Here is a 56,678-nt window from a genome sequence, read left to right as displayed (position 1 = left end):
CGGCGTAGTAGAAGGCGCGCTTGACCTGCTGGATCTCGTCGGGAGGAAGGTAGCCGCCGAGTCTGTCGGCCAGGTCGTCGATGGTGAACATTAGCGCGCCTTGGGTGACAGCCTTACTCCTCGAAGGACATGCCCGGCTCGCCTTCGCGGCGAATCCTGACAGGTGCCTCGATCGGCTCGTCCAGTACGCTGTGGTCGACCAGACCGGCGGCAATCTCGCGCAGCGCCATCACGGTAGGCTTGTCGTTCTCCCACGGTAGCTGGGCGTCGCGCGAACCGCGCGACAGCTGACGCGCGCGCTGGGTGGAGATCATCACCAGCTTGAAGCGGTTTTCGACGTTTTCCAGGCAATCTTCGACGGTGACACGCGCCATATTGGGTACTTCCCGAAACTGTGAGGGCTCCGCCTATGGCCGGAGCACCGAAATGGAACTTGACAGACTAGAATACTCGACGCCCGGCGGCTGTGACAAGCGCTTGCCGCCGGGAGTCAGGGCAAGCGCCGGCAGCAGGGGTCAGGACAACAGCGCCGCCAATAGCGGACCATGCGACTCCTGCACCCGGGTCAGGCTCAGGCGCCGGCTGATCACCAGCGACTGCAGTTCGCGCAAGGCGGTGGTGAAGTCGTCGTTGATCACCAGGTAGTCGTATTCGTCGTAGTGCGACATCTCGCTCACCGCATCGCGCATGCGCCGGGCGATGGTGGCGTGCTCGTCGGTGCCGCGGCTGGCCAGGCGCCGCTCCAGCTCGTCGCGCGAAGGCGGCAGGATGAAGATCGATACCGCATCGGGCATCCGCTCGCGGACTTGGCGCGCCCCCTGCCAGTCGATCTCGAGGATCACGTCCTGGCCGGCCTCGAGCAGGGCCTCCACCGCCGGCCGCGAGGTGCCGTAAAAGTTGTCGAACACCCGGGCGTGCTCGAAGAACTCGCCGCGCGCGATCATCGCCTCGAACTCGGCGACCTCCACGAAGTGGTAGTTGACGCCGTCCACTTCGCCACGGCGCCGGGCCCGGGTGGTATGCGACACCGAGACCTGAATGCCGTCGAGGCTCTCGATCAGCTCGCGCACCAGGGTGGTCTTGCCGGCGCCGGAGGGCGCGGAAATGATGAAAAGCGTACCTTGGGACATATCGGGCTCCGGATCGCAAATGCCCCCGATCGCACGAGGCGAAAGGGGGCGAGCGCCATGGCTGCGCATTCGAGCGGGATAGTATACCCGTCCGGTCGTGGGTGCGTCATGGGCTGTGGCCGACGAAGCGAGCCAGGCGCCTCACGTCTCCTGCAGGTACGGGTCGAACTCCTCGGCAAACAGCTCCAGGGCATGCTGGGCGGCAACCGAATTGCCGTTCTCGTCGAGCGCCGGCGACCAGGCGCAGACGGTCATCCTGCCCGGCACGACCGCGACGATGCCCCCGCCGACACCGCTCTTGGCCGGCAGGCCGACGCGATAGGCGAAGTCGCCGGCGGCGTCGTACATGCCGCAGGTCGCCATGATCGCGTTGATCCGCCGCGTCATCCCCGGCGAGACGAAGCGCTCGCCCATGGCCTGGGCGTGCCCGCCGGCCGCGAGGAAGTTCAGGGCGACGGCCAGGTCCTTGCAGCTCATGGCCAGCGCACAGCAGGAGAAATAGGCATGGAGCACCTCGTCGACCTCGTTGTCGAGGTTGCCGAACGCCTTCATCAGGTAGGCCGCGGCGGCATTGCGCGAGCGATGCTGCCACTCCGAGGCCAGCACCTTATCGTCGATCAGGATCGAGGCGTTGCCCGACAGCCGCCTGGCGACGTCCTGGAGATGCTTGTCCGGCGTGGCGAAGGCACTGACCAGGCGATCCGTCACCACGATGGCACCGGCATTGATGAAGGGGTTGCGCGGCTTGCCCTGCTCGTCTTCGAGCTGGGCCAGGGAGTTGAACGGCATGCCCGAGGGGTTGAGGCCCACCCGCTCCCATAGTCCCTCGCCGTGGGTACGCAGGGCGAGGGTGAGCAGCAGCACCTTGGCAATGCTCTGGATCGAGAAGGGGAGCCCGGCGTCGCCGGCGGTGTACAGCTCGCCGGCGTTGGTGCACACGGCGATGCCGAGCCGCTCGGGATCCTGCAGGGCCAGGGCCGGAATGTAACTGGCGACGCGTCCGCTGCCGAGCCGCGTTCGGGCGCGTGCGTGGATGTCTTCCATCCAGCTCTGCATGTCCGCCCTCTCCGGCCGGGCTCGCGCGGCCGGAGCCCGATCGGCCGGCCCCAAAGCATCGGGGCCGGCCGCAGGCTGTGACACGGGGTGTTGCACCGTCACTTCACCGGCTGGCCGGGGGCCGTCGCAGCTTCATACTGCTTGAGCCGCTCGAGGTCCTCGGGTTCGATCTCCCAGGCGGCGGGGTCGATATCCAGGTCGGCGAACTTCTCGGCATTGAACACGGGGTGGCGGATACCGGCGCGGATCTGGTCGTCGAAGTCGCGCAGGATGCGCAGGCCCGGCTTGAACAGCAGCAGCAGGGCGATCAGGTTGGCCAGGGCCAGGAAGCCCATGGTCACGTCGGCGAAGGCGAACACCGTGCCCAGGTCGGTCATCGCCCCCCAGCCGCACAGGACGATGACTGCGACGCGAAAGGCGTTGAACAGCGTGAGGTTGCTCTCGCTGAAGAAGTTGAGGCTGTTCTCGCCCAGGTAGTAGTTGTAGAGAATGGTGCTGAAGCCGAACAGCAGCAGCGCGACGCTGACGAAGCTGCGGCCCCATTCGCCCACGTGGTCGGCCAGCGAGGCCTGGGTCAGCGCCACACCGCCAATGTCGGCGCCGGTGGCCGGGTCATAGGCACCGCTGAGCAGGATGATGAAGGCCGTGCAGGAGCACAGGATCAGGGTGTCGATGAACACCGAGAAGGCCTGCACGATGCCCTGGTTGGCGGGGTGCGGCACGTAGGCCACCGCGGCGACGTTGGGCGCGCTGCCGAGCCCCGCCTCGTTGGAGAACAGCCCGCGCTTGACGCCCATCATGATGGCGGCGCCGATACCGCCGCCCACGGCTTGCTCGAGGCCGAAGGCGCTGTTGACGATCAGCATGATGACTTCGGGAATGCGCGGCAGGTTCATGCCCAGGACGACGATGGCGATCAGCAGGTAGCCGACGGCCATCACCGGCACCAGCACCTCGGTGACGCGAGCGATGCGCTTGATGCCGCCGAAGATGATCAGGCTGACGATCACGGCCATGCCCAGGCCGGTGTAGACGACCGGTATGCCGAAGGCGTCATCGAAGGAGGCGGCCACGGCATAGGATTGCAGGGCGGTGAAACCGAAGCCGAAGGTGATCAGCAGCAGCACCGAGTAGATGGCGGCCAGCCACTTCCAGCGACTGCCCAGGCCATGAGCGATGTAATAGGCCGGGCCGCCGCGATAGGTGCCGTCCGGCTGCGCCGTCTTGTAGGCCTGGGCAAGGGTGCACTCGAGGAAACTGGTGGCCATACCCATCAGGCCGACTACCCACATCCAGAAGATCGCGCCGGGGCCACCCAGGGTGATCGCCACCGCAACCCCGGCGATGTTTCCGCCGCCGACGCGCCCCGCCACCGAGAGCAGCAGGGCCTGGAAGGAACTCAGGTGGCCGTGTCTGTCGCGCTTGAACGCCTGGCTGGCGCCGAGAATGCGGAACATGCGGGCGAAATAGCGGAACTGGACGAAGCGGGAAGTCACGGTGAAGCCGATACCGACCGCGATCAACAGGGCGATGAGCACCTTGCTCCAGAGGAAGTCGTTGATCAAATCCAGCATCACACGTTCCCCCGACCGATGGCGAATGGGGCGATAGGCGATGCCGGCCGTGCGCTGGCCGCGGAAGTCATTGTTCTTGGCATGGGGTGAACCTCTTGCTTGCGTTTGTCGAAATGGCCCGCCTGTAGAGCGAGCCTGGCTATCAACGCAAGGTCCATGCCAGTTTGTACAAACAACCAACTCTTTGTTTTATATGGAAGAAATGCAGGTCATGCGAATTAAGAAAAATTAATCGGTATAACCTGCGGCAAGCCAAAAGGTGGGGCAAGAACAAAAAGTCTTTTTATTTCAATGAATTGTCCAGACTATAACCTCGGTTATCGCTATAACCCAGGTTATGACCCTTCGCTACGCCGCTTCTTGAGCCGCTTGCTCAAGGCGGGCTGCGAGATGCCCAGCCAGCGTGAGGCCATGGACTGATTGCCCTCGGCGCGTTGCAGCGCCTCTTCCACCAACAGGTCGGCGACTTCGTCCAGCGTGGGCAGCGGCTCTTCGGCTGCGAACACGGCTCGCTGCCGATGAGGTGAAGGGGAGGCGCCCTCTGAGGCCTGGTCGATGGCTCGCTTGAAGACATCCATGGAGAGCGTGCGGGTGCGGTGCTGGCTCATGGCATCGAATGCCATGGCGCGCAGTTCGCGCACGTTGCCGGGGAAGGTGTAGTTGCAAAGCAGCACCGCCAGCTCCGGGGGGTAGCTCGGCTTGCTCTTGCCGAGTTCCTCGGCCGCCTCGGCGAGGAAGTAGTCCAGTAGCAACGCGATGTCCTGCTTGCGCTGGCGCAGCGGGGGAATGTGTACCTGGTGCGTGCGCAGGCGGTAGTAGAGATCCTTGCGAAAGGTCCCCGCCCGCTGCTTCTCGCCCAGGTCGTGGTGCGTTGCCACCACCACGCGGGCCTGGAGGCGCTTGGGCCGGTCGCTGCCCAGCGGGTAGTACTCGCCCTCCTGAAGCAGGCGCAGCAGCTTCACCTGGGACGCCAGGCTGAGGTCGCCGATCTCGTCGAGCAGCAGGGTGCCGCCCGCCGCCTGCTCGATCATACCGGCCCGCGGCTGCTCGGCGCCGGTGAAGGCGCCGCGCTGATGGCCGAACAGCGTATCGGCGAAGACGTTATCGTCCAGCCCCGCCACGTTGACGCATACCAGCGGACCCTGGCGTCCGCTCAGGGTATGGGCCGCCCGGGCGATCAGCTCCTTGCCCACGCCGCTCTCGCCGGTAATCAGGATCGGCTGCTGGGTCAGCGCCACCGACTCCAGGTACTGGAACACCGAGCGCATGCCCTTGTCGGCGGTGACGATATGGGCGAAGGCCTCGGGATTCTCCAGGGTGTCGTTGAGGAAGCGCTTGCGCAGCGCCTGGTTCTCCTGGCGTAGCTCCTGCAGGCGGATGGCGCGGCGAATGCCCTCCACCAGCCGGCTCTCCTCGTCGGTCTTGACGAAATAGTCGAAGGCGCCGAGCTTGATGCAGTTGACCGCGGTTTCCACCTGGTTCAACCCGCTCACCACGATGACCCCGATGTCGGGGTACTCCTCGACGATGCGCGCCAGCAGCTGCTCGCCCGATACATGGGGCATGGTCAGGTCGAGGGTTACCAGGCCGATCTGCTCCCGCGCCAGGATCTCCATCACCTCACGGCTGTCCTGGCAGCGGTGGATATGGTTGATTCCACCGTTACGTTCCAGGGCGATGCTCAGGCTGCGCAGGAAGGCGGGCTCGTCGTCGACCAGAAGCAATCCGAAGGCGGGGTAGAGGCTCTGGCTCATGGTGTGTCCTGCTCCTCGTGCCGGTGGGTACCGTTGCTCGGTCTTTCATCCCCAGGTGGCACCGTTGCGGCTTTCACTGCCGTCGGCAAAGCCAGGGTCACGCAGGTTCCCTGGCCAAGATGCGAGTCGAAGGTCAGGCTGCCCTGGTGCTCGTGCACGATGCCGGCGGATACGGAGAGTCCCAGCCCGGTACCGCCGCACTCGCGCCGGGTGGTAAAGAAGGGGTCCGTCAGCCGGCTCATCGCTTCGGGCTCGATGCCTCGGCCCTCGTCGCGGATCTCCAGCACGACCCAGTCCGCGGCGCGATCGTGGCGAGTCGTCAGTTGGATACCCTGCGTCGGGGCTTGCAGCGCCTGGCAGGCGTTCAGCACCAGGTTGATCACCACCTGCTCGATACGCTGGGCGTTGCCCTCGAGGGGCGGCAGGTCGTCGGCGTAGTGTGCCTCGAAGTGGCTCGTCGCCTGGCGGATCGAGTTGTCGACCAGGCGTACGGCGGTGGCCACCACCGCATTGAGATCGAAGGTTTCGCCCGGTTCGTCGCCGCCCTGGCGGGCGAAATCCTTGAGGTCGCCGACTATGCGCTTGATGCGCCGGGTACCCTCCTGCATGTCGTCGATCATGCTGGGGAGTTCCTCGCGCATCCGCGAATAGGGCAGTCCGCCGAACGAGAAGTCGCCATGGGCACGATAGTGCGCCTCGAGGATCGGCTCGGCGTCGGCATAGGCATCGCGCAGTACCGGCAGGTTCAGCAGCAGCAGGCTGCTGGGGTTGTTGATCTCGTGGGCCACGCCCGAGACGAGGACACCGAGAGAGGCCATCTTGTCGGCCTGGATCAACTGCTGCTGATGCTGGCGCAGCTCCGCGGTGCGTGCCGCCACCTCGCGCTTGAGCATGCGATTCCAGATTACGATGGCGCCCAGTACCAGCAACAGCAGTGCGGAGAGCGCCGCGCCGACCTGGCCGACCTTCTGCCACGGAATGCCTTCGGGTCCCTCCAGCGGCCCCAGCCAGCGGTCGTAGATCTCCTGGTGGCGGCCGGTGTTCTTGAGGATGGCCAGCCCCTCGCTGAACTTGGCCAGCAGGTTGGCATCGCCCTGGCGCACCGCATAGCCGTAGCGCAGCGAGAAGGGCCGCGCCACCGGTACCAGGTTGGTCAGGCCCAGCTCGCGGCTGAGATAGAGCGCCGGCAGGTTGGCGACCAGGGCGTAGTCGTGCTGGCCGGCGGCCAGCGCCCGCAGCGCATCGGCGTGGGTATCCACGGGGATCACCACCGCACCGATATCATGCTCGATCAGGTAGTCGTGCATGATGTCGCCGCGCTGGACGATCACTTCCTTGCCGCGCAGCTCCTCTACTTCCACCACCGGGTCGCCGCGGCGGGCGAAGATCGACTGATGAACGATGGCGTGGGGCGGCGCGAAATCGAAGTGTTCGGTACGTGCCTCGGAATACGACATGCCCTGGAGGATGTCGATCTCGCCCTGCTCCAGCCCGCGGCGCACCTCGCTCCACGGCTTCAGCTCGATGCGCACCTCAATGCCCATCACCTCGGCGATGGCCTGGGTCAGCTCCACGTTGTAGCCGGCTGGGCGGCCATCTTCGTCGAGGAACTCGTAGGGCGGGTGGTAATGGTCGCCGCCGACGACGATGACCTCCCTGGCGACATCGGGAGCGTCCCCCTCGTCCTGCCCCCAGCCTGGCAGGGGCACGATGAGGCAGATAGCCAGCGCCATCAGCTGTATCACTTGATGTCCAATCCGCATCCAGATCCTTGAAGTTCTGATCTTGCCCAGTAAGCGTGGTTATCGCTCCAAGCGAACACGGGGGTTCTCGAAGGCCTCGGAGCTGATCTGCCCAATCGCCCTTTGTCGAATATTGCCATGCAAATGTCTAGAAATGTCTAAACCTCAGCACCTAAACATTCGCCACTGCTTACCCATTGCTTATGTAATACTATGATTTTTTAAGGTTTTTTATAAGGTTTTTATCTTGTTGCTCTTTTGGTGTTCGTCTAGGATATCCTGCAGCTTGTCCAAGAGTAAGCCATCGATATCCTTTCGCCGAACTATGCCGTGGAGGAGAAAGTGAATATCGTGGGCTGAGCCCCACGTGGTAGGTCATGTCAGGTGAGGATCAAGCCACCAAGGCCATGGCGGACGATCGCCTTGTCTTTGAGGCTCGCCCCCTGGCAGAATCCATGCGGTAATCGTTGCTTCGCTGTCAATCCGCTGAGGATTGAGCTTCGGTGGGTGGATTCCCGATGTGCCCGTCCATGCCGGCCTACTGCCGCCTGACCTTCACTCGCCTTATGCGATCTTAACGCATACATGAACTACCTACGATGTAGTCCAAGATTCCGTCCGCACCCCCCGTGAGAGTATATTGGACCTCCTGAGCAGGTGTAACGAGCCCGGGGAGGGCTCAGCTCACAGGAGTGAGAATTACAGACAGATGCACGAAGGTCGGTGGGTATTGCTAGTGTTCGGTAGCGCAATAAACGTCTTAAAAATTCGGGTTCTTGCAGAGTAATTAAACAAAATCTTCAACTCCTCCTTGTATAGAGGCTGCTTTTTTCAATTTCTGCGCTTCTTTCAGAAATGTCAGTGTACGTTTGACAGTTTCATCAGATCCAAGAATTTTATTGTGCCCACCTGTTTCCAAGAAAAACTTAGGTAAGCCAGTGGTCAAAGCTAAAAAATATGCATCTTCGATAGGAACGATCGTATCGTTTTCTGAATGAATGATAAGAGCATGGAGTTTGAGTCGTGACAGGGCATGATCGACACGATAATATTCCAGAGGTTTGTCTAGTCTTTCGGCAATGCCATTCTTCATATACACTAAAGCTTTGCTTGCCAAACCCATTTTTCGACCTAGGGATAGAGCGTAATCAATAGCTCCAGTAGGGATACTGATAAGTACGATACCCCTCGGAAGAAGTCCATAATCCTCGCAAGCCAATACTGCAGCTGAGCCACCAACAGAATGTCCAATTAAAAGTTCAGTGGATGTCTCTTCTGCAACTGATGAAATTGCTTTTGCAAGCAGTGTGAGAGATGCCTGAGATCCCGATGCCTCACCATGCGCTGGCAAGTCGAGAGCTACTACAGAATAACCAGCATCAACTAAAGGTTTTACAAAACCCCCCATTGCAAAATGATCCCGTTCCCAGCCGTGCACAAGTAGCACTGAAGGTCCCTCGCCATAAATCCAATAAGGTACGTTTACTTTACCAGTGCTCACCACATTTTTGGTAAAATGTTCAAAGCTCTTACTCCATTTTTCAGTTCTTTGTTTCTTGCTAGGTTGCATGAATTTGGAAACGCCTATCATGCCAAGTTTTTTAGGGAAAAAAGTGGAAAGTGCGAGTACAAAAATACTTTTTAAGTTCAACATGCCAACCTCTTGAGTTGTCAGTAGTAATAATATTTTGCTATTCTCGAAAAGATGACCCTAAAGACTCATTAGCTGCTGTTACATTTCCCTGCACTTTGGAAGGCTTTTAATTTTTTCAATCCATTTCATAATAGTAGGATAAGGCGTAAGGTCGAAACCGCCTTCAGGTGCGACATGGGTATACGCATAAAGGCTAATGTCAGCGGTTGTAATTGAGTCGCCTATCAAAAATGGCGTTGTGGCCAGCTGTTTTTCCATAACTGAAAGGGATTTATGCCCTCCTGCCTGTTTGGCTTCATATTTCTCTTTTAAATTATCGGGCAATCCAAAGTATTTGGCGATAAATCGGGCCATTGCTATATATGTCTCATGGCTGTATTGCTTGAAAAACTGCCACTGCTCCACTTTAGCAAAGTCAAATTGGTCAGTAGGAAGTAAGTGGCTTTTAAATGCTAGGTAGTTTATTATTGCATTTGATTCAGAGAGAGTTCTGCCATCGCTAAGCTCAAGTAAAGGGATTTTTCCGCATGGGTTCTTACGCAAGTAAGAGTCCTTCGAAACATCTCCTGCCAAGATGTCCGTATGTACCCACTCGTATTCTTTCCCCAAAAGTGAGCATTTCAATTTTATTTTATAACAATTGCCAGATTGAGTGTCACCGTAAATTTTCATAAAAAACATTCTTTAAAGATCATCGTTGTGGAGCGTATTGTTAAAATATTTCTGCTTCTAAAACCACATTTGAGCGACCGCTAGAAGAAGTAGGAGCGCGAGAATTCCGTTAACAATAGACCATTGCCGATTTGTCGTTAGATGTTGCGCAAGAAGTTCACCAGCAACACACCAAAGCGTTAAAGATGCCACGCCGAACAAGCCCAAGACAGAAGCTAGTGTAATGGCAAGAGCTATAGTATTATCAGAACTATCGGCAAATAGAGCAGCAGCCCCAAGTACGGTTGCCCAAGCTTTAGGATTGAGCTGAATAAGCGCAGCACCACCCAAGAGCCCGATTGGCACTGCTACCATGTCTGCCTTACCTGGCGCTCCGCCGCGAGAGATACAAAAAGCTAGCCAAACGAGGTAACCCGAGCCTGCAAAGCGCAGCAATTGCTCAGCCAGTGGTGCAGCCAAGATCAAACCTGCCAATCCAAGTCCAGTTGCCGCACCCAGAGCAGCCAGACCAGATGCCATCCCAATTAGTAGTGGCGCGGAGCGACGTAAACCAAAGCGTGCACCTGAAGCCGTTGCGAGGGTCGTTGCACCTCCAGGTGAAAATGTTGCAGAAATTGCAAAAAAAACGAGCGGAACAAGATGACTGCCACTCATGAACGTCTCCCTCTTAGATTCAGCCAAACACATCGCGAGATCGTCGCGTTGCTCTGTTGTTTTGATAAACCATGGAGAATTAGCCATCCCCTGTACTTTCTCCGCTTCGAGACAAATGTGGACTTGCTGCTATAGTTTTCACAAGCGATTATTCGTCATGTTACGAACAATGAAAAATTAACCATCACGGTGCGAATCCATTCTCTGACCTTCTGAGAAAAGGTGGAACGGCTATGTGCAGCTCAGGCTGAAGGATTCTATAGTGTCAATGTCAGCGAGGTTGTCCGCTTTGCCCCGCCTTGTACACTCAGGTATCCTGATGTGACTCAAAGCGCTATACAAATATTTTAATTATCATTCAGAATCTGCTGTCTCAACCGGTCCAAAGCATCTTCAAGCCTATCATTACCCCAGAATTTTTCTCCATTTACTATCATCATAGGGGCTCCAAATATACCTATTTTTTCAGCTTCTCTTGTCTGTTCTCTTAAGTTTGTTTTTCCAGAATTGGAAATGGCTTTCTCTAAAATGTTAGTAGCCGGTAATTTCAGCTCCTTCAAAACATCGTAAACTGTATTTTCATCCTCTACGTTTTTGTCCTCCGCGAAATTTAAAATCATTATTTTTTTGCAAAAATTGAAAAGCCATGGCTCTTCCTGACCATATACTGCAACGCGCATTGGTAGCACAGTGTTTCGTGGGAATACAGAGGGCCAAGAAAAAGGGATGCCGTATTTCTGACACTGTCTTATCATATCGTGCTTAACATATTCCCCTTTCTCTTTCTGCAGTAGAAAGGGAGAAGTGTTCCATCCAAAGGATTGGAAAATTGGCCCGAGAAGAAAAGGCTTCCAAGTTATATTGTTGAAATTATCGCGACACAGTTTCTCAATTCTCATCATGGCCAAGTAACTATAATTACTGCTTAAATCGAACCAAAATTCAATTGTCTCCTTGCTCTTGATTTTGCTTTCTGCTTCCGTGTTCATTACTTCACTCTCCTTTATGTATCGCAATGCATCTTGCCTCAATGCTTTTCCTGGGCATTTGATGTGTAACATTTATCGGGTTCTTAAAAGCAGCATGAGGAGTAAATCTAGATACCCCGTTCAAATTTGTATCGTACTGCTTGAATATTAAAGCTTCTGATTTGGCCATGTTGGAATAATAATACCATAGGTGACTAGGTGAGTGTTTCAAGACATAAATTTCACCTTCGCGATTTGTGTATATCACGCGAGCTCTTACCAAGTCTAATGCTGAAATGCTCCTGCTGTCACAAACTGCAAGGGGGGCATCAATAATGGGAAATCCAATGGAGCGCCAGACATTGATAATGCTGTACCGCTTGACTTTTTGTCGAGATTCAAGCGAATCTATTACAAGCTCTAACCTTTTTGATCCAGATGCGTCAGTATAATCATTGTGAATACGACCGTTTGCAGGCACGACGCTCCCTTTCCCCTCCCGTCGCCCAAAGTTCAAGGGCTTGTCTTCTCCTTGGCGTTGCCTGACCAGGTGATCAAAGACTATTACCTCATCAGCACCAGTTGCTGACTTGATTAGCTGTTCGATTTCTTTGTAGTAAAAGTTTTTTACTTCATCTTCGTCATCAAAATTAATCACCTTCGAAGGAGCTTCCCATAACTCAAAACCTTGTTTGTCTAGGCTGGTTAGAGCTAGTCTAGCATCGAAAATTTCTGTTTCAATTTCTTCGTAATCAACATTCTCCCACGGCAAACCGTCTGGAGGTGTGAAAGTGAAGTGTGTTGGAACTGCTTCTGTAGGTTTTAAATAGCTGAGCTTTGCCAATATGCTGCTGGTATCAGCAATGTGGTCTTTTTTGATATTGCTGTCTTCAGGTGTGTATGTGTATTTTTTCATAATTTAATTCTCGGTTATGTGATAAATTAATGGCAGTGAAGTTGCTGCGTTTCGTTGGTCTAGTGAATCATGCGCGAAACATCGACCTTCTTGTCAGCTCATCCTGGTGATCCCTATATTCTATTACCACGGTAGTAGCATTGCTGTGTCATCAATGTGGACTTGTTGTGCTAGGCTCCACAAGCTACTATTCGTCATGTTACGAATAACGAAAACTTATGTGAGATACCAATGGGTACACTTCCACCATTGAATGCGCTTCGAGTCTTCGAAGCTGCGGCACGGAGGCTCAGCTTTGCCGAGGCAGCTGCGGAACTTAACGTGACGCCTGCAGCCGTCTCGCGTCAGATCCGCTTGCTCGAGACGCATCTTGGCATCCGCCTCTTTCGTCGGTTGACACGTGCTGTAGCCTTGACGCCGGAAGGTGCGGCGGCATTACCGCTACTCACTGAGGGCTTCGCCCGTCTCCGAGATGGGGTGGAGCGGATGCGTGTAGCCGACACGGGAGGGGCTCTTTCTGTTAGTGTCGCCCCTTCGCTAGCGCATCGCTGGCTCGCTCCGCGCCTAGGCCGATTCATGACGCTTCGTCCGGATATCGAACTCAATATTGACGCGAGCGAAAGGGTCTCAGATTTTGGCCACGATGGTGTGCAGATCTGCCTGCGCTTCGGTGGCCGGCCCGATGAACGGCTTCGTGCGATACCCCTTTTCGAGGATCCGGTCTTCCCTGTTTGCGCGCCTGCTCTTGCAGCACGCATCGGCCCATCCCCGGTCGCCAGGGATCTCATTGAACACCCATTGCTGCATGTGGATCGAGACGGAATGACTGCGGTATTACCGAGATGGGAGGATTGGCTAAAAGCTGCGGGTATTGGCCCCGTGCCCATTGGTGGGGCTCGCTTCACCCAGCTCGCGCTCGCCATTGAGGCAGCAATTGCAGGGAATGGGATCGCTCTAGCTAGCTATGCGCTCGTCGGTGACGATATTGAAGCGGGTCGGTTGGTGCGACCGCTAAACTTTGCAGATGTCGAAGCTGGTTCATTACGTTACTGGATCGTTTACCCGCCGGAAAATGCCGCGAACCACCGGCTTTGTGCATTTCGTGACTGGGTATTGGCAGAAGCCCAAAGGACAGGAGAGAGCGATGGCCGCCTCTGAGACGACAAAGGTGCCTTGCTGCGATCAGGCATCGTGTGACTGTGGTACAGCCATCGCTTCGACGCATCAGCTGGTTGATGATCAGGAGATCGCCAAGCTCTGCAAGGCGCTTGCCCATCCTGCACGGGTCGCCATACTTCGACGCCTGCTGGCTGCGGACAACTGCGTATTTGGCACTCTCGCGGATCTTGTACCACTGGCTCCGTCAACCGTGGCACAACATCTGGCACAGCTTCGCGCGGCCGGGCTGATCCGACAATGGGACGATGGCCCGCATAGCTGCTACTGCGTTGAGACTGCGCGGCTATCGGCCCTTCGTTCGATGCTTGATGATCTCTGATAGAAGGGGCTTGACACTAGAGTGTATTGGAGAGTATTCGTATAAATACGAATAAGGTATCTGGGTGCTGCAACGCACCATTTTCTGGGTAATGGATTCGTATTTTTACGAATAGGAGAGCATCATGCACGATATCGCATTCCTTCCGACCATCAGTACCCAAAACCCCTTGGTTATCATTGGCGCTGGTCCGGTGGGACTTGCTGCTGCTGCGTGGGCTGCAGAACGGAACATGCCCTTTCGTATCTTGGAATCGGGGCCGAGTGCAGGTACAAACGTCCGTGCCTGGGGCCATGTTCGTCTCTTTACCCCTTGGCGTCACCTCATCGACGGCGCCGCGCTCCGCAGGCTTGGTAGGGATGGTTGGGCCGCGCCTCAGCTTGACGTCTTTCCCACCGGAACTGCCTTCGCAGATCTTTGGCTCGACCCGCTGGCCGCTAGCTTAGGCCCGACACTCGAAACGAGAACCGAAGTTTTGAAGATCGAACGCCCGGGGGGGACAGAGGCGCCGTTCCGGCTCACGGTCCGCAGAGCGGGTCACGACGAGACAGTAATTGCCGGCGCGATTCTGGATGCCTCGGGCACCTGGCAGACGCCGAACTTTCTTGGAGAGCGTGGAGCTGCAACTGGCGAGGATACCTCCCCCATCCATTACGGAGTGCCGGACGTTCTCGGCCGGGATCGCGCCAGCTACGAAGGGCGTCGTGTCCTGGTCGTCGGGGCTGGCCATTCTGCTGCCAACGTTCTCATCGATCTCGCCCGACTTGCGGAAGAGGCACCAAACACCGAAATTGCCTGGGCTGTCCGCGGTGGCACGCCGACGCGCCTCTTCGGTGGCGGTGAAGCGGACCAGCTTCCGGCACGCGGAGCCCTCGGTGAGGCTGTCCACGATCTGGTGAGTTCAGGGGTAGCCAGGCTTCACATGGGAGTGCGCGTAGCTGCGGTGCTGAATGCGCCGGAAGGCACAGAGGTCGTGGCACGTGATGGACGGCATATCGGACCCTTCGATATGATCGTTGCCGCAACCGGGCAGCGGCCCGATCTCTCGATTACAAGCGGTTTGTTGCTTGATCTCGATCCGAAGATAGGCGCTCCGACTCGGCTTGCTCCATTGATCGACCCTCGAATCCATTCCTGCGGTACGGTGCCGCCGCATGGGCACGTTGTTCTCAGCCACCCCGAGCGGGGTTATTACGCAGTCGGCGCGAAGAGTTACGGAACGGCGCCGACATTCCTGATGGCAACCGGCTATGAGCAGGTGCGCTCCATCGTAGCCGCGCTCGCCGGCGACTGGGCCGCTGCAGACGATGTGCGTCTCGTACTTCCCGAGACCGGAGTTTGTTCCGGTGGTGGAGGCGGTCAGAAGTGTTGCGGCGGCGAGTCCGACACCAAGCGGGCGTGCTGTGAGCTCGACGCAGCGGCCAAGCGCGGCGGTGCCTCTGGGTGCGGTTGCCAGTCGACAGCTTAATTGCGACATCATTCACGTTCGTGTCTAAGACTGCAATTCTGGGCGCTAACATTATGAGCAGAACAATGAGGTGCGGCGATTACTGTCTCTAGCCAACGTTTCAACTTTGAAGGCTGGTCCGTCGCGTGGGATGCCCAAGGCGAGGGGCCGCCGCTCGTTCTCGCTCACGGAGCCCCCATTTCGTCACATGGCACCGCTTACTGCCGTGGCTCGCCAAGCATGACTCCCAACCGGCAGGATGAATCGCTGAGTCCGGTTCTTGGCCAGCTCTTATAATCCCGGTCTCTCCATTGCCTAGAATTCCAGTGTCACGGTGATGGTGTTCGTGTAGTTACCGACGCGAACATTCTGACCCGCCGGAATGCGTCCATAAACGGTGTGCTCTTGCGTGCCGTCGGTGTTGCCGCTGAGACTGAACGATCCCTCGCCCCACACCAATGAGCGGGCAGCATCCTGGTGCAATCGGTAGTCGAGAGCATCGTCGCTGCTGCTCAGCAATGGCTGCTGGGGACTACCATTGGCAGAACTCAGTGCGAGGCTGTATCCAGTGGCTTCGCTGCAGCTTATCGTGATGGTGGCGCTGCTATCATTGTGCGTTGCACTGAAGACGTCATAACCGGAAAAAACTAGCCCACTTGCACTGACACTGCACTGAGCCTGAGCGGTGCCGGCGGCCAGCGCCAGGGCTGCTCCGGCCAGCCAGCGCAGCGGCCGGTGGCTGGTCGGGGTGGCCGCGCGACAGGTGCCCGAGGCACAGGCGCCTGAAATGGAAACAACGTTCATGGTGTGACTCCGTGGCAGATGACATCGCCTAGCTCGAGAAAGACATCTTCGATTTCCGGCACCTCCAGCGTGAACTCGCAAGCCTGCCCCAGCCAGAGGGCACGTAGGCGGTTACTTGACTCCAGGTCGGTCACGAAGGTCTCGCCACGTAGGCCCACTGGAAAGCGCTCGCCGCGAGCATCTTCCACCACCGCCCCGACCGGCAACGGCTCGCCGCTGTCCAGCAGGATCCGGAAGAAGGCATCGCGGCTATTGGTCACCGGGAAGTGCAGTGTCACACCGCTACGGTAGTACGGGGATACCTGCATCTCCAGGCTCCCCACCTGAGCCCCCAGGGGCAAGTCCGCCTGCTCGATGCTGATTCGGTTACGCTCGTAAGCGCGCAGGCGTGGTACTAGCGCATCCCCGTGACGATTGGTACGCGCGACAGGCTGGTTGTCGGCGTAGACCTGGACATCGGAAAACCCCGGCAGTTGGACCACGGCAAAACTGCCATCGATTTGTCGGCTGGCGAAGAGGGCGCCGCCGAGCCAGGCCGCACCACCACGCACATTGGCACGGCTGGCCGTTTGATCATGGCGCTGTGAGGCCTCCAATAGATAGGTCTGGTAGTCGTTCTGCAGGCCGAGACTGGCCTCGCGGTGATCGTCGTCGCCCAGGCCGGTGCTAACCCGGTAGCCGAACCCCCTGCCAATCGGCAGGCTGCGCTGTATCTGCATGCTGCCCTGGCGTTGATCGCTACGCTCGCTGACGCTCAGGCTGGCACGGGTGCGCGGCATCCCCAGCGGAATGCTCAAGCCCGCCCGCAAGGCCGTTTCACCAGTCTCCATGAAGTGCAGCGCCGAGAGCGTCAGGTGGCCGATGGCGCCCAGCCCCTTGCTGTAGCCCAGGTTGACGATCTCGATGTCATCCCGGTCATCGAAGTGCTGGGCGGTATAGCTGAGGCTCAGCGAGCCCAACTGACCGCTCGAAATGCTGGAGAAGACTCTATGCTGCTGGCGCGGCAAGACTTGCTCCTGGTGCATGCCGAGGCGCATGAAGTCCTCGCTGGCGAACTGGCTTTCGACCCCCAGGCCCAGGGGCCGCCCCTGGCGCTGCAATCCCAGGGTCTTCAGATCACCCTGCCGGCCGTCGGCTTCACTGGAGGCATAGGCGGCATACATGACACCGCCGAACGGCAACAGCCAGCTGCCCCCCAGACCAGCCATCTGCTGGTCCTGCAACACCTGGGCATGCAGCTCGGTGGTCAGCCAGTCGGTCAACCCGGTGCGGTAGGTCACCGTGCCCAGTGCCCGACCATAGGCATTGCTCACACGACCATAGTCCTGGCGAATGGCACCCAGCTCCACGGAGTAATCCTTCAGGCCGGCTCGCAACAGCCTTGCGCTGGCATAGAAGGGCTGGGTGATCAGCTGCTCGCGGCCGAGAATGTCGCGTACAACCAGCTTTACCTGACCCTGGCCGGTAATCACCGGGATCTCGTCGATGGCGAAGGGGCCGGGTGGCACGTCGCGTCGCAGGCGCAGGGCATCGTTCACGTAGAGATCGACGGTAGACGGCAGCGCGGCCTCACCGGCCACGCTGACCAGGGGCAGGGTGACCATTTCCGGCCGGGTGGAGAAGTTGCTTCCCCACTGCAGACCAGCGAAGCGCACCCCTCCGCTCCATGCCGTGCCCAGGCTGGTGGTATCCCCGAGCCGCAGGGTGCGCATGCTGTCGGGATTGTCGTGGCGCCACTGGGTGTCCAGGCGAACCACGGCGGGTTGACCGCCGGGGGGAGTGTCGCGTGCGACCAGGCGATTGACCCCGCTGCCCCAACCGTTGAACACACCCTGCTCCAGCAGCCCACTGTGGCGGGTCTCCCCACGGCTGTGGGTGCTCGACAGGTCATAGTTGAAGAAGGCGCCCAAGGACGAAGGCGTCAGCGGTACGCGGTCCCGGCGCAGGCCCGCGAGCCGGGTGTCCGCGAACAGGGCCGCGGGTACCTCGAGGTCCAGCGTGGACCGACGTCGGTCAAGCTCGAAGGAAATCCCGAGCGATTCAAGGTGGTAGAAAAACTCGCCGTGATGATCGAAGGGCACGCTAGCCGGCGGGGCGATTCGCCACTGTTCCAGGTCGCTGGCGGCCACCCAGACGTCGTGATCGCCGCGTATCAGCGCCAGCGCCGTGGTGGGCCGTCGCTGGTCATTGACCGTAGCTTCCAGCCACAACTCCTCGAGCGTCCCGGTGTCGGGAATACCCCGGGGATCCACGCTGGAAGCCCCTCGCCGACCTGCTTCCGGCGGGGGCTGAGTGGCAACGTCTGTATACCAGCCATCGGTTTTGGCGGCGTTAGCAGGTGTCGTGCCAGCATGTGCCGGGCTCGGCATCAGCAGCATCATGACAGCCAAGGCGCCATACCTCCTTCTTCTGCGTCGCGCTGGCCGCTGCACCACTACTCCACCTGAAAGCGTGAGGCGGTTTCCTGACCATTGACGCTTGTTGTGATGACAAGCTCGGTGCCTGCCGCGGGTAGAGGAGTGCCTGAAGCCAGGGCCCATTCTTGCTCGGCGCCCGGCAACACATAGGCGTTGCCGGAGGGCTTCAGCATGCGCCCATCGGGCAGCCGTACGCGAAGCCGGCTCACCTGGCCATGGCCATGGCCGTGGTTGCGGGCGCTCAGGCGCCATTCGCCACGGTTGCCACGCTCGACGCGCCAGGACAGCTCCGGCGCCGCGGCGCCTGAAGCCGGTGCCACGAACACCGGCAGGCTTATGCGTAGCGCCATGCGCAAGCCCTGGTAGTCTTCCGCCGCGGGCGGCGGCAGCTCCTGCAGGAAGAGGCGATAGCTGAGCTCGGTATCCCGCTCCGGCGGGCGGCGCAACCCCACCCGCAACACCTGGGTCTGTCCTGGTGCCAGCGTGAAGATGGGGGGCGTGGCGAGCACCTCGCGACTGGGGGTGTAGATGTCTTGCCCATCCTGCTGGCGCCACTCCTGAAGCTCGACCTGAACCGAGGTTTCCCCAGTCCCGGTGTTGCGTACCCACAGTGCCACCACATTCTCCTGGGCGGACAGGACCACCCGGGTCGGACTGACGCTGAAGCTGCCGGCCAGCGCCTGGCTCGCCAGCAGCAGCGTCAACATGAAAACGGGCAGAACCAGGCCGCGATAAGCGGCCTGGCGTGAGGTCAGTGTGGGCATCAGAAAGTAACGGTAGCCACAACGATATCGGTGTAGGCCCCCGCGGGTGCGGTGCTCTGAGCGCCGTCGATTCTCCCGAAGACGGTGTGATCCTCCGCCGCGCCTGTGCCCGTCGTCGCGACATTACCCGTGGCATCGTTGGTCCATTCAGTCGTGCGCTCAGCATCGCTGAAGAGTGAATACGTCAGGAGGTTGGTGTTGCTGTCGATCAGTTGCCGCTCGGGCGCCGCTTCGGTAGAGGTGCCGCCGGGGTTATTGCCCTGCCCCAGGGTGATGGCAACGGGAGCGTCTTGGGTACAGGTCACGCTCACGGTGCCGGTGCCATCCAGGGCAGCGGGATTAATGGGGTCGTAATCGCCAAACGCCAGGGCCGTGGTGCCGATGGTGCAACTCGCTACGACAGTAGTGCTGACGTCAAGGTTCGCCGTTTCCTGTGCCTGTGCCACTGCAGCCCCTCCTGTGGCCAGGGCCGCGGCGGAAATCAGGGTCAGTTTACGTAGAGAAAAAGTCTTGTTGATCATGGTGAGCGCTCCCTAGAGTGTATTATGCCGTCGCTGACGACCTAATAATCAACTGACCAAGGCACACGCTTACTTTGTGCATCGCCGACTGGTTACAGCGCAACAACTAATACACAAAGAGTTTATTATCCAGAAAGAAGAGTGCAACAGGGAGGGAGTCCCGCAATGGGACTCAGTCGAGTAGCGGCCCCTCGATCCAGGGATGCGGGCATCCCTTGGACAGGTAGCTTTGCGTCACCGCTTTTCAGCGGCTATGCCTTGTCAATATATCGCCTGTTTTTTCAGGCATCAGGCCATCTCGAATACCAGCCTGATCAACGTCACATCACCCGTGCGGTGATGTAACCTGAACTTACATTAGTTGAGCTTCTGGCTTGGCACAAGAGATGTTTTTTTATATTTGTAACATCCGGGTCCAAGAGGTTGTTTATCGACAGGATGTCAGTCATATTGGGTTTTTCAAAACTGGCTGCACTTTTCCATACATAGTTAAAAGTTAGCTAAAAAGTGTTCATTTACGCCCGCAAGCCATTTTTTCGCTGGCTTTACCTTTTGTTACTTCTTTTGTGATTTTCCGTAACCTTAATTGGCTGTAATTTTGATATGCTGGATATTGGGTCAGCCAAAATCGAGCTGGCCGTAGAGATTGCATTACTACATTTACGTCACCTCCTTCCATGTTGGCCTCATGGATGAACTTGGTGAAGCGGTTATTTTTCATAGCCATCGGCAAGTGTTCTGGTCAAGTCAGAGCGGACACATTTTCAAGCCGAAGCCGCCAGTTCGATCTCTCTCGTCGTCCGATAGCCAGGATCGAGAGGAGCCGGCAGCTGTTGTACTCCATCTCGATGTAGTCGATCACATCCCGCCGTGCCGCCTGTCGGCTCGCATATCGCCGGTCAGCCAACCACTCGCTTTTCAGTGAGCCGAAGAAACGCTTCATGACGGCATTGTCCCAGCAGTTCCCTTTGCGGCTCAACGAGGCCTGGAACCCATGCCGGACCAGCGTGGATCGGTAATCATGCGACGCGTATTGGCTGCCGCGGTCGCTGTGATGGTTGGTCTGGCTGGTATAGCGCAGGCACAGCTTTCCGACTAATCCCTAGGATTCCGTGAACGCCAATAACGCGCAATGGTAGGCTTTACGCTGACCCCGTGAACCAGAATCGACAAGGCAATCACCACGAGAATCAAGTGTATCAACTCCAGCGCGATTTCCTCTGGCAGCCCATGCTGGATGGCGTACATAAGGTAGTACAGCGAGCCAATACCGCGAACACCAAACCAGCTCATGAGGTTGCGCATCCGCTTAGGCGCCCTGCTTCCCAGTACGCCGAGATGCACACTGACGGGGCGGGCGACGAAAAACAGAAATGCCGCGAAGCCCACGGCTCGCCAACTCCAGGAATCCCAAAAGATCGAACCGCCGAGCAGTAAAACCAGCACGATCTCTGCCAGCCGTTCGAGGTGCTCATTAAAGACCAGAGAGCTTTCGCTGACGTGCACGTGTGCTACGGCTTGCGGCTCACCTTCAAGGCGTGCCTCGACAGGTGTCGAGTAACCTTGCTGGAGGCCGGCCAATTTCAACTCGGTATGACGCAGGGCCACCGCTGCACAAAAAACGGCCAGGAACCCCCAGGCATCCACTAACAGACTGATGCCGTAGGCGGATGCAATCAGCCCCAGGCCGAGAAAGCTTTCCAGAAAGGCAGTGTTTGCAAAGCCGGTACGTATCTTGTTTACCAGCCAACCGACACCAGTGCCTGCCAAGATACCGATGCCGATACCCGCACCGCTTGCCCAGAGCACATCGACTGCCAGCCACCGCCAACCGGCATCGCCAAGATCGTGTAGACCCAGCAACCCCAGGCCGAGCATCACGAACGGGAAGGCGCTGCCGTCGTTCATTCCGGCCTCGCAAGTCAATGAAAAACGGAGTTCGTCAGGATCATCAGCGTGACGCACCTGAACCTCGGTCGCCAGCACTGGGTCAGTCGGTGCCACCACAGCACCTAGCAACACGGCAGCCCCGAGGGGGAGAGCGAGCCAGTAGTAGCCGAACAGTGTCACTAATCCGACGGTGAGCACCATCGAAAACACCGCCAGTTGCAGAGGCGTTCGCCATCGCTTCAGGGACACCGGTGCAGGCATTTTTACGCCGGCACAATATAATGAAATCAGAACGGCAATTTCGGTCAGGAGTTCTAATAAAGCCGACTCTTGAAATGGGTTGAAATGGAACAACTCAAAACCCATTGGCCCCACGATAAGTCCGACGGCAAGATATACAATGGCAGAGGTGGCGGGCACGCTCTTGATGTAGGAAAAAGTAAAGCCCACAATCAACAGCAACAAGCCAATCAAGATAAACCAGGTGGCGGTTGTCATAGATGACTCGGCAGGTGTGCGCGGACGAACACATAATGCGCTCGTCCGCAATTTAAAAGCCAGTGCCCTCCTATTGTACTCCCCACCTGGCACTGGCTTGAACTAGATTTTTGTCGACAGACTTCTCAGATTTCCACCTTGAAACAAAGGGTTGAAGAACCGGGCGATTGTCACTGGACATCACTCGATGTTCTGGATCTGTTCCCTCATCTGCTCGATCAGCACCTTGAGTTCCACCGCGCAGCGGGTGGTGCTGGCCACCGCGGACTTGGAGGAGAGGGTGTTGGCCTCGCGGTTGAGTTCCTGCATCAGGAAGTCGAGCCGGCGCCCCTTGGGGCCCTTCTGGTCGAGCTGGCGCGCCACCTCGCCGACGTGGGTCTCGAGCCGGTCGAGCTCCTCGTCGACGTCCGCCTTCTGGGCGAGCAAGACCAGTTCGGCCTCCAGCCGTTGGGGGTCGAGTTCGGCCTTGACCGCTTCGAGACGCTCCAGCAGCAGGGTACGCTGGCGCTCGAGAATCTCGGGCATCAGGCGGCGTACCTCGACGACCTGCTCGCGCACGCCGGCCAGGCGGTCGCGGATCAGCGCCGCGAGCTTGTCGCCCTCGCGGGCGCGGGCCTCGATCAGTTCGTCGAGGGCGGCCTCGAACAGCGCCGTGGCTTCCGCCTTCACCACGTCCAGGTCGACGCCCTGGGATTCGAGCACGCCGGGGTGGTCGAGCAGCGAGAGGGCATCGGGCATGGCGACCTGGGGCAACGCCTTGCGGATCTCGCCCAGCGCCTCGGCCAGGGCGACCAGCCGGCTGTGGTTGACGGCCAGGGTTTCGCTGATGTCGGTGGGCTCGAAGCGCAGGTGACACTCGACCTTGCCGCGCGCCAGGCGCGTGCGCAGCGCCTCGCGGAAGGCGGGCTCCAGGTCGCGCAGGGCCTCGGGCAGTCGGAAGAAGGGTTCCAGGTAGCGCTGGTTCACCGAGCGCAGCTCCAGTTGCAGGCTGCCCCAGTCGCCTTCGCGGCTCTGACGGGCAAAGGCGGTCATGCTGTGTACCTTGCTATGGGCGACCATGGCGACTCCTCGTTCGATCGGCTGCGCCGTTGCCGGCACCAGCCCGGCGATATCTCGGACAAGGAGTGTAACCGATTCCCCGGCCTGACCGTGTAGAATGGCCAGCCATTCGATGCCTCGCCGATGCCGCGACATCGTCCCGATCGTTCTTCGTCTTTCGAGAGGTACCATGGCTTCCCAACCCTCACGCCCGAGCGGGCGGCGCCCCGACCAGCCCCGCGAGATTCGCCTGACCCGCGATTACACCCGTCATGCCGAAGGCTCGGTGCTGGTGGAGTTCGGCGATACCAAGGTGCTGTGCAACGCCAGCGTCGAGGCCGGTGTGCCGCGCTGGCTGCGTGGCAAGGGCCAGGGCTGGGTCACCGCCGAGTACGGCATGCTGCCGCGCGCCACCCACACCCGCGGCGGCCGCGAGGCGGCTCGCGGCAAGCAGGGCGGGCGCACGCTTGAGATCCAGCGTCTGATCGGCCGCTCGCTGCGCGCTTCGGTCAACCTCAAGAAGTTGGGCGAATTCACCATCACCGTGGATTGCGACGTGATCCAGGCCGACGGCGGTACCCGCACCGCCTCGATCACCGGTGGCTGCGTGGCCCTGATGGATGCCATCCGCTACCTGCAGCGCAAGAAGATGATCAAGGGCGACCCCTTCGTGCAGCTGGTCAGCTCGGTCTCGGTGGGTCTCTACAAGGGCGTTGCCGTGGTGGATCTCGACTACCCGGAAGACAGCGGCGCCGACACCGACATGAACGTGGTGATGGCCGAGTCGGGCGGGCTGATCGAGGTGCAGGGTACCGCCGAGGCGGGTGTGTTCTCGCGGGAGCAGCTCAACGCCATGCTGGAGCTGGCCGAAAACGCCGGTGCCGAACTCTTCGAGCACCAGCGCGAGGCGCTGGGCATTCGTCGCTGAGACACTCGTAGTGTTCCTAAAGCATTGCGCCGGCCTTGATAGGCCGGCGCAATGCGTTCCGGGCAAAGCCCGGCCGCGACGAAGGGGGCGTGCTTACAGTGTCAGGTCGTACTCGACGAACAGCGGGGCGAACTCGCTGAAGGTGGCGTCGTAGTCGATCCAGGCGTCCACCACATGGCGGCGCAGGTTGGGGCCGACGATCTGGTAGTCGATCCGCCATCCCTCCTGGCGCGAGCGTGGCACTTCCTGGTCGAGCTTGGGCCACCAGGTGTACTCGCCGGCGTCGCGGTTGATCTCGCGGAAGGTATCGATGAAGCCGGTGGGGCCGAACACCTGATCCATCCAGGCGCGCTCTTCCGGCTTGAAGCCCGGCGTGGTCTGGTTGTCGGCCCAGTTCTCCAGGTCGACGGTCTTGTGGGCGATGTGCCAGGTACCGCAGATGATGTACTCGCGACGCTTGCGGGACATCTTGTTCAGGTATTCCTGATACTGGGCCATGAATGCCTGCTTGGCGGCGTAGTCGCTGCCGTCGGGCATCAGGAAGCTGGCGATGCTGAAGCGGTCGTAGTCGGCCTGCAGGAAACGCGCCTCGTGGTCGCACTGCGGAAAGCCGAGGCCGTACATGATCGCCTTGGGGATCTTGCGGCAGTAGATGCCCACGCCGGAAAAGCCGTCTTCCTCGGCGTCCAGGAAGTAGCCCTCGTAGCCTTCCGGGTAGAGAATGCTGTCATCCAGCTCGAAGCTTTTGGCCTTGAGGTTCTGGACGCAGATGACATCGGCGTCCTGTTCGGCCAGCCAGTCGAGAAAACCTCGCCCGACGGCCTCGCGGATTCCGTTGACATTGATGGTGGCAATTTTCATACATGGTCCCTTTGACGTCGCGCGTGTATGATACCCGACGTTTCGACGTTTGGGTAAATGGCCCGCATGGATATTCGTGGTAATACACGCAATTTCCTTTCCATAGGGCCTATGAATAGCAGGGGGAGCGCCGTGTCGGCCAGCATGCAAGCCTATCAGCGGGAATTCATCGAGTTTGCGATCGAACAAGGCGTGCTGAAGTTCGGCGAGTTCACCCTCAAGTCGGGCCGTGTCAGCCCCTACTTCTTCAATGCCGGCCTGTTTCGCAGCGGCGGTGCCCTGGCGCGACTGGGGCGCTTCTACGCCGATGCCATCGAGGCCAGCGGGCTGCCGTTCGACGTGCTGTTCGGCCCGGCCTACAAAGGGATACCCCTGGCGGCCACCACGGCGGTGGCGCTGGCCGACCACCACGGTCGCGACCTGCCTTTCGCCTTCAACCGCAAGGAGGCGAAGGATCACGGCGAAGGTGGCAACATCGTCGGCGCCGAGCTTGCCGGGCGCATCCTGATCATCGATGACGTGATCACCGCGGGTACTGCCATTCGTGAAGTGATGGCACTGATCGAAGCCGCCAGTGCCGAGGCGGCAGGCGTGGTGATCGCACTGGATCGCCAGGAGCGCGGCCAGGCCGACGGTGAAACGAAAAGCCAGAGCGCCATCCAGGAAGTCGAGTCCCGCTACGGCATGCCGGTGATCAGCATCGTCACGCTGGACATGGTGTTGGCCTATCTCGAGGAGCGGGGCGGTGAGGCCTTCGCGCGGCACGCCGAGGCGATCCGTGACTACCGGGCGCGCTATGGCGTGAGTGCCGATCGGGATTCGTAAGCGTGAATGCGTGTATGCATATATGCATGTAAAAGGAGCAAGTCGATGAAGTCACTCGTCAGTCACCTTGTCCAGGCCTCCCTGGCGGGCGGTGCGCTGTTGGTCGCTGCCGGCGCTCATGCGGCAGGCAGCCTGGACCTCAACCTGGGCCCGGACGCCGTGCAGTTCGAAGCGGCCGGCGAGATCACCCAAGGCGTGGCCCTGGGCGGCGGCATCATCCACAGCGACTATCGCGAGGATGCCACCCTCTATCACGCCCAGTTGCTGGGCGTGCAGCGCAATCGCGAGCGCGACGTGGGCATCGGTGCCCGCTGGACCCAGTTCGACACCGACTATGGCAATGGCGGCGGCCTGGGCCTGGGGGGCTACGGCTATGTCTACCTGCCCCAGGCACCTGCGGTTTCACTGGGTGGCTACGGTTTCTATACACCCGGCGTGGTCACCAGCGGTGACCTCGACGATGGCTATGAGCTGGGAGTGCGGGCTCGCTACGCCTTTACCCCCAACGTCGACGGCTACGTCGGCCTGCGCCAGGCGGCGGCCGACTTCGACAACCGCCACGGCAACCGCACCCTTGATCGTGGTGCCCAGGTCGGGGTTCGCCTGAACTTCTGATCGTCCCCCGCTGTTCCGGCGGGCCCCTGCGGGGGCCCGCCTGCGTTGAGGCAGCTGCCATGCTCGATGTCGTGCTCTTCGAACCCGAGATCCCGCCCAACACCGGCAACCTGATACGGCTCTGCGCCAACAGCGGTTTTCGCCTGCACCTGATCGAGCCGCTGGGCTTCGTGCTCGATGACAAGCGCCTGCGCCGCGCTGGGCTCGACTACCACGAGTGGGCGGCGGTGCGGGTGCATCGTGACTGGCCGGCCTTCGTCGAGGCAGTGCAACCCGAGCGAGTCTTCGCCGTCTCGACCCGTGGTCGCACCGGCTACCATGAGCCGAGCTATCGCCCCGGCGATGTTCTGCTGTTCGGCCCCGAGACCCGCGGCCTTCCCCAGGCGATGCTCGACGCCTTGCCGCCCGCGCAGCGCCTGCGTATTCCCATGCTGTCGGATAGTCGCAGCCTCAATCTCTCCAACGCCTGCGCCATCCTGGTCTACGAGGCCTGGCGCCAGTTGGGCTTTGCCGGCGCAGTGGATTTCGATAGGCCAACCGAGGCACGCCCATGAGCATTCAGCAACGCCTCGCCAAGCTCAACCCGCGGCAGCAGGAGGCGGTACGCTATATCGACGGCCCCTGCCTGGTGCTGGCCGGTGCCGGTTCGGGCAAGACCAGCGTGATCACCACCAAGATCGCCTACCTGGTGCAGGTATGCGGCATGAGCGCGCGACGCATCGCGGCGGTGACCTTCACCAACAAGGCCGCCCGCGAGATGAAGGAGCGGGTGGGGCAGATGCTCAAGGGCAAGGAGGGGCACGGGCTGACCGTTTCTACCTTCCACACCCTGGGGCTCAACATCATCCGCGGCGAACTCAAGGCGCTGGGCTACAAGCCGGGCTTCTCGCTGTTCGACCCCGAGGACGCCAAGGCGCTGCTGCGCGACCTGATGAACAAGGATGCCCAGGTCGATGCCGAGCAGATCAATGCCGTGCAGCATCAGATCTCGGAGTGGAAGAACGACCTGGTGCTGCCTGGCCAGGCGCTATCTCATGCCGTGGACGAGGACGAACAGTACGCCGCGCGGGTCTACGAGGCCTACGTGCGCCACCTCAAGGCCTACAACGCGGTGGACTTCGACGACCTGATCCTGCTGCCGGTGGTGCTGCTCAAGGACAATCCCGAAGTGCTGGCACGCTGGCGGCGCAAGATCCACTACATGCTGGTGGACGAGTACCAGGACACCAACGTCTCGCAGTACCTGCTGGTCAAGCTGCTGATGGAGGAGCGCAAGACCTTCACCGTGGTAGGCGACGACGACCAGTCGATCTACGCCTGGCGCGGGGCGCGGCCGGAGAACCTGGTGACCCTGGGCGAGGACTTCCCACGGCTCAACGTGATCAAGCTGGAGCAGAACTACCGCTCCACCGGCACCATCCTGCGCGCGGCCAATACGCTCATCGCCAACAACCCCCACGTCTACGAAAAAACGCTATGGTCGGAGATGGGCCAGGGCGCGCCGATCCGCGTGGTGGTCAACCGCCACGAGGAGGCCGAGGCCGAGCGGGTGGCCAGCGAGATCCTCACCCGGCGCATCAAGGAGCGTGCCGAATGGCGCGACTTCGCGGTGCTCTACCGCGGCAACTTCCAGGCCCGCCTGCTGGAGCTCAAGCTGCAGCACTACCAGATTCCCTACAAGCTTTCCGGCGGCACCTCCTTCTTCTCGCGCAACGAGATCAAGGACGCCATGGCCTACCTGCGGCTGCTGATCAACCCGGCCGACGACAACGCCTTCCTGCGCATCGTCAACGTGCCGCGTCGTGAAATCGGCCCCGGTACCCTGGAGAAACTCGCCAACTATGCCACCGAGCGCGGTGCCTCGCTGTTCGACGCCTGCCACGAGCTGGGCCTGGAGCAGCAGCTGCCGGCGCGGGCGGTGGAGCGACTCTCTCGCTTCACCCACTTCATCGACGGCGTGCGCCGACGCATGGACGAGGGCGATGCCTTGGCGGCAATCCGCGGCATGCTGCACGAGATGGACTACGAGGCGTGGCTCTACCAGAACGCCAGTGCGCCCACCATCGCCGAGCGGCGCATGGCCAATGTCTGGACGCTGATCGACCAGCTCGAGAAGTCGATGAAGCGCGATCCCGAAGAGATCGAGATGGATGAGAATGTAGAGACCGATGACGTGGAGGCGGCCATCTCGCGGCTGGTGCTGCGCGACATCCTCGAGCAGCAGGCCGAGGAGGACGACACCGACAAGGTGCAGCTGCTGACCATGCATGCCTCCAAGGGGCTGGAGTTTCCCCACGTCTACCTGATGGGTCTCGAGGAGGAACTCTTGCCTCACCGCAACGCCATCGAGGCGGGGACGGTGGAGGAGGAGCGCCGCCTGGCCTATGTCGGCATCACCCGGGCGCGCCAGACCCTGACCCTGACCCTGGCGCGCCAGCGCAAGGCCTTCGGCGAGCTGATGGATTGCACGCCGAGCCGCTTCCTCGACGAGCTGCCGCCGGACGATCTGGAGTGGGAAGGCCGCGCCGACAAGGAGGATCCGGAGAAGAAACAGGCGCGGGGGCAGGATGCCATCGCCGGGTTGCGCTCTTTATTGGGCTGAGTTCCTGGCAAGCCTGGGCCTGCCATGTGAGCTGGTAGCTGCGACAGTAGCAGCCATGCAATGACGACGGGGCGCCATTTGGCGCCCCGTCGCGGGTATCACACTTGCGTTAGCGACTTACTGGATGGGCTCGACCAGGAAGTCCACGGCGGCACGCACCTCGTCATCGGACAGGTTGGTGTGCCCGCCCTTGGGCGGCATGGCGCCGATGCCGTTGATGGCATGGTCGTACAGCGTTTCGATGTCCTGGTCGATACGACCTTCCCACTCGCCGGCCTCGCCACGGCGCGGAGCGCCGGCGGCACCGGTCATGTGGCAGGCCATGCAGGCCTGGTTGTAGATCGCTTCGCCGTCGATATCGGAGTCGGCGGCCGCAGCTTCGTCACCTGAGGCTTCGTCGTCTGCAGATGCATCCTCGGCTGCCACGGCGGCGGCTTCCGCCTCGTCGTCCACGGCACCCTCTTCGGTCACGGCTTCATCTGCCGCGGCATCCTCGGCCTGGGCTTCGTCGTCCGTGGCTTCTTCGCCACCCACTTCCGGCACGTCCATCACCGGTTCGAGCAGGTGAGCGGTGGCGGCAGCGACTTCCTCGTCGGAGAGGTTGGGGTTGCCGCCACGGGCCGGCATGGCATTGAAGCCGTTGATGGCGTGATCCAGCAGGGTCTCCCAGCCCTGGTCGATACGCTCGGCCCACTCGCCCTCTTCGCCGCGGCGCGGCGCACCGGCAGCGCCGGTGTCGTGGCAGGCCATGCAGACCTGATTGTAGATGCCGGCTCCATCGACGCCGTTGCCCCCGGCCTCGGCCCCACCGCCCGCAGCGGCAGCCGCCGTGCCGCACTCGTCGCCCTGCAGGCAGAGCTGGCCGACGGGCTTCAGGCGTTCGGCGATGGCATCGCGGTCCACTTCAGCCTGCGCGGACACGGCGCCCACGGTCAGGCCGACGGTGGCCAGACACCCCAAGATCAGTTTGCTGGATTTCACTCTCACCACCTCTCGACGGTCCTGTAATCGTAATCTTCTGGCGATGTCGGCTCGCGACGGCCGGCGCGCCATGACGCACACAATGGGCGATAGTATACCGATATAGCAAACCGCTGGAAAACGCCGTTGCCCATGCCTTTGGCATGAGGTAGCGGAGCTGCCCGAACCGGCTGGCCAGCGCAGCGGCCGGCGAGTATCGTAGAACGAATCCTTCGGTGTGTTCCACTGGCGACGCGAGGCCCGCGTGTACGATTTCATCATCCTCGGTGGCGGCATTCTCGGCCTCTCCACCGCGATGCAGCTCATCGAGCGCTATCCCGACAAGAAGATGCTGTTGCTGGAGAAGGAGAGCGGCCCCGCGCAGCACCAGACCGGCCACAACAGCGGCGTGATTCATGCCGGGGTGTACTACACGCCGGGTAGCCTCAAGGCGCGTTTTTGCCTTGAGGGCAATCGCGCTACGAAAGCGTTCTGCGACCGCCATGCCATTCCCTATGAAGTCTGCGGCAAGCTGCTGGTGGCGACCAACCCGCAGGAGATACAGCGCATGGAGGCGCTGTGGGAGCGCACTGCCGCCAACGGGTTGGAGCGGGAGTGGCTTTCTGCTGAGGAGTTGAAAGAGCGTGAACCCAACATCACGGGGCTCGGCGCCATCTTCGTTCCCTCCAGCGGCATCGTCAGCTATGCCCGGGTGGCCGAGGCCATGGCCGATGAGTTCCAGCGCCGCGGCGGCCAGGTCCGCTACGACCATGCGGTTACCGGGATCGCCGAGCGTACCGGGGAGGTCCTCGTCGATACGTCCCAGGGCGAATTCAACAGTCGCTACCTGGTGACCTGTTCGGGGCTGATGGCCGATCGCATCGTGCGTTTGCTGGGGCGTAACCCGGGGTTCACCATCTGCCCGTTTCGCGGCGAGTACTACCGCCTGCCCGACCGGCTCAGCGATATCGTCAAGCATCTCATCTACCCCATTCCCGACCCTTCCATGCCATTCCTCGGCGTCCATCTCACGCGCATGATCGACGGCTCGGTGACCGTAGGTCCCAACGCGGTGCTGGCGTTCAAGCGCGAAGGGTATCGCAAGGGCGACGTTTCGCTGCTCGACATGGCGCGCATGTTCAGCGACCCGGGCATCCTCAAGGTGCTGGGGCGCAACCTGCGGCCCGGTCTGCACGAGATGAAGAACTCGCTGTGGCGCCAAGGCTATCTGGAAGAGGTGCGCAAGTACTGCCCCAGCCTGACGCTGGACGATCTCGAGCCGTGGCCTGCCGGCGTGCGCGCCCAGGCCGTTTCCCGCGATGGCCGGCTGATCGACGATTTCCTGTTCGTCAATACCCGGCGCACCGTCAACGTCTGCAACGCCCCGTCGCCGGCCGCTACCTCGGCGCTGCCCATCGGTCGGCATATCCTGGAGAAGGTCGGCGAGATGGTGCAGGCGAGCTGATTCGAACCGCTGCATGCGGCGCGCAGGCTGGACAGCTCAGGCCCCGGCGGTTACGATGTTGGCCGCTTTGCAGCAAGCGAAGCGACCGGTGCGATGCAGCGCACCGGGCTGGACCCGAAGGCGAAGCCGGAGGGGAGTGTTGTGCAGCGCAACGCGCTGCCGGCGTGCGGAGTCGACAAGGCTTCCAGTGCCACCTTGCATAAGCGCCCGTAGCTCAGTTGGATAGAGTGTTGGCCTCCGAAGCCAAAGGTCGCAGGTTCGAATCCTGCCGGGCGCGCCACGAATTCGAAGCCCCACGGTTCTGCCGTGGGGCTTTTTCGTGCCTGCCAGTTCAGCCCAGTTGCCGCCGCCAGCGGTTCTCGATGGTGTCCAGCTCGGCGGGGCCGTAGAAGGCCTCGGCGTGGCCGCCGTAGTGGGCCCACAGCTGGTCGCCCAGGTCGTAGTGCCACCACTCGCTCGGCAGGTTGGTGAAGCCCTGCTCGGTCATCACTTGGTACAGCAGGCGGCGGTTGTCCCGCGCGCGGTGCTGCTGCTGGCTGGGCGCCTCCAGGCGCTCGAAGTGATCGCTGTGCGAGGCGGGCAGCGCCTCGTCGAACAGCGTGCCCATGTCCAATGGCAGGCCGTCGGCGTCGCACAGGGTAACGTCCACGGCGCCGCCGGTGAGGTGCGGGCTCGGTGCGGCCGGGTCGCGGCTCGGCAGCGAGACGAACTCGCGGGTGCGCTCGAGCAGTTGCTCCTCGTCGAACTCCGGGTGGTGCAGATGGATCGCCTCGTGCAGCGTGTCGAACAGGTACTGCTGGACCCGCCAGGGGCGCCAGCCGTCGAGTATCACCAGGCCGATACCCTCGGGCAGCGCCCGGGCCGCGGCCAGCAGCGCCCGGTAGACCCCCTCGCGCACGAAGCACTCCGGCACCGCGCCCGGTATGCCCAGCCGGGCATAGGCGGGAAACACCTTGATGGGGGGTGGCGCCAGGCTCATGGGCACCAGGCGTTCGCCGTTGTCGCGTATGGGTAGTTGGCTGACCGACTCCCAGCCGGGGAATGGCTGGCTGGGCACGGCCTCGGGTTCAGGCAGGGGATGACGGAGCATGGATCTATCCAATGGCAGTGGGCAGCCAGAGTGTGAGCTGCGGAAAGAGAATCAACAGGAGCAGCACGCCGATGGCCGTCAGCACGAAGGGCCAGATGGTGCGGAACAGTGAGACGATCTCGATACGGCTGACGGCGGCGGCAACGAACACGCAGGCGCCCATGGGCGGCGTGATCAGGGCGATGGTGATGTTGAGCGTGATGACGACTCCCAGATGCACTGGATCGATGCCCGCCATCATCGCCACCGGTGCGAAGATCGGCGTGAGCAGCATCAGCGCCGACACCTCTTCCATGAACATGCCGGTAACGAAGGTGATCGCGCTGAGCAGCAGCAGGATCAGCACGGCATTGTCGATGTACGGGGCGAGCAGCGAGACGAACTGGGCCGGTACCTGGGCGTAGGAGAGCAGCCAACTGATGGTGGCCGAGGCCGCCATGATCAGGAAGATGGCCGAGGTGAGCCGGGCCGTGTCCAGTAGTGCCCGCCAGAAATCTTGCAGGCGCAGCCCGCCGAGCAGGATGCCGCATAGCGCTACGTAGAGTGCCGTCAGCGCGCCGGACTCGGTCGGCGTGACGAAACCGAGCACGATGCCCGCGACGATGATGAACGGGGCGATCAGGGCGGGAAGGGCGGCCAGCGCGGCGATGCCCAGCTCGCCGAGCCGCGGCAGGCCGCCGCGCTTGGGCAGCCCATGGCGCCAGGCATGCCAGGCATTCATGCCCATGAAGGCGAGGCCCAGCAGCAGCCCCGGTATCACCCCTGCGAGGAACAGGTCGCCCACCGAGGTGTTGGTCAGTGAGGCGTACAGGATCATGAAGATACTGGGCGGGATGATCGGTCCGATCAGCGAGCTGCCGGCGGTGAGTCCGGCGGCGAAGGCGCGGGAGTAGCCCTCCTTCTGCATGGCCGGCACCAGCAGCGAGCCCAGTGCCGAGGTGTCAGCCACGGCGGAGCCGTTGACGCCGGCGAAGAACACGCTGGAAACCACGTTGACGTGCCCCAGGCCGCCGCGCAGGTGGCCGACCAGCAGGCGCGCCAGGCCCATCAGTCGCTCGGTGAGCCCGCTGGCGTTCATCAGGTTGCCAGCCAGGATGAACAACGGAATGGCCATCAGCGAGAAGACATTGATGCCGCCGAAGAACTGCTGCGGCAGCATGCGCGGGATCATCCCCGGTTCGACGAACAGGAAGCCGACCACGGCGGTGGTGAGCAGGGCAAGGAACAGCGGCAGGCCGAGCAGTACATGGACGAGGAACACCGCCAGCATGGTGAGGATCATGCGGCCTCCTCGGTGATCACCCTGAGCGGCGCCGGGCCGTACCACAGGGCGTGCCAGGCGAGCAGGGCGAAGCCCAGGGGCAGCGACATCAGCGGTACGGTGCGGCTGATGCCGAGCCCCGAGGTGGTGAACATGCCTACCGAGAGAGCGTAGCGGTAGCTGAACCAGGCGCCACCCAGGGCCAGGGACAGCGATAGCAGCCATTGGTAGACGTTGAGTGCGTTGGCCAGACCGCGTGGCAGCAGGCGCTCGATCAATGCCACACGCATATGGCCTCCCTCGACCCACACGGCACCGGCAGCGAGCATCACGGTAGCGATGATCAAGAAGCGCGCCAGCTCGTCGGTCCAGATCGGAGCCCCGCCGGCCAGGTAGCGCATGAAGACGCCATAGAGGATGGCCGCCAGGTTGATCAGCAGCAGCAGCGCCGCTGTCGTCAGGGTGAGTGACCGGCTCACGGCCAGTACCCGTTGGCGAAGCGAAAGCATGGAAAACTCCGGCCGTCACGAGCGAGGGCCGGGGTGGCCGGCCCTCGCGGGAGGTTTGTCGGGTTGGTTCAGTCGAGCAGTTCGGTCATGCCGGCATCTTCCAGCGCCAGGTCGATCCAGCGCTGGTCGATGCCGCGCTCGCGCAGCCACTCCAGGTAAGCCGGCTGCCCCACGTCGCGGAAGGCATTGATGTCCTCCTCGGAAGGCCGGATCACCTCCATGCCCTGCTCCTCGAGGAAGGCGATGCGTTCCTCGACTTTCGCTTCGTTATGCTCGCGAGCGTTGCGGTTGGCCTCGGCCACGGCCTCGAGGAAGGCCTCGCGGGTGGCTTCGTCCCAGCCTTCGATCATACCGGCGTTGCCCACCAGGAACTGGTTGGAGTACTGGATGTTGGCCAGGGTCAGGTAGTCCTGCACCTCATAGAGACTGCCCAGGATGATATACATCGGTGGGTTCATCTGGCCGTCGGCGACCCCCGTACGCAGGGCCATGTAGACCTCGGTCCAGGGGATCGGCGTGCCCGAGGCGCCGAAGGATTCGTAGAGCGCTACCTGGCTCGGGTCCATGGCGCGAAAGCGCAGGCCATCGAAGTCGTCGGGATGGGTGATCGGCTTCTTGTTGTTGGTGAAGGCGAGGAAGCCGCCCTCTTCCACCACCGCCAGCATCTCGATGCCGGCACGTTCGTGCAGGGCCTCCTCGATCTCGTTCCAGTACTCGCCTTCATCGAAGAAGGTGCGCGCGGCATCGAAATCCTCGAACAGGAAGGGGATGGCGCTGACGAAGAGTTCCTCGACCAGGGGCGATACGCCGGCGAACGAGGCTACGTTGAGGCTCGGCGTGTGCATGGTCTGCTCCATGCGATCCTCTTCCTCGCCGAGCATGCTGTTGGGGTAGAGTTCGAGCACGAACTCTCCGCCCGTCTTCTCCTCGACCAACTCCTTGAGATTGGTGGCGAAGACGTGCACGGCATTCTTGTCGGGGTCGGGGGCGCCGTTGTAGCTGAGGTTGATGGTGGTAGCCGCCTGGGCGGTGCTGGCCGCCAGGGCCCCAGCCAGCAGGCCGGCGGAAGCGAGTCCCTTCAGCGCGGAGGGCAGGACACGGGTCATTGGGGTGTCTCCTTGGGTGTTGTTGTCGACGATCAAAAGCCGGTGCCTCGCCCTGTGGGCGAGGCATTCCATTAGCAGACTAGAAATTGATGCGTTGACTATGCAATACCGCAAGCGTTGCTTTTAAGACAACACTTGCTGGGGCCTGGCCAGCCTTGGTGCGTCAGCCCGGAAGAAGCGCATGCCCTGGCGCAGGTGTTCCAGGCAAGCCTTGGCCGCCACGGTGAGTTCGCGCCCCTCGAGACTGACGATCTGGGCCCGGGCGCCGTTCATGATCGGGTAGGCCATGGGCAGGGCGAGGATCTCGCCGCGCTCGATCTCGTCGCTCACGGTCAGCTCGGGCATGAAGGTCACGCCGATGCCGGAGCGAACGAAGTTCTTGAGCACCGCAACGGAATTGGTATGCAGGCGGGCGTCGAGATGGATGCGCTCCTGATGGGCCACCATGTTGACCATCTGGCGCATGCCGAAGGGATTGTCCATCAGCGCCAGGGGAGCCCCTGCCAGGTCGCGCAGGCGCACCGGCCGGGTCAGCTCCGCCAAGGCGTGGCACGGTGGCACGATGAGGTCCAGCGGTTGGCGGGTTTCCACATGAGCATGGATCACCGGGTCGACAGGGGGGGCGTAGAGCAGTGCCAGGTCGACTTCCATGTCCTTGAGCAGCGCCATCGCCTCGTTGACGCCGGCCATGCGTATCTCCACGTCGATCCCGACAAAGGCGGACATGAAGGCCCCCAGCGGTGCGGTAATCAGATCGGCAATGAAGCCTTCTCCCACGGCGATGCGCACCTCACCATGGGCCAGCCCCTGAATCGCCATCAATTGCGACAGTACCGCTTCTTCCGCGGCATGCTGGGCATGGAAGTGTCTGACAAGCAGTCGCCCCGCCTCGGTGGGGCGCATGCCGCCACCGTGGCGCTCGCATAGCTTGACGCCGAGATCCTCTTCCAAGGCCCTGAGTTGTCGACTGATCGCCGAAGCGTCCACATCGAGCCGGGCGGCGGCACGTCGCAGCGAGCCCTGTCGGATCACTTCATTGAGATAGACAAGGGCTCGCTGATTGAGCATGCAAGGCTCCGGCATATGTAGAGGGAGAAAGATGATAGCCGATCGCCAAGAAGGGGGCGTCATGGCGTGTCGCCCGAGGCGTGTCGCCAGGACTTGCCTGCAGGCGACTCCCAGTCATTCCAATTGCGACATTCGGTGGTCGCCCGGCTGGCGGTCGCTCACAATTTGATCGATTTTTACATATCCGAGAGCGACAACTTGGAATATCCTGAATGTCAGTCTTGCCTGATCGCGACACCTCGAGGAGCTGATCCAAGACCCTGACCCATGACCCTGACACAGCACCCTGACGGGTAAACATGCCGATAATCATAACGACGCACGGCATCGGAGTATGAGTATGGCCACGTCCACCCAGGCTTCATCCATTGCCAAGGCCACATGCAAGGAACCGGCTCCCCAGACGCTGGGTTTCCTGCTGCTGGAAAACTTCACGCTGTTCTCGCTGGCTTCGGCCATCGAGCCGCTGCGCATGGCCAACCAGCTGGCCGGGCGCGAGCTGTATCGCTGGTTCACGCTGAGCGTGGATGGCGGGCCGATCTCGGCCAGCGATGGGCTGCGGGTCAACCCGGACGGTGCCATTACCATGCCGCTGGCATTGGACATGGTCATCGTCTGCGGTGGCGTGGGCCCGGCCCGCGCCGTGCAGCGTGAGCACGTGAGTTGGCTGCAGTCCCAGGCGCGCCTGTCGCGCCGGCTGGGCGGCATCTGCACCGGCAGTTGGGCGCTGGCCAAGGCGGGGCTGCTGGATGGCTACGAGACCAGCGTACATTGGGAGTGCCTGGCGGCGATGCGCGAGTCGTTTCCCCGCACGGTGCTGACCACGCGGCTGTTCTCCATCGACCGTGACCGGGCGACTGCCTCCGGTGGTACCGCGCCGCTGGACATGATGCTGACCCTGATCAGCCGCGAGCATGGACGTGAACTCTCGGCGGGCATCTCCGAGATGTTCATCTGCGACCGCATGCGCGGCGAGAACGATCATCAGCGTGTGCCGCTCAAGCATGTGCTGGGCACCACCCAGCCCAAGCTGCTGGAGATCGTCGCGCTGATGGAGGCCAACCTGGAGGAGCCCATCGCGCTCGAGGAGCTGGCCGCGTACGTCGACGTCTCGCGCCGTCAGCTCGAGCGGTTGTTCCAGAAGTATCTGCACTGCTCGCCGTCGCGCTACTACCTCAAGCTGCGTCTCACCCGCGCGCGCCAATTGCTCAAGCAGACCTCGATGTCGATCATCGAGGTGGCCTCGGCCTGCGGTTTCGTCTCCACGCCCCATTTTTCCAAGTGCTACCGGGAATTCTTCGGCCTGCCGCCGCGGGAGGAGCGCTTGGGCGTGAGTCCGCTGCGGCCCCCCGTGCTACCCGAACAGTCATCCGACGGTCTCCTGCTGCAACCGATCAGCTTCCAGCCCGTGCCGGAGCAACCGATCTCTGCAGCGCTGATAGCGCTCGATCAAGCGCGTGGCGAGCCGACCTACGCCAGCGTACGCTTGGACCATTGAGGCCGACGGCTCGCGGCCATGGTGCCGTGGACTTTTCTCTCTTTCCCCACCAGGCTTGCCGCCCTCTCCCGCTTCAGCGGGAGAGGGTCTTCTTGTGCGCTGGTTTTTCACTGCCTCCGGCACCAAAACTATGCCGTTCGTCGCAGTCACGACAGGAATGACGCTTTTGGAATTATCGTCGTCGCTTCCAGAAGTCGGGGGTTGCCTGGCCGGCGCTATGCTGCCAACAGTCAACCCGATCCGGAGCACGCCTCATGACCCCCCATGACCTGCACGACGACGCCATCGTCATCGACGGCCTGATTATCGCCAAGTGGAACCGCGAGCTGTTCGAGGACATGCGTCGCGGTGGGCTCACCGCAGCCAACTGCACCGTTTCGGTGTGGGAGGGTTTCCAGGCCACCGTCAACAATATCGTTGCCTCCAACCAGCTGATGGCCGAGTGCAGCGACCTGGTGCGCCCGGTGCGTACCACCGCCGACATCACCCGGGCCAAGGAAGAGGGCAAGACCGGCATCATCTACGGCTTCCAGAACGCCCACGCCTTCGAGGATCAGATCGGCTACGTCGAGATCTTCAAGCAGCTCGGCGTGGGCATCGTGCAGATGTGCTACAACACCCAGAACCTGGTGGGCACCGGCTGCTACGAACGCGACGGCGGCCTGTCCGGTTTCGGTCGCGAGATCGTCGCCGAGATGAACCGCGTGGGCATCATGTGCGACCTCTCCCACGTCGGCTCCAAGACCTCCGAGGAAGTCATCCTCGAGTCCAAGAAGCCGGTCTGCTACTCCCACTGCCTGCCGTCCGGCCTCAAGGAGCACCCGCGCAACAAGTCCGACGAGGAGCTGCGCTTCATCGCCGAGCACGGCGGTTTCGTCGGCGTGACCATGTTCACGCCCTTCCTGCGCGCGGGTATCGACGCCACTGTCGATGACTATGTCGAGGCCATCGAGTACGTGATGAACATCGTCGGCGAGGATGCCATCGGCATCGGTACCGACTTCACCCAGGGGCACGGCAAGGATTTCTTCGAGTGGCTGACCCACGACAAGGGGTACGCCCGTCGCTTGACCCGCTTCGGCAAGATCATCAATCCCGAGGGCATCCGTACCATCGGCGAATTCCCCAACCTGACCGAGGCGCTGCTCCGCCGTGGCTTCAGTGAGTCGCAGACGCGCAAGATCATGGGCGAAAACTGGGTGCGCGTACTGAAGGATGTGTGGGGCGCCTGACGATAGCGGCTGAGGCTACTACCCCTCAGCGAGGAGCGCTGGGGGCAGGCCGAAGAGGAGGTCCGATTCCAAGGGTGGAATCGGCAGCGTGCAGGGATGTGTTCAGCGCCTTCTCGAGGACCTGCCGCCGGATCAGCTCCGAGCGGTGCCGACCAAGGTGTTGGTCTGGCCCGCAACGCCATAACAATCATCAAGATTTGAGGAAACCAACCGTGACCAAGATGGCCCCTGAGCTTCCCATCGAAGTGGATAGCGAGACCGGCGTATGGACTACCGACGCCCTGCCGATGCTCTACGTACCGCGCCACTTCTTTATCAACAACCACACTGCCGTCGCCGAAGCGCTGGGTGTGGACAAGTACGCCGAGATTCTCTACCGCGCCGGCTACAAGAGCGCCTGGCACTGGTGCGAGAAGGAAGCCGAGCTGCACGGCCTGGCAGGCGTGGAGGTGTTCGAGCATTACATGCTGCGACTCTCCCAGCGCGGCTGGGGCAAGTTCGTCACCGAGGCCATCGACCTCGATGCCGGCACCGCCCGAGTTCGTTTGGAGCACAGCGCCTTCGTCTACCAGCTTGGCAAGACGGGGCACAAGGAGGAGTACATGTTCACCGGCTGGTTCGCCGGCGCCATGGACCAGATCCTTGCCGCCCGCGGCAGTGCCTTGCGCACCGTCGCCGAGCAGACCCAGAGCGCCGCCGAGCCCGGCTGCGAAGTGGGCATTTTCACCGTCAAGCCGTTGGCCGACGCCCAGGGTTGAGGAGGTTTTCATGGCATTCGACGCGATCTTCCAGCCGATCGAGATCGGCAAGCTCACCATCCGCAACCGCGTGGTCAGCACCGCTCATGCCGAGGTCTACGCCACCGACGGCGGCATGACCACCGAGCGCTACGTCAAATATTACGAAGAGAAGGCCAAGGGTGGCTGCGGCCTGTGTATCTGCGGCGGCTCCTCTGTGGTTTCCATCGACAGCCCCCAGGGTTGGTGGAGCTCGGTGAACCTCTCCACCGACCGCATCATCCCGCACTTCCAGAACCTCGCCGATGCCGTGCACAAGCACGGCGGCAAGATCATGATCCAGATCACCCACATGGGGCGCCGCTCGCGCTGGGACGGCTACGACTGGTCGACCCTGCTGTCGCCCTCCGGCATCCGCGAGCCGGTGCACCGCTCCACCTGCAAGACCATCGAGGAGGAGGAGATCTGGCGCATCATCGGCGACTTCGCCCAGGCCGCGCGCCGGGCCAAGGAAGGGGGCCTCGACGGCGTCGAACTCTCCGCCGTGCATCAGCACCTGATCGACCAGTTCTGGAGCCCGCGGGTCAACAAGCGCGAGGACCAGTGGGGCGGCAGCTTCGAGAACCGCATGCGCTTCGGCATGGAGGTGCTCAAGGCGGTGCGCGCCGAGGTGGGCGACGACTTCGTGGTGGGCATGCGCATCTGCGGCGACGAGTTCCACCCGGACGGCCTCTCCCACGACGACATGAAGCAGATCGCCGCCTACTACGATGCCACCGGCCAAGTCGACTTCTTCGGCGTGATCGGCTCCGGCTGCGACACCCATAACACCCTGGCCAACGTCATTCCCAACATGTCCTACCCGCCGGAGCCCTTCCTGCACCTGGCGGCGGGCATCAAGGAAGTGGTCAGCGTGCCGGTGATCCACGCCCAGAACATCAAGGACCCCAACCAGGCCCAGCGCATCCTGGAAGGCGGCTATGTGGACCTGGTAGGCATGACCCGGGCGCATATCGCCGACCCCCATATCATTGCCAAGATCAAGATGGGGCAGATCGATCAGATCAAGCAGTGCGTGGGCGCCAACTACTGCATCGACCGCCAGTACCAGGGCCTGGACGTGCTGTGCATCCAGAACGCTGCCACCTCCCGGGAGTACATGGGCCTGCCGCACATCATCGAGAAGAGCGAGGGCCCCAAGCGCAAGGTGGTGGTGGTGGGCGGTGGCCCCGGTGGCATGGAGGCGGCCCGCGTCGCTGCCGAGCGCGGCCATGACGTCACCCTCTTCGAGGCCGCCGAGGCCCTGGGCGGCCAGATCACCATTGCCGCCCAGGCCCCGCAGCGCGACCAGATCGCCGGCATCACCCGCTGGTACCAGCTGGAGCTGGCTCGCCTGAATGTCGATCTGCGCCTGGGCACACGCGCCGATGAGGCCACGATCCAGGATCTGCGCCCCGATGTCGTGATTCTCGCTACCGGTGGCCAGCCTTTCCTTAGCCAGTTCCCGGAGTGGGGCTATTCGGAGAACCCCGAGGAGAGCCTGGTGGTAAGTACCTGGGACATCCTCTCGGGCAAGGTGGCCCCGGGCAAGAACGTGTTGATCTACGACGCCATCTGCGAGTTCTCCGGCGTCTCGGCGGCGGACTACCTGGCCGACAAGGGTGCCAAGGTCGAGATCGTCACCGACGACATCAAGCCGGGTGCGGCGGTAGGCGGCACCACCTTCCCCACCTATTACCGCAGCCTCTACGAGAAGGAGGTGATCATGACCTCCGACCTGATGCTGCACAAGGTCTACCGCGAGGGTAACGGCCTGGTGGCGGTGCTCGAGAACGAGTACACCGGCGCCCTGGAGGAGCGTGTGGTCGACCAGGTGGTGGTAGAGAACGGCGTGCGTCCCGACGAGGTGCTCTACTACGCGCTCAAGGAGCAGTCGCGCAACAAGGGGCAGGTGGACCTGGAGGCGCTCTACGCCATCCAGCCCCAGCCCTGCCTGAGCGAAGGCGGTGACGGCTTCCTGCTGTTCCGCCTGGGCGACTGCACCGCGCCGCGTAATACGCATGCCGCGATTTATGACGCCCTGAGGCTGTGTAAAGACCTCTGAGTTGGCGAAAGCCACCAACGGTGAGGGGCGCCGGGGGCAGGCCGTCGCGAGGGTCATTTGCCAGGGATGGCAAATGTCGCGCCCAGGGATGGGTTTACAGCGCCCTCGCAGAGGCCTGCCGCCGGTACAGCCCCGACGCCAACGCTAACGCCAAAGTCAACGGCTCCTGAGACGAGGTGAGCACCATGCTCGACACCCTCCTGCCGATACTGATCTTTTTCGCCCTGGCGCTGGCCGTGATCGGCGCCGTGCGGCGCATCCGCCTGTGGCGCCAAGGGCGGCCCGCCCAGGTCGACCTGCTGCGCGGGCTCGCCGCCATGCCGCGGCGCTACCTGGTGGACCTGCACCACGTGGTGGCGCGCGATAAAGTGATGTCCAACACCCACGTGGCCACCGCCGGCGGTTTCGTCGCGGCTGCCGTGCTGATGATCCTGGTGCATGGCCTGGGGCTCGCCAACCCGGTACTGGGCGGGCTGCTGCTGGCCGCCAGTGCGCTGATGTTCGTGGGCAGCCTGTTCGTCGCCCGCCGGCGGCGCAATCCGCCCGCACGGCTCTCCAAGGGGCCGTGGATGCGGCTGCCGAAGAGCCTGATGGCGTTTTCGTTGAGTGTCTTCCTGATCACTCTGCCGACGGTCGGGGTCCTCCCCGAAGGCACGGGTAGCGTGATCCTCGCCTTGGCGCTGGTCGCGGTGCTGACCTGGGGCCTGGGCGAGATGTTCTTCGGCATGACCTGGGGCGGGCCGATGAAGCACGCCTTCGCCGGTGCGCTGCACCTGGCCTTCCATCGCCGCCCCGAGCGCTTCGGTGAGGGCAACCGCTCCACCGGCCTCAAGGCGCTGAACCTGGACGATCCCAAGGCCCCGCTCGGCGTCGAGACGCCCAGCGACTTCACCTGGAACCAACTGCTCGGCTTCGACGCCTGCGTGCAGTGTGGCCGCTGCGAAGCGGCCTGTCCGGCCTTCGCCGCCGGTCAGCCCCTCAACCCCAAGAAGCTGATCCAGGACATGGTGGTGGGCATGGCCGGCGGCAGCGATGCCAAGTATGCCGGCTCTCCCTACCCGGACAAACCGGTCGGTGAGCACCAAGGCTCCCCCCATGGGCCGATCGTGGCGCGCGAGGGCACGGCGCTGGTTGATGCCGAAACGCTGTGGTCGTGCACCACCTGCCGCGCCTGCGTCGAGGAGTGCCCGATGATGATCGAGCACGTCGATGCCATCGTCGACATGCGACGCTTCCTGACGCTGGAGCATGGCAATACCCCCAACAAGGGCGCCGAGGTGCTCGACAACCTGATTGCCACCGACAATCCGGGTGGCTTCGATCCCGGCTCGCGGATGCACTGGGCGGCGGACCTCAACCTTCCCCTGATGCGCGACGTCGAGCAGGCGGAGGTGCTGCTGTGGCTCGGCGATGGGGCCTTCGACATGCGCAACCAGCGGACGCTCAGGGCCCTGGTGAAGGTACTGCGCGCCGCCGAGGTCGATTTTGCCGTACTCGGTAACGAGGAACGCGACAGCGGCGACGTGGCGCGGCGCCTGGGCGACGAGGCGACGTTCCAGTCGCTCGCCCGGCGCAACATCTCGACCCTGTCGCGGTACCGCTTCCAGCGCATCGTCACCTGCGATCCACACAGCTTCCACGTGCTCGGCAACGAGTACGGCGAGCTGGGTGGAGTGTATGAGGTGCGTCACCACAGCACCTACATCGCCGAACTGTATGAGGCGGGGCGCCTACACTTCGCGCCCTGGAAGGGGGGCAAGGTCACCTATCACGATCCCTGCTACCTGGGCCGCTACAACGGCGAGTACGAAGCACCGCGCAACGTACTCAAGGCGCTGGGCATCGAAGTTGCCGAGATGGCGCGCTCGGGCTATCGCTCGCGCTGCTGTGGCGGCGGCGGCGGAGCCCCGATCACCGACATTCCCGGCAAGCAGCGGATTCCCGACATGCGCATGAACGACGTGCGCGAGACGGGAGCCGAGCTGGTCGCGGTCGGCTGCCCGCAGTGCACTGCCATGCTCGAAGGCGTGGTGGATGCCAGCGCCGAAGTGCGCGACATCGCCGAGCTGGTGGCCGATGCCCTGATGGAGCGTTCCGCTGCCTCAGGTAACACCCGGGCCGCGCAGCCATCCGTCGAGGAGGTGACACCATGAGCGATATCCTGCGCCGCGATCCGCGCAAGGAGTGGATCGCCAGAAACCGCCTGCACCCCGACCATCTGAGCGTGCTGGCAGAGCTTGGCGAGGGCATGTCCGTAGCGACGGAGTGGATGGGGCCCAATGGGGTGATTCGCAAGAACCCCCATGCGGTGGGCTTCATCGGCCCCAACGGCATCAAGCGCATCGATCGCAGCGGCGCCCAACAGGGCGGCCACGCCGTTACCGGCACGGCGGAGACGAAGGACAGCCGCCGCCAGGTGACGATCGATGAGCCGGCCTTCCTGGTGTCGGTGGTGCCGGACATGCCTGGTGGACGCCTTTCCAGTCACGACCGCGACCTGCTGGGCCTGGCCCGGCAGCTGGCCGATGCCGATAGTGAGCGGCCGGGTGCGGTACTGGCAGTGGTCTTCGGCAATCATAAGGAAGAGTCATTCGACGAGGCCGGTGTCGACCGCCTGCTGCATCTCGATGACGCGCTGTTCGATGGCTATGCACCGGAAGCCCGTCTGGCGGCGCTCGCCGCCGTCGAGGCTGAACTCGCCCCGTCTCACTGGTTGCTGCCCGACTCCAAGCTGGGTGGTGCCGACCTGGGGCGGCGGTTGGCGGCACGCCTCCAGGAGCGGCCCGCCGCTGGCGTCTGGCAGATCGAGCCCGACGACGCGGCACCGCTGGGCTGGCGCTGTACCGGACGGGGTGCCGCCGGCACTAGCGATATCCAGCGCGCCCTGCCGCGTGTCGCCCTGGCGTTGCCCGAATGTGCCGAGCCGGTCTCCGAGACCCGTCATGCGGCCCGTCCGCTCGCCTTGTCGCAGCCGCTGCCTCGCCTGCTGGCGCGTATCGAAGACCTGGGCCAGGTAGCCGTCGATCCGGCTGGTGTGGCCTTGGCCGAAGCCGAATTCATCCTCTCCGCTGGCAACGGCGTCAAGGAGTGGGAGGGATTCCACCATGCCGCCAAGGTGCTGGGAGCGACCGAAGGCGCCTCGCGGGTGGCGGTGGACGATGGCTTCATGCCGCGCGACCGCCAGGTGGGCGCCACCGGCACCTGGGTCACCGCACGGGTCTACGTGGCGGTGGGCATCAGCGGTGCCATCCAGCACCTGCAGGGCATCCAGAGCTGCGAGAAGGTGGTGGCCATCAATCTCGATCCCGGATGCGACATGATCAAGCGCGCCGACCTGGCGGTGATCGGCGACTCGGCCAGTATCCTGGCAGCGCTGGTCGAGATGGTGCAGCGGCAACGAGAGGAGAAGCGTGATGCGGCCTGACATCCATGACACTGAAGCACAAGCCAACACCGCTCTCGAGGTGACCGTGCTGGTTTCGGTCGGCCGCCATCCCGTGACCGGTCGCGCGCGGCGTGCCGACCAGGATGCCCGTGGCGTGGAGCTGGCCATGTCGCTCGGCGGGGGGCGTGTCACGCTGCTGCATGCAGGAAGCCTCGACGAAGAGAGCGAGAGCGCCATGCGCGGCTACCTGGGCATGGGCTTGCCGGAACTGACCCTGGTCGAGCAGCCGTCCGGCGCCGACGTGATTCCTGCCCTGGCGAGTACGCTGAATGACGCGCAGCCACAGCTGGTGATCGCCGGTGAACGAGCCGAGCAGGGAGAGGGCTCTGGTCTGTTGCCCTATCTGCTGGCCGAGCGCATGGGCTGGCCGCTGGTCAGTGGCCTGGCCGGCGTGGAAAAGATCGAGAATGGCGTGGCTACGCTGCTCCAGGCCCTGCCGCGTGGCCAGCGCCGTCGGCTCCAGGTGCGGCTACCGGCTATCGTCACCGTCGACGCCGCCGCGGCGGCGGCTCGCCAGAGCGCCTTCGGGCCGGCCCGGCGAGGTGAGATCGAGGTCGAACCCGCCGCGGCGGTGTGGGACGAGGCCCAGGCAGAATGGAGCGTCACACCTGCCCGCAAACGCCCCAAGCGGCTCAAGATCATCAAGGCGACTTCGGCGCGGGAGCGCTTCAAGGCCGCGGCGGCCAAGGCCGAAGGCGGTAGTGGCCAGGTGCTGACCGACGTGACCCCGGAGCAGGGCGCCGAGGCGATCTTCAAGTTGCTGAAAGAAGAGGGCGTGCTTCGCTAGGCTGGTCCGAAGCACCTAACCAAAAGATGACCCCGGCCAAGGCCGGGGTCATTGCGTTGGACCCTCGCTATCCTCATGCAGCAGGCGGCACTCGGAGTTTCGCACTGGCGGTCAGCCTCTCATCGCTCGCAGCATGAATCAGTGTCTGCCTGGCTGGCATATCCCACCAACAATGACCCCGGCCAAGGCCGGGGTCATTGCGTCGGACCGTCGCTGCCTCATGCAGCAGGCGGCACTCGGAGTTTTGCACTGGCGGGCAGCCTCTCATCGCTCGTGACATGAATCGATGCTGTTCCAACTGGCTGGCATATCCCACAAACAGTGACCCCGGCCAAGGCCGGGGTCACTGTCAGGGGATGGAGAGTCGTGCGTATCAGGCCAGCTTGGCCGCCGCCAGCCCGCGCTGTTCTTCCCGCAATCCCTTCACCAGGCAGAAGGCCATGCCCAGCAGCACCAGGGTGAAGGGCAGCCCGGTAGCCACGGCACCCGCCTGCAACGCACCCAGCGCCGCGCTGCCACCGCCGTAGAGCAGAATGCCTGCGATGACACCTTCCAGCACCGCCCAGAACACGCGTTGGCCGCGGGGCGCATCGGTCTTGCCGCCGGCGGTGATGTTATCGATCACCAGCGAGCCGGAGTCCGACGAAGTGATGAAGAAGATCAGTACCAGCAGGATCGCCAGGCTGGAAGTCACAGTGGTCAGCGGCAGGTGCTCGAGCATCTGGAACATCGCCAGCGAGACGTCGCTGATGCCGTCGGCCAGGGCACCGACTCCGGCGGCCGACTGGCTCAGGGCGGTGCCGCCGAAGGCGCTCATCCACACCAGGGTAACCAGGGTCGGCACCAGCAGCACGGCAATCAGGAACTCGCGCACCGTGCGTCCACGCGAAACCCGCGCAATGAACATGCCGACGAAGGGCGACCAGGAGATCCACCAGGCCCAGTAGAACACCGTCCAGCCGTGGTACCAGGTGGTGTCGTCGCGGCCGATCCAGTTGGAGAGCGGTGCGATATGGCCGACGTAGGCCAGGGCAGTGCTCCACAGGTTGTTGACGAACAGCAGCACGCCACCGGTAACGATCACGAAGGTGAGCAGCGCCAGGGCGATCACCATGTTGATGTTGGAGAACAGCTTGACGCCGCCGTCGATACCGCGCCACACCGAGAACAGGGCCACGGCGGTGACCACCACGATGATGGCCAGTTGGGTGCCGATGGTATTGGGTATGTCGAACAGATAGTTGAGTCCACCCGCGGCCTGGGAGGCACCGAAGCCCAGTGACGTGGCCAGGCCGAAGATGGTGGCGAGCACCGCGACGATGTCGATGACGTGACCAAACCAGCCGCGCACTCGCTCACCGAGAATCGGCGTGAAGGCCGAGCGCAGGGTCAGCGGCAGGCCGCGGTTGTAGGCGAAGAAGGCCAGTGACAGCCCTACCACGCCGTAGATCGCCCAGGGGTGCAGGCCCCAGTGGAACATGGTGGCGCCGATCGCTGCGCTGGCCCCGGCCGGGGTGTGCGCTTCGGCATTGAGCGGGGTGCCGTACCAGTCGGTGTAGTAGGCTACCGGCTCGGCCACGCTCCAGAACATCAGGCCGATGCCCATGCCAGCGGCAAACAGCATGGCGAACCAGGAGAGCGTCGAGTATTCCGGCCTGGCCTGGCTGCCGCCCAGGCGAATGCGCCCCATCGGCATGGCGATCAACGCCAGGCACAGCAGCACGAAGAGGTTACCGGCGATCATGAACAGCCAGTCGAAGTGCTCGATCGACCAGCCGCGGGCCGCGGTGAGGTGGCTGTTGGCGGCGTCGGGATAGATCAGTGCGTAGAGGATGAAGCCCAGGATGGCCAGGGCTGAGAGGGGGAAGACGGGATGATGGAAGTCCATCCCCAGCACCTGGGCATTGTCCTGCCCCGGTTTGAGGATCGGTGCATCGTCATGCTTCATGGGGGATTCCTCGTGATTATTTTTGGTGTTGCGCGGGTGCCGGGCGAGATGGCGAGCCCGGGTCGGACATTGTTGGCTTCCTGGGAAGTTGGTGGTGTCGTGAAAGCGACCTGCGGTTGTCTCGAAGGACCCTGGGCATGGCGATATCACGCATGGCGACGTCGCCCTTGCGTATACGAGGTGTGCAAGGTGTGGCGTAGGCTGGCTCGGTGGCGTCTCGCCATCCCCTCGGCGCCGTGATCCAGTCCGGTCAGCCGCATAACAACGTGAAGGAGCCAGCCATGAGCCAAGCCAACCGCGGAGTCGTCTACAAGGGCCCGGGTAAGGTCGACGTCGAATCCATTCCCTACCCGGAACTCGCTCTCGGCAATCGCAAATGCGACCACGGCGTGATCCTGAAGGTGGTCACCACCAATATCTGCGGCAGCGACCAGCACATGGTGCGTGGACGCACTACCGCGCCGTCCGGCCTGGTGTTGGGCCATGAGATCACCGGCCTGGTGGTCGAGTGCGGACGCGATGTCGAATTCATCCAGCCGGGCGACCTGGTCTCCGTACCTTTCAATATCGCCTGCGGACGTTGCCGCAACTGCAAGGAAGGTCGCACAGGGATCTGTCTCAACGTCAACCCGGCGCGCCCGGGCGCGGCCTATGGCTACGTCGACATGGGTGGCTGGGTCGGTGGCCAGACCGAATACGTCATGGTGCCCTACGCCGACTTCAACCTGTTGAAGTTCCCGGACACCGACCAGGCCATGGAGAAGATCCGTGACCTGACCCTGCTCTCGGACATCTTCCCCACCGGCTTCCACGGCTGCGTGACGGCCGGCGTCGGACCGGGCAGCACCGTGTACATCGCCGGAGCCGGCCCGGTGGGCCTGGCGGCGGCGGTCTCGGCCCAACTGCTGGGGGCGGCCTGCGTCATCGTCGGCGACATGATCGAGGAGCGTCTGGCCCAGGCGCGCAGCTTCGGCTGCGAGACCATCGACCTGACCCAGGACGGCGACATGGCCGACAAGCTCGAGGCGATTCTCGGCGAGCGCGAAGTCGATGCCTTCGTCGACTGCGTCGGCTTCGAGGCGCATGCCTGTGGCTGCAACCACGGCAAGGAAGCCCCTGCCACCGTGCTCAACTCGGCAATGCAGATGACGCGTGCCGGCGGCCAGATCGGCATTCCGGGTCTCTACGTGACCGAAGACCCGGGCGCCGTCGACGATGCCGCCAAGCAGGGTGCGCTGAGCATGCGCTTCGGCCTGGGCTGGGCCAAGTCCCACTCCTTCCATACCGGCCAATGCCCGGTGATGAAGTATCACCGCCCGCTGATGCAGGCGATCCTGTTCGAGAAAGTCAAGATCGCCGACGCGGTCAACGTGCAGATAATCTCGCTGGATCAGGCACCGCAGGGTTATGCCGACTTCGACGGTGGCGCGGCGAAGAAATTCGTCATTGATCCTCACGGTAGCGTGGCCGCGTAAGGAAGAGTCCGAGCTCGCCGGCGGTGCACGCTGAAGGCGGCGCGGCGAGCTATTTCGGGCTATCGACCCTCACGGCAGCGTGGCCGCGTAAGGAAGAGCCCGAGCTCGCCGGCGGTGCACGCTGAAGGCGGCGCGGCGAGCTATTTCGGGCTATCGACCCTCACGGCTGCGTGGCCGCCTGAGCACTGGCTGGGCAAGGACTGGCCGGGTAAGCTAATGGAGGATACGACAGCCAACGGTAGCGGGAGGTGCGGGAGATGATGTTCGCCGATCTGATTGATGCGGAGGATTTCCGCGAGCGCCTGGTGGCGCTGGGCATCGACGTTCCCGCTGGTGCCGAACCCGACGAATGCGCCCGGCTGGCCGCGCAGCAGCACGCACGCAGCGCGGTACCCGGCCTGCCGGCGCTGGTCGCCGAGCTGGAAACCCAGGCCGGCGTCATGCAGCCGGAAGTGCGCGAGTCGCTCGCGCGCTACCTGCGGCCTGCCGTCGGCTAGACGCCGGGCCGAGCAGCCTTGCTGTGAAGATGAGTGAAACGAATCGCCCCCGGCCAAGGCCGGGGGCGATCGTTTGCGGTCGGGGGAAACGAGAGGCTTAGCCGCCTACCAGCTGCAGGTGCGGTGCGCTGCGGCCCAGGTTCTCCTGCATCCGCTCGCTGTACCAGTCGATGAAGTCGATCACGCCGAACTCGTAGGTCTCCGAGTAGGGGCCCGGCTGATAGGCCTTGGAGTTGATGCCGCGCTGGTTCTCCTCGGCCAGGCGCTTGTCCTGGGCGTTGGTGGCGTCCCAAACCCGGCGCATTTCATCGGGGTTATAGTCGACGCCCTCCACGGCATCCTTGTGCACCAGCCACTTGGTGGTCACCAGCGTCTCCTGCGGACCCAGCGGCAGCACGCGGAACACGATGGAGTGATCGCCCATGAAGTGGTTCCAGGAGTTGGGCAGGTGCAGGATGCGCAGCGAGCCCATGTCGGGGCTGGTCAGCCGACCCATCAGCTTGCGGCAGGCAGGCTTGCCGTCCATGGTCATGGAGACCACGCCATTCAGCAGCGGTGTGCGGGTCAGCCGGTTGCGCTTGCCAAAGCGCTTGAGCTGCCAGGGCACCTGCTGCTCATCCCAGTCGGCCTGTTTCTTCGCTACCAGCGCCTTGTAGGCCGGTGTGGCGCGGGGGTCGTCGGTGTCGTCGAACTCCTGCAGCGAGTTGAGCAGCTCCGGGTGGGAGCCGTTGCAGTGGTAGCACTCGCGGTTGTTCTCGATCACCAGCTTCCAGTTGGCCTGCTCGACGATGCTCGACTCCACGGCGACCTTGACGTTGTCCATCTCGTAGGGCTCGAGGTAGTGCTCCAGGGTGACCAGGAAGTCATCGATGGCCGGCGGTTGTTCAGCCAGGCTGATGAAAATGAAGCCACCACCGGTGCGTACGTGGACCGGCTTGAGGCCGTAGGCGCCAAGGTCGAAGTTCTCGCCCATGTCGCTGCCGGCGAACAGCAGGCGACCGTCGAGCTCGTAGGTCCACTGGTGGTAGGGGCAGACCAGCTTGGCGACCTTGCCCTTGTCGCTGACGCATAGCCGCGAACCGCGGTGGCGGCAGACATTATGAAAGGCATGGATCGTGCCGCCGTCGCCGCGCACCAGGATGATCGGGTTGTCGCCGACCTGCAGGGTCATGTAATTGCCCTTGGCGGGAATCTCGCAGGTCATGCCGGCGAACAGCCACTCCTTGCCGAAGATCTCCTGCATGTCCAGGGCGAACAGGCGGGCATCGTTGTAGAAGGGCTGGGGCAGCGAGAAGTTGCGCGTGCGCTCGGCAAGCATCTTGGCGGTTGCCTGACGCGCCGGATCCAGGGGGTCGTCCAGGGGGGCCGGGGAGAGTGTGTCCATGGAAACTTCCTCATTACTGGCCGCGTCTGCGGCATCGGTCGGATTGTTGGTGTTGATGTCGTCAGGGATTCGGCGTCGTCATTGTGTGGGTGCCGGGGTACGAATACGGCGAGTGTGGATCAGCCGCCGGGCGCCCAGTTGTCTGCCGGCGACAAACATGAGTGCAGGCGCGACGCGTGGAGGAAGAAAAGAGACGCCCGGTGGGAGTCATGGGCATGCCCGTGTCGCAGTCAGGCAAGTCGAAGCCTTGCTGCCTGGCGCAAAATTCGTTCAACGGCAGGCGGTGTTCCGCAGTCGGAGCCTTCCACGCTGATCAATGCCAGGCGACTCGACATGACCATGAACTTTCTCAACCCCGTCACGACCCAGACCTGGACCAACGGCCGCCACCTGGTGCGCTGCGTCAAGGTGATCCAGGAAACCTGGGACGTTCGTACCTTCTGCTTCATGGCCGAGCAGCCGGTGCTGTACTTCTTCAAGCCGGGGCAGTTCGTGACCCTGGAGCTGGAGATCGATGGCGAGCCGATCATGCGCTCCTACACGATCTCCAGTTCGCCATCGGTTCCCTACAGCTTCTCGATCACCGTCAAGCGGGTGCCCGGCGGCAAGGTTTCCAACTGGCTCCACGATAACCTCAAGTCGGGTGACGAGCTGGCGGTGCACGGCCCGGTAGGCAACTTCAACGCCATCGACTACCCGGCGGAGAAGATCCTGATGCTCTCCGGCGGCGTGGGCATTACCCCCTTGATGTCCATGGTGCGCTGGTACTTCGATACCAATGCCGCCGTGAACATCGAGTTCGTGCACAGCGCGCGCACCCCCAAGGACATCATCTATCACCGCGAGCTGGAGCACATCTTCTCGCGCATTCCCGAGTTCAAGCTGCATATCGTCTGCGAGCGCAGCGACGAGATGGGTGAGGCCTGGGCCGGCTACCGGGGGTATCTGACCCAGCAGATGCTGGAGCTGATGGCCCCCGACTTCCTGGAGCGGGAGATCTTCTGCTGCGGCCCTACGCCCTACATGAATGCCGTCAAGCATCTCCTCAAGGACAACGGCTTCGACATGAGCCGCTACCATGAGGAGTCCTTCGGTGCCACGCCGCTCGATGTGAAGGAAGAGGCGCTCGAACTCGCCGAGATCGCCGGCGCCGAGGAGCCGGATCTCGCCGAAGCGTTGGAGGTGGAGTTCAGCGCCAGCGGCAAGAGCGTGCGCATCCAGCCGGGCGAGACGGTGCACGCCGCCGCAGCCAAGCTGGGCCTGCATATTCCCAAGGCCTGCGGCATGGGTATCTGCGGCACCTGCCGGGTACCGCTGGCCTCCGGCCAGGTGGACATGGAGCACAACGGCGGCATTACCGACGAGGATATCGCCGAGGGCTACATTCTCTCGTGCTGCAGCAAGCCGCTCGGCAACGTGGTGGTCGAGTTCTGATGCCTGACCGGGACTCAGCCCCGCTGGGTTTCGTCGAACAGCTCTCCGACGCTGCATACCTCGCCGCAGCGATTCGGTGAGTAGCCGGGCAGCTCGCTGACGGCTTGCAGGAACGGCTCGCTGCGGATCATCTCGAGCAGGCGCTTGACGCTGGGGTCGGTGAGGCTCCGGCGCTGGCATACCAGTAGGTAGTGCTCATGGGCCAGCGGCAGGAAGGCCAGGCCGAACTGATGGGCGGCGGCCTCGACGCCGAAGCCGACATCGGCCATACCGGCGGCGATGTAGGCGGCCACGGCGGAGTGGGTGTACTCCTCGAGTTCGAAGCCCGGGATGCGCTGGGACGAGAGTCCGGCGTCGCGCAGCAGGATATCGAGCAGCGCCCGGGTACCCGACTCCTTCTGGCGGTTGATGAAGCGCACGTCACCGCGTGACAGGTCGGCCAGGCCGGCGATGCCCTTGGGGTTGCCCGGCCTCACCATGAGCCCCTGGCAACGGGTGATGAAACGAATGATGCAGTGGCTGCGCGGCCGTAGCTGGCGACGGTAGCCTTGCATTAGTGGGCCGCGGGTCGCCGAGGTCGGCATGTGGTAGCCGGCCACGTCGCAGGCGCCGCGGTTGAGCGCGGCAAGCGCCTCCTGGGGGCTGCAGTACTGCAGGTCGAGCTGGAAGTCGCTGGCGAACCGGGGCAGCAGCGCCACTGCATAGCCGTGGCTGGCATGCATGCGCAGCACCGGTTCGACGCCCTCGAACAGCTGTTGCAGCTCGAGATTGAGCTCCGAGCCCAGGCTCTCGAGCTGCGGGCCGAGCCGGGCGGACACCCGCTGGCGAGCCCACAGCAGCTTGTCGCCCAGCGGCGAGAGCCGTGCGCCGCGCCCCTTTTGCATTTCCACCAGCGTGGCGCCGAAGAAGTCTGCCCACTTGTTGAGCAGATTCCAGGCGTGGCGGTAGGAGATGCCTGCCTCGGCGGCAGCCTCGGTCAGTTTGCCGCTGCGATGGATGCCCTGAAGCAGCCCGAACAGCTGTGGATCCAGGCGGTTACCCGCCTCGTCGGTGAAGGACCAGGCCGGCTCGATTCGAATGCGTTTCATATGCTGTGTTTTTCATATTTCGAAACGGGAGCAGTGCTGCTACTTTCACAAGTACGTACAAGTACGCACGAGTAAGTGATACTACAGGCACTCTATCCAATATATGCACTGTAGTACATAACCAGACCGTAACCAGCAGCTTCGAACGTACCGGCGCAAGCAAGCGCGCCATACGTTCGCTTCGAGGCCAGGCCATGCTCAACAGCACCTTCCAACCGTGGACCCCCCAACTGGTTCGGGACGAGATCGACGCCCTGAAGCACAAACCCGGGGCTCTGCTTCCCATCCTGCATGCGATCCAGGACCGCTGCGGCTACGTGCCGCGCGAGGCGGTACCGATCATCGCCGAATCGCTGCAGCTGACCCGTGCCGAGGTGCACGGCGTGATCAGCTTCTATCACCACTTCCGCAGCGTGCCACCGGGGCGCCATGTGCTGCAGATCTGCCGCGCCGAGGCATGCCAGGCGCGCGGCGCGCGGATGCTGGAGAGTTACGCACGGGAGACGCTCGGCATCGACTACCACCAGACCACCGCCGACCGCGAGATCACCCTGGAGCCGGTCTACTGCCTGGGCAACTGTGCCTGCGGCCCGTCGGTGCGCATCGGCGACCGCATCCACGGCCGGGTCACGCCCGAAAAGCTCGATCTTCTGGTCGACGAGATGACTACCCAAGTGCTGGAGGTGAGCTGATGGGCATCAGGATCTTCGTTCCCCGCGAAACCACGGCGCTCGCGCTCGGTGCCGACGAGGTTGCCGCACGCATCGAGGCGGAGGCGGCCGCTCGTGGCGCCGAGATCGAGCTGGTACGCAACGGCTCGCGCGGGTTGTTCTGGCTGGAGCCGCTGGTCGAGGTCGAGACCGCTGGCGGACGCATCGCCTATGGGCCGGTGGAACCTGGCGACGTGTCCGGCCTGTTCGACGCCGGCCTGCTCGAAGGCGACGAGGCATCGTCGCTTTGCCAGGGGCCGGCCGAGTCGATTCCCTACCTGCAGGCCCAGCAGCGCCTGACCTTCTCGCGCATCGGCGTCACCGATCCGCTCTCCATCGACGATTACCGCGCTCATGACGGTTTCCGTGGCCTGGAGCAGGCGCTTTCGCTCTCGCCCCAGGCCATCGTCGATGAGGTCAAGACCTCCGGTTTGCGTGGTCGCGGTGGGGCGGCGTTTCCCACCGGCATCAAGTGGCAGACCGTGCTCGATGCTCCTGCCGAACAGAAGTACATCGTCTGCAATGCCGATGAGGGCGACTCCGGTACCTTCGCCGATCGCCTGGTCATGGAGTGCGATCCTTACCTGTTGATCGAGGGCATGGCCATCGCCGGTCTCGCCGTGGGTGCCACCCAAGGCTACGTCTACCTGCGTTCGGAATACCCATTGGCCCACGAAATCTTCGATGAGGCGATTGCCCGCGCCGAGGCCGCCGGCTATCTCGGCGCCGATATCCTCGGCAGCGGGCGGCGCTTCGATCTCGAGGTGCGACTCGGTGCCGGCGCCTACATCTGCGGCGAGGAAACCTCGCTGCTCGAGAGCCTCGAGGGCAAACGCGGCATGGTGCGCTTCAAGCCGCCGCTGCCGGCGCTCGAGGGGCTGTTCGGCCAGCCCACCGTGGTCAACAACGTGCTGTCGCTGGCCGCGGTGCCCTTCATCCTCAGCCGCGGCGGGCAAGCCTATGCCGACTACGGCATGGGCCGCTCGCGGGGCACCCTGGCGCTGCAGCTGGCCGGCAACGTCAAGCGCGGCGGGCTGGTGGAACTCGCCTTCGGTACCACCCTGCGCAAGCTGATGGAGGATTTCGGTGGCGGTACCTTCAACGGACGGCCGCTGCGCGCGGTACAGGTAGGCGGTCCGCTGTGTGCCTACCTGCCCGAAAGCCAGTGGGACCTGCCGCTCGACTACGAGGCCTTCGCCGCAGTGGGTGCGGGGGTCGGCCACGGCGGTGTGGTGATGTTCGACGACACGGTGGACATGGCCGAGCAGGCACGCTTCGCCATGGAGTTCTGCACGGTGGAGTCCTGCGGCAAGTGCACCCCCTGCCGCATCGGCGCGGTGCGCGGCGTCGAGGTGATCGATCGCATCCGCGCGGGCGACAACCGCGAGGCCAATCTCGAGCTGCTCGCCGACCTGTGCGAGACCATGGTGGACGGCTCCCTCTGTGCGATGGGCGGCATGACGCCCTTCCCCGTGCAGAGCGTGATGAAACACTTTCCCGAAGACCTGCAGCGCGACGCGCAGCAGCGTTGAGCGGGAGGAGGTACGACATGTTGCACTATTACGACCCCAAGCACGTTTCACCGGAGCGCGACTACGGTACCCCGGCGCGGCTCTCCGAGACGCTCGTCACCCTCGAGATCGACGGCACCGAGATCACCGTGCCCGAGGGCACCTCGGTGCTGCGCGCCGCGGCACTCGCCGACATCAACATTCCCAAGCTGTGCGCCTCGGACAACCTCGAGGCGTTCGGTTCCTGCCGCCTGTGTGCAGTGCAGATCGAAGGCAGGCGCGGGTTGCCGGCCTCTTGCACTACGCCGGTCGAGGCCGGCATGCAGGTCACCACGCAGAACGCGCGGCTGGCCAAGCTGCGGCGCAACGTGATGGAACTCTACATCTCCGATCACCCGCTGGATTGCCTGACCTGCCCGGCCAACGGCGACTGCGAGCTGCAGGACATGGCCGGTGCGGTGGGCCTGCGTGAGGTGCGCTACGGCTTCGATGGCGACAACCACCTGGCGGCCGAGACCGACGACTCCAACCCCTACTTCAG

General features: G+C 62.6%; 50 protein-coding genes, 1 tRNA gene, 1 pseudogene and 1 riboswitch (2 of these 53 cut by a window edge). Of the genes and pseudogenes, 23 read left to right on the top strand and 29 right to left on the bottom strand.

Annotated features, from left to right (window positions below):
- From ACUY1T_RS08680 to ACUY1T_RS08625, 12 genes are all read right to left on the bottom strand, one after another.
- Positions 1 to 91: the start of a RelA/SpoT family protein gene (locus ACUY1T_RS08680; protein WP_446021884.1), read on the bottom strand. The gene continues 2,048 nt to the left of window position 1, outside the view; 91 of the gene's 2,139 nt are visible here — the first part of the coding sequence; it begins with the start codon at positions 89 to 91; the stop codon falls past the left edge of the window.
- Between the two features lie 22 nt (positions 92 to 113).
- On the bottom strand, positions 114 to 374 hold the full coding sequence (gene rpoZ, locus ACUY1T_RS08675) for a DNA-directed RNA polymerase subunit omega (protein ID WP_446021882.1): 261 nt from the start codon (positions 372 to 374) through the stop codon (positions 114 to 116).
- 141 nt (positions 375 to 515) lie between these two features.
- Complete coding sequence (gmk, locus tag ACUY1T_RS08670) at positions 516 to 1,130, bottom strand: guanylate kinase (protein ID WP_446021880.1); 615 nt, start codon at positions 1,128 to 1,130, stop codon at positions 516 to 518.
- Positions 1,131 to 1,271: 141 nt separating this feature from the next.
- Positions 1,272 to 2,186, bottom strand: coding sequence for a glutaminase B (gene glsB, locus ACUY1T_RS08665; RefSeq protein WP_446021878.1), 915 nt, complete (start codon positions 2,184 to 2,186; stop codon positions 1,272 to 1,274).
- 98 nt (positions 2,187 to 2,284) lie between these two features.
- Complete coding sequence (locus ACUY1T_RS08660) at positions 2,285 to 3,760, bottom strand: alanine/glycine:cation symporter family protein (RefSeq protein ID WP_446021877.1); 1,476 nt, start codon at positions 3,758 to 3,760, stop codon at positions 2,285 to 2,287.
- A 335-nt stretch (positions 3,761 to 4,095) separates the two neighbouring features.
- Positions 4,096 to 5,514 (bottom strand): sigma-54-dependent transcriptional regulator, encoded by a 1,419-nt coding sequence (locus tag ACUY1T_RS08655; RefSeq protein WP_446021875.1) that lies wholly within the window; start codon positions 5,512 to 5,514, stop codon positions 4,096 to 4,098.
- A complete protein-coding gene (locus ACUY1T_RS08650) occupies positions 5,511 to 7,277 on the bottom strand; it encodes a transporter substrate-binding domain-containing protein (protein WP_446021873.1) in 1,767 nt (588 codons plus the stop codon). Before ACUY1T_RS08650 ends, ACUY1T_RS08655 begins: the two co-directional genes overlap by 4 nt.
- Positions 7,278 to 8,043: 766 nt before the next feature.
- Positions 8,044 to 8,910, bottom strand: a complete 867-nt coding sequence (locus ACUY1T_RS08645; RefSeq protein WP_446021871.1) for an alpha/beta fold hydrolase — start codon at positions 8,908 to 8,910, stop codon at positions 8,044 to 8,046.
- Between the two features lie 78 nt (positions 8,911 to 8,988).
- Positions 8,989 to 9,582: a glutathione S-transferase family protein gene (locus ACUY1T_RS08640; protein WP_446021869.1), complete on the bottom strand. Its 594-nt coding sequence runs from the start codon at positions 9,580 to 9,582 to the stop codon at positions 8,989 to 8,991.
- Between the two features lie 57 nt (positions 9,583 to 9,639).
- On the bottom strand, positions 9,640 to 10,236 hold the full coding sequence (locus tag ACUY1T_RS08635; RefSeq protein ID WP_446021867.1) for a LysE family translocator: 597 nt from the start codon (positions 10,234 to 10,236) through the stop codon (positions 9,640 to 9,642).
- Positions 10,237 to 10,583: 347 nt separating this feature from the next.
- Complete coding sequence (locus tag ACUY1T_RS08630; protein ID WP_446021866.1) at positions 10,584 to 11,225, bottom strand: DsbA family protein; 642 nt, start codon at positions 11,223 to 11,225, stop codon at positions 10,584 to 10,586.
- 4 nt (positions 11,226 to 11,229) lie between these two features.
- Positions 11,230 to 12,120 (bottom strand): CmcJ/NvfI family oxidoreductase, encoded by an 891-nt coding sequence (locus ACUY1T_RS08625; RefSeq protein ID WP_446021864.1) that lies wholly within the window; start codon positions 12,118 to 12,120, stop codon positions 11,230 to 11,232.
- A gap of 231 nt (positions 12,121 to 12,351) precedes the next feature.
- Between ACUY1T_RS08625 and ACUY1T_RS08620 the strand changes: the two genes are divergently transcribed.
- From ACUY1T_RS08620 to ACUY1T_RS08610, 3 genes are all read left to right on the top strand, one after another.
- A complete protein-coding gene (locus ACUY1T_RS08620) occupies positions 12,352 to 13,278 on the top strand; it encodes a LysR substrate-binding domain-containing protein (RefSeq protein WP_446021862.1) in 927 nt (308 codons plus the stop codon).
- Positions 13,265 to 13,618 carry an ArsR/SmtB family transcription factor gene (locus tag ACUY1T_RS08615; RefSeq protein WP_446021860.1) on the top strand — a complete coding sequence of 118 codons (354 nt, stop codon included), beginning with the start codon at positions 13,265 to 13,267 and terminating at the stop codon, positions 13,616 to 13,618. Before ACUY1T_RS08620 ends, ACUY1T_RS08615 begins: the two co-directional genes overlap by 14 nt.
- 124 nt (positions 13,619 to 13,742) lie before the next feature.
- Positions 13,743 to 15,086 carry an NAD(P)-binding domain-containing protein gene (locus tag ACUY1T_RS08610; protein WP_446021858.1) on the top strand — a complete coding sequence of 448 codons (1,344 nt, stop codon included), beginning with the start codon at positions 13,743 to 13,745 and terminating at the stop codon, positions 15,084 to 15,086.
- 294 nt (positions 15,087 to 15,380) lie between these two features.
- On the opposite strand, the gene ACUY1T_RS08605 is transcribed toward ACUY1T_RS08610, so the two are convergent.
- From ACUY1T_RS08605 to ACUY1T_RS08575, 7 genes and pseudogenes are all read right to left on the bottom strand, one after another.
- The gene (locus ACUY1T_RS08605) at positions 15,381 to 15,869 is read right to left on the bottom strand and encodes a Csu type fimbrial protein (RefSeq protein ID WP_446021856.1); all 489 of its coding nucleotides are present in this window, start codon (positions 15,867 to 15,869) and stop codon (positions 15,381 to 15,383) included.
- Positions 15,866 to 18,121 carry a fimbria/pilus outer membrane usher protein gene (locus tag ACUY1T_RS08600; protein WP_446021854.1) on the bottom strand — a complete coding sequence of 752 codons (2,256 nt, stop codon included), beginning with the start codon at positions 18,119 to 18,121 and terminating at the stop codon, positions 15,866 to 15,868. Before ACUY1T_RS08600 ends, ACUY1T_RS08605 begins: the two co-directional genes overlap by 4 nt.
- A 182-nt stretch (positions 18,122 to 18,303) precedes the next feature.
- A complete protein-coding gene (locus ACUY1T_RS08595; RefSeq protein WP_446021852.1) occupies positions 18,304 to 19,050 on the bottom strand; it encodes a fimbrial biogenesis chaperone in 747 nt (248 codons plus the stop codon).
- Complete coding sequence (locus ACUY1T_RS08590; RefSeq protein WP_446021850.1) at positions 19,050 to 19,571, bottom strand: Csu type fimbrial protein; 522 nt, start codon at positions 19,569 to 19,571, stop codon at positions 19,050 to 19,052. Before ACUY1T_RS08590 ends, ACUY1T_RS08595 begins: the two co-directional genes overlap by 1 nt.
- Positions 19,572 to 19,750: 179 nt before the next feature.
- A riboswitch (cyclic di-GMP riboswitch) is annotated at positions 19,751 to 19,839 on the bottom strand.
- A gap of 496 nt (positions 19,840 to 20,335) precedes the next feature.
- Positions 20,336 to 20,628 (bottom strand): annotated as a pseudogene (locus tag ACUY1T_RS08585) (integrase core domain-containing protein); the annotation flags it as partial.
- A 38-nt stretch (positions 20,629 to 20,666) separates the two neighbouring features.
- Positions 20,667 to 21,959: a cation:proton antiporter gene (locus ACUY1T_RS08580; protein ID WP_446021849.1), complete on the bottom strand. Its 1,293-nt coding sequence runs from the start codon at positions 21,957 to 21,959 to the stop codon at positions 20,667 to 20,669.
- A 180-nt stretch (positions 21,960 to 22,139) separates the two neighbouring features.
- Positions 22,140 to 23,018, bottom strand: coding sequence for a YicC/YloC family endoribonuclease (locus ACUY1T_RS08575; RefSeq protein ID WP_446021848.1), 879 nt, complete (start codon positions 23,016 to 23,018; stop codon positions 22,140 to 22,142).
- Between the two features lie 169 nt (positions 23,019 to 23,187).
- Between ACUY1T_RS08575 and rph the strand changes: the two genes are divergently transcribed.
- The gene (gene rph, locus ACUY1T_RS08570) at positions 23,188 to 23,925 is read left to right on the top strand and encodes a ribonuclease PH (protein ID WP_446021846.1); all 738 of its coding nucleotides are present in this window, start codon (positions 23,188 to 23,190) and stop codon (positions 23,923 to 23,925) included.
- A 93-nt stretch (positions 23,926 to 24,018) separates the two neighbouring features.
- Here rph and ACUY1T_RS08565 read toward each other — a convergent pair whose 3' ends face one another.
- Positions 24,019 to 24,786 (bottom strand): exodeoxyribonuclease III, encoded by a 768-nt coding sequence (locus ACUY1T_RS08565; RefSeq protein WP_446021845.1) that lies wholly within the window; start codon positions 24,784 to 24,786, stop codon positions 24,019 to 24,021.
- Positions 24,787 to 24,930: 144 nt separating this feature from the next.
- Between ACUY1T_RS08565 and pyrE the strand changes: the two genes are divergently transcribed.
- Genes pyrE through rep form a run of 4 tightly spaced genes read left to right on the top strand, consistent with a single transcriptional unit; the run spans position 24,931 to position 28,828 of the window.
- Entirely contained in the window at positions 24,931 to 25,611 is a 681-nt protein-coding gene (pyrE, locus tag ACUY1T_RS08560) for an orotate phosphoribosyltransferase (RefSeq protein WP_446022436.1), read from the top strand.
- A 45-nt stretch (positions 25,612 to 25,656) separates the two neighbouring features.
- Positions 25,657 to 26,226, top strand: a complete 570-nt coding sequence (locus ACUY1T_RS08555; RefSeq protein WP_446021843.1) for a YfaZ family outer membrane protein — start codon at positions 25,657 to 25,659, stop codon at positions 26,224 to 26,226.
- A 59-nt stretch (positions 26,227 to 26,285) separates the two neighbouring features.
- Positions 26,286 to 26,780 (top strand): tRNA (uridine(34)/cytosine(34)/5-carboxymethylaminomethyluridine(34)-2'-O)-methyltransferase TrmL, encoded by a 495-nt coding sequence (gene trmL, locus ACUY1T_RS08550; RefSeq protein ID WP_446021841.1) that lies wholly within the window; start codon positions 26,286 to 26,288, stop codon positions 26,778 to 26,780.
- Positions 26,777 to 28,828 (top strand): DNA helicase Rep, encoded by a 2,052-nt coding sequence (gene rep / locus ACUY1T_RS08545; protein ID WP_446021839.1) that lies wholly within the window; start codon positions 26,777 to 26,779, stop codon positions 28,826 to 28,828. Before trmL ends, rep begins: the two co-directional genes overlap by 4 nt.
- 117 nt (positions 28,829 to 28,945) lie before the next feature.
- On the opposite strand, the gene ACUY1T_RS08540 is transcribed toward rep, so the two are convergent.
- On the bottom strand, positions 28,946 to 29,809 hold the full coding sequence (locus tag ACUY1T_RS08540) for a c-type cytochrome (protein ID WP_446021837.1): 864 nt from the start codon (positions 29,807 to 29,809) through the stop codon (positions 28,946 to 28,948).
- Positions 29,810 to 30,053: 244 nt separating this feature from the next.
- Here ACUY1T_RS08540 and lhgO point away from each other — a divergent pair, with 244 nt between their 5' ends.
- Together lhgO and ACUY1T_RS08530 are read left to right on the top strand one after the other, a co-directional pair.
- On the top strand, positions 30,054 to 31,253 hold the full coding sequence (lhgO, locus tag ACUY1T_RS08535) for an L-2-hydroxyglutarate oxidase (protein ID WP_446021836.1): 1,200 nt from the start codon (positions 30,054 to 30,056) through the stop codon (positions 31,251 to 31,253).
- Positions 31,254 to 31,456: 203 nt separating this feature from the next.
- Positions 31,457 to 31,533 (top strand) — tRNA-Arg (locus tag ACUY1T_RS08530).
- A gap of 51 nt (positions 31,534 to 31,584) precedes the next feature.
- Here the strand turns inward: ACUY1T_RS08530 and ACUY1T_RS08525 are convergent.
- The 5 genes from ACUY1T_RS08525 to ACUY1T_RS08505 all read right to left on the bottom strand — a co-directional run bounded on the left by ACUY1T_RS08525 (position 31,585) and on the right by ACUY1T_RS08505 (position 36,287).
- Entirely contained in the window at positions 31,585 to 32,343 is a 759-nt protein-coding gene (locus ACUY1T_RS08525; protein ID WP_446021834.1) for a M15 family metallopeptidase, read from the bottom strand.
- A gap of 4 nt (positions 32,344 to 32,347) precedes the next feature.
- Entirely contained in the window at positions 32,348 to 33,625 is a 1,278-nt protein-coding gene (locus ACUY1T_RS08520) for a TRAP transporter large permease (protein WP_446021832.1), read from the bottom strand.
- Positions 33,622 to 34,113 carry a TRAP transporter small permease gene (locus tag ACUY1T_RS08515; protein ID WP_446021830.1) on the bottom strand — a complete coding sequence of 164 codons (492 nt, stop codon included), beginning with the start codon at positions 34,111 to 34,113 and terminating at the stop codon, positions 33,622 to 33,624. Before ACUY1T_RS08515 ends, ACUY1T_RS08520 begins: the two co-directional genes overlap by 4 nt.
- 68 nt (positions 34,114 to 34,181) lie before the next feature.
- Positions 34,182 to 35,219: a TRAP transporter substrate-binding protein DctP gene (dctP, locus tag ACUY1T_RS08510; RefSeq protein WP_446021829.1), complete on the bottom strand. Its 1,038-nt coding sequence runs from the start codon at positions 35,217 to 35,219 to the stop codon at positions 34,182 to 34,184.
- Between the two features lie 123 nt (positions 35,220 to 35,342).
- Complete coding sequence (locus ACUY1T_RS08505; protein ID WP_446021827.1) at positions 35,343 to 36,287, bottom strand: LysR family transcriptional regulator; 945 nt, start codon at positions 36,285 to 36,287, stop codon at positions 35,343 to 35,345.
- A 340-nt stretch (positions 36,288 to 36,627) separates the two neighbouring features.
- Here ACUY1T_RS08505 and gbdR point away from each other — a divergent pair, with 340 nt between their 5' ends.
- The 7 genes from gbdR (at position 36,628) to etfB (ending at position 46,090) form a co-directional block, all read left to right on the top strand.
- Positions 36,628 to 37,785, top strand: coding sequence for a choline metabolism transcriptional regulator GbdR (gene gbdR / locus ACUY1T_RS08500; RefSeq protein ID WP_446021825.1), 1,158 nt, complete (start codon positions 36,628 to 36,630; stop codon positions 37,783 to 37,785).
- 254 nt (positions 37,786 to 38,039) lie between these two features.
- Positions 38,040 to 39,017 carry a dipeptidase gene (locus ACUY1T_RS08495; RefSeq protein ID WP_446021823.1) on the top strand — a complete coding sequence of 326 codons (978 nt, stop codon included), beginning with the start codon at positions 38,040 to 38,042 and terminating at the stop codon, positions 39,015 to 39,017.
- Positions 39,018 to 39,229: 212 nt separating this feature from the next.
- Entirely contained in the window at positions 39,230 to 39,775 is a 546-nt protein-coding gene (locus tag ACUY1T_RS08490) for a DUF5943 domain-containing protein (protein WP_446021822.1), read from the top strand.
- A 10-nt stretch (positions 39,776 to 39,785) separates the two neighbouring features.
- Positions 39,786 to 41,858 carry a dimethylglycine demethylation protein DgcA gene (dgcA, locus tag ACUY1T_RS08485; protein ID WP_446021820.1) on the top strand — a complete coding sequence of 691 codons (2,073 nt, stop codon included), beginning with the start codon at positions 39,786 to 39,788 and terminating at the stop codon, positions 41,856 to 41,858.
- 185 nt (positions 41,859 to 42,043) lie between these two features.
- Positions 42,044 to 44,011, top strand: a complete 1,968-nt coding sequence (locus tag ACUY1T_RS08480; RefSeq protein ID WP_446021818.1) for a (Fe-S)-binding protein — start codon at positions 42,044 to 42,046, stop codon at positions 44,009 to 44,011.
- A complete protein-coding gene (gene etfA, locus ACUY1T_RS08475; RefSeq protein ID WP_446021816.1) occupies positions 44,008 to 45,282 on the top strand; it encodes an electron transfer flavoprotein subunit alpha in 1,275 nt (424 codons plus the stop codon). Before ACUY1T_RS08480 ends, etfA begins: the two co-directional genes overlap by 4 nt.
- The gene (gene etfB / locus ACUY1T_RS08470) at positions 45,272 to 46,090 is read left to right on the top strand and encodes an electron transfer flavoprotein subunit beta (protein ID WP_446021814.1); all 819 of its coding nucleotides are present in this window, start codon (positions 45,272 to 45,274) and stop codon (positions 46,088 to 46,090) included. Before etfA ends, etfB begins: the two co-directional genes overlap by 11 nt.
- A gap of 373 nt (positions 46,091 to 46,463) precedes the next feature.
- On the opposite strand, the gene ACUY1T_RS08465 is transcribed toward etfB, so the two are convergent.
- On the bottom strand, positions 46,464 to 48,038 hold the full coding sequence (locus tag ACUY1T_RS08465; RefSeq protein WP_446021812.1) for a BCCT family transporter: 1,575 nt from the start codon (positions 48,036 to 48,038) through the stop codon (positions 46,464 to 46,466).
- 281 nt (positions 48,039 to 48,319) lie between these two features.
- Between ACUY1T_RS08465 and fdhA the strand changes: the two genes are divergently transcribed.
- Together fdhA and ACUY1T_RS08455 are read left to right on the top strand one after the other, a co-directional pair.
- Positions 48,320 to 49,513 carry a formaldehyde dehydrogenase, glutathione-independent gene (gene fdhA, locus ACUY1T_RS08460; RefSeq protein WP_446021810.1) on the top strand — a complete coding sequence of 398 codons (1,194 nt, stop codon included), beginning with the start codon at positions 48,320 to 48,322 and terminating at the stop codon, positions 49,511 to 49,513.
- Between the two features lie 257 nt (positions 49,514 to 49,770).
- Complete coding sequence (locus ACUY1T_RS08455; RefSeq protein ID WP_446021809.1) at positions 49,771 to 50,010, top strand: hypothetical protein; 240 nt, start codon at positions 49,771 to 49,773, stop codon at positions 50,008 to 50,010.
- A gap of 97 nt (positions 50,011 to 50,107) precedes the next feature.
- Here ACUY1T_RS08455 and ACUY1T_RS08450 read toward each other — a convergent pair whose 3' ends face one another.
- Positions 50,108 to 51,394 carry an aromatic ring-hydroxylating oxygenase subunit alpha gene (locus ACUY1T_RS08450; RefSeq protein ID WP_446021808.1) on the bottom strand — a complete coding sequence of 429 codons (1,287 nt, stop codon included), beginning with the start codon at positions 51,392 to 51,394 and terminating at the stop codon, positions 50,108 to 50,110.
- 333 nt (positions 51,395 to 51,727) lie between these two features.
- Here ACUY1T_RS08450 and ACUY1T_RS08445 point away from each other — a divergent pair, with 333 nt between their 5' ends.
- Entirely contained in the window at positions 51,728 to 52,828 is a 1,101-nt protein-coding gene (locus tag ACUY1T_RS08445) for an FAD-binding oxidoreductase (protein WP_446021806.1), read from the top strand.
- 14 nt (positions 52,829 to 52,842) lie between these two features.
- Here ACUY1T_RS08445 and ACUY1T_RS08440 read toward each other — a convergent pair whose 3' ends face one another.
- Entirely contained in the window at positions 52,843 to 53,916 is a 1,074-nt protein-coding gene (locus tag ACUY1T_RS08440; protein ID WP_446021804.1) for a substrate-binding domain-containing protein, read from the bottom strand.
- A gap of 194 nt (positions 53,917 to 54,110) precedes the next feature.
- Between ACUY1T_RS08440 and ACUY1T_RS08435 the strand changes: the two genes are divergently transcribed.
- The 3 genes in view from ACUY1T_RS08435 to fdhF are tightly spaced (at most 17 nt apart) and all read left to right on the top strand, a layout consistent with a single transcriptional unit that may run on beyond the window.
- Complete coding sequence (locus tag ACUY1T_RS08435) at positions 54,111 to 54,608, top strand: formate dehydrogenase subunit gamma (protein WP_446021802.1); 498 nt, start codon at positions 54,111 to 54,113, stop codon at positions 54,606 to 54,608.
- Positions 54,608 to 56,158 carry a formate dehydrogenase beta subunit gene (locus tag ACUY1T_RS08430; RefSeq protein ID WP_446021801.1) on the top strand — a complete coding sequence of 517 codons (1,551 nt, stop codon included), beginning with the start codon at positions 54,608 to 54,610 and terminating at the stop codon, positions 56,156 to 56,158. The genes ACUY1T_RS08435 and ACUY1T_RS08430 overlap by 1 nt, the downstream gene beginning before the upstream one ends.
- A 17-nt stretch (positions 56,159 to 56,175) precedes the next feature.
- Positions 56,176 to 56,678 carry the beginning of a formate dehydrogenase subunit alpha gene (gene fdhF / locus ACUY1T_RS08425; protein ID WP_446021799.1) on the top strand. It continues 2,401 nt past the right edge of the window, so 503 of the gene's 2,904 nt are visible here — the first part of the coding sequence; it begins with the start codon at positions 56,176 to 56,178; its stop codon lies off the right edge, out of view.

The organism is Billgrantia sp. Q4P2, from assembly GCF_052806135.1.
The sequence above is the reverse complement of the archived record's forward strand: the minus strand, read 5'-3'. Positions and strand labels throughout refer to the sequence as shown.

Coding starts and splice junctions, on each gene's coding strand:
- ACUY1T_RS08555 (WP_446021843.1), top strand. CDS start 25,657: ATGAAGTCACTCGTCAGTCACCTTGTCCAGGCCTCCCTGGCGGGCGGT.
- ACUY1T_RS08520 (WP_446021832.1), bottom strand. CDS start 33,625: ATGATCCTCACCATGCTGGCGGTGTTCCTCGTCCATGTACTGCTCGGC.
- ACUY1T_RS08465 (WP_446021812.1), bottom strand. CDS start 48,038: ATGAAGCATGACGATGCACCGATCCTCAAACCGGGGCAGGACAATGCC.
- pyrE (WP_446022436.1), top strand. CDS start 24,931: ATGCAAGCCTATCAGCGGGAATTCATCGAGTTTGCGATCGAACAAGGC.
- ACUY1T_RS08525 (WP_446021834.1), bottom strand. CDS start 32,343: ATGCTCCGTCATCCCCTGCCTGAACCCGAGGCCGTGCCCAGCCAGCCA.
- ACUY1T_RS08630 (WP_446021866.1), bottom strand. CDS start 11,225: ATGAACACGGAAGCAGAAAGCAAAATCAAGAGCAAGGAGACAATTGAA.
- ACUY1T_RS08435 (WP_446021802.1), top strand. CDS start 54,111: ATGCTCAACAGCACCTTCCAACCGTGGACCCCCCAACTGGTTCGGGAC.
- etfA (WP_446021816.1), top strand. CDS start 44,008: ATGAGCGATATCCTGCGCCGCGATCCGCGCAAGGAGTGGATCGCCAGA.
- ACUY1T_RS08625 (WP_446021864.1), bottom strand. CDS start 12,120: ATGAAAAAATACACATACACACCTGAAGACAGCAATATCAAAAAAGAC.
- ACUY1T_RS08515 (WP_446021830.1), bottom strand. CDS start 34,113: ATGCTTTCGCTTCGCCAACGGGTACTGGCCGTGAGCCGGTCACTCACC.
- ACUY1T_RS08610 (WP_446021858.1), top strand. CDS start 13,743: ATGCACGATATCGCATTCCTTCCGACCATCAGTACCCAAAACCCCTTG.
- fdhA (WP_446021810.1), top strand. CDS start 48,320: ATGAGCCAAGCCAACCGCGGAGTCGTCTACAAGGGCCCGGGTAAGGTC.
- ACUY1T_RS08650 (WP_446021873.1), bottom strand. CDS start 7,277: ATGCGGATTGGACATCAAGTGATACAGCTGATGGCGCTGGCTATCTGC.
- ACUY1T_RS08620 (WP_446021862.1), top strand. CDS start 12,352: ATGGGTACACTTCCACCATTGAATGCGCTTCGAGTCTTCGAAGCTGCG.
- gbdR (WP_446021825.1), top strand. CDS start 36,628: ATGGCCACGTCCACCCAGGCTTCATCCATTGCCAAGGCCACATGCAAG.
- trmL (WP_446021841.1), top strand. CDS start 26,286: ATGCTCGATGTCGTGCTCTTCGAACCCGAGATCCCGCCCAACACCGGC.
- ACUY1T_RS08590 (WP_446021850.1), bottom strand. CDS start 19,571: ATGATCAACAAGACTTTTTCTCTACGTAAACTGACCCTGATTTCCGCC.
- ACUY1T_RS08455 (WP_446021809.1), top strand. CDS start 49,771: ATGATGTTCGCCGATCTGATTGATGCGGAGGATTTCCGCGAGCGCCTG.
- rph (WP_446021846.1), top strand. CDS start 23,188: ATGGCTTCCCAACCCTCACGCCCGAGCGGGCGGCGCCCCGACCAGCCC.
- ACUY1T_RS08655 (WP_446021875.1), bottom strand. CDS start 5,514: ATGAGCCAGAGCCTCTACCCCGCCTTCGGATTGCTTCTGGTCGACGAC.
- ACUY1T_RS08495 (WP_446021823.1), top strand. CDS start 38,040: ATGACCCCCCATGACCTGCACGACGACGCCATCGTCATCGACGGCCTG.
- glsB (WP_446021878.1), bottom strand. CDS start 2,186: ATGCAGAGCTGGATGGAAGACATCCACGCACGCGCCCGAACGCGGCTC.
- ACUY1T_RS08575 (WP_446021848.1), bottom strand. CDS start 23,018: ATGGTCGCCCATAGCAAGGTACACAGCATGACCGCCTTTGCCCGTCAG.
- ACUY1T_RS08430 (WP_446021801.1), top strand. CDS start 54,608: ATGGGCATCAGGATCTTCGTTCCCCGCGAAACCACGGCGCTCGCGCTC.
- ACUY1T_RS08605 (WP_446021856.1), bottom strand. CDS start 15,869: ATGAACGTTGTTTCCATTTCAGGCGCCTGTGCCTCGGGCACCTGTCGC.
- ACUY1T_RS08595 (WP_446021852.1), bottom strand. CDS start 19,050: ATGCCCACACTGACCTCACGCCAGGCCGCTTATCGCGGCCTGGTTCTG.
- ACUY1T_RS08445 (WP_446021806.1), top strand. CDS start 51,728: ATGACCATGAACTTTCTCAACCCCGTCACGACCCAGACCTGGACCAAC.
- dgcA (WP_446021820.1), top strand. CDS start 39,786: ATGGCATTCGACGCGATCTTCCAGCCGATCGAGATCGGCAAGCTCACC.
- ACUY1T_RS08480 (WP_446021818.1), top strand. CDS start 42,044: ATGCTCGACACCCTCCTGCCGATACTGATCTTTTTCGCCCTGGCGCTG.
- rpoZ (WP_446021882.1), bottom strand. CDS start 374: ATGGCGCGTGTCACCGTCGAAGATTGCCTGGAAAACGTCGAAAACCGC.
- etfB (WP_446021814.1), top strand. CDS start 45,272: ATGCGGCCTGACATCCATGACACTGAAGCACAAGCCAACACCGCTCTC.
- rep (WP_446021839.1), top strand. CDS start 26,777: ATGAGCATTCAGCAACGCCTCGCCAAGCTCAACCCGCGGCAGCAGGAG.
- gmk (WP_446021880.1), bottom strand. CDS start 1,130: ATGTCCCAAGGTACGCTTTTCATCATTTCCGCGCCCTCCGGCGCCGGC.
- ACUY1T_RS08565 (WP_446021845.1), bottom strand. CDS start 24,786: ATGAAAATTGCCACCATCAATGTCAACGGAATCCGCGAGGCCGTCGGG.
- ACUY1T_RS08450 (WP_446021808.1), bottom strand. CDS start 51,394: ATGGACACACTCTCCCCGGCCCCCCTGGACGACCCCCTGGATCCGGCG.
- ACUY1T_RS08635 (WP_446021867.1), bottom strand. CDS start 10,236: ATGAGTGGCAGTCATCTTGTTCCGCTCGTTTTTTTTGCAATTTCTGCA.
- ACUY1T_RS08640 (WP_446021869.1), bottom strand. CDS start 9,582: ATGAAAATTTACGGTGACACTCAATCTGGCAATTGTTATAAAATAAAA.
- dctP (WP_446021829.1), bottom strand. CDS start 35,219: ATGACCCGTGTCCTGCCCTCCGCGCTGAAGGGACTCGCTTCCGCCGGC.
- ACUY1T_RS08505 (WP_446021827.1), bottom strand. CDS start 36,287: ATGCTCAATCAGCGAGCCCTTGTCTATCTCAATGAAGTGATCCGACAG.
- ACUY1T_RS08580 (WP_446021849.1), bottom strand. CDS start 21,959: ATGACAACCGCCACCTGGTTTATCTTGATTGGCTTGTTGCTGTTGATT.
- ACUY1T_RS08660 (WP_446021877.1), bottom strand. CDS start 3,760: ATGCTGGATTTGATCAACGACTTCCTCTGGAGCAAGGTGCTCATCGCC.
- ACUY1T_RS08615 (WP_446021860.1), top strand. CDS start 13,265: ATGGCCGCCTCTGAGACGACAAAGGTGCCTTGCTGCGATCAGGCATCG.
- ACUY1T_RS08440 (WP_446021804.1), bottom strand. CDS start 53,916: ATGAAACGCATTCGAATCGAGCCGGCCTGGTCCTTCACCGACGAGGCG.
- ACUY1T_RS08645 (WP_446021871.1), bottom strand. CDS start 8,910: ATGTTGAACTTAAAAAGTATTTTTGTACTCGCACTTTCCACTTTTTTC.